This is a genomic window from Reichenbachiella sp., from assembly GCF_039944555.1.
Lineage (GTDB): Bacteria > Bacteroidota > Bacteroidia > Cytophagales > Cyclobacteriaceae > Reichenbachiella.
In genome coordinates this window covers 692,057-749,727 of sequence record NZ_JBDUYN010000006.1, presented here as the reverse complement: position 1 = coordinate 749,727, position 57,671 = coordinate 692,057, and the positions used below count along the sequence as shown (strand labels likewise).

The following is a 57,671-nucleotide window of genomic DNA, read 5'->3' as shown; positions in this document are numbered from 1 at the left end:
TTTTCAGCGTTGTACCCGGGTATAAGTTCTGAAGGTGTCAATTCTGGCTCTTTCGGCCAAATGCTAGCGGGGATTTCGATCGGGCTAATTTTTTGGGAAGCGGCTACGGTCTATCGATTGCTTATGGCAGGAAGGTTTTTAGGAGCGGCCTCTGAAATTGCCGGTAGTGTTGTTGTTGGTGCGGGATTAGATGAATTAGCAGACGTTGAAGAAAGTAATAAAAGCCTGACCCTCAGAAATTCAAGACGGTCACAGAGGCGTAGTTTATCAGATCTAAGTAATGCATCCGTAATTATCAATTCAAGTACCCAATCCATCGAACAACGAGTTAATCAATTTCAATCGAAATATGCTGGCGCTCGTAATTATCAAGGAATTACGAAGTATCATAATAAATATTACGTGCTTGCCGGAGGACACGAAGTAAAGAACCTCAATTACTACCAGAAGTATCATATTGATAAAAATCCACGAGATGCCTGGGAACAATTTCTAAATCACCATAACTATGTGTACGATCAAGTTTTTTTGGAACGTATAGATTACGTGGGAGACAAATGGCAGTTCATATCTTCAGCTCATTCCTCACACGATCACGGATGTCAGATTATAATAGATGACAAGTTCCCCAAAGATAAAATACTGAAAGCTTGGTCGGACAAGATGAAAATTATGGACATTGATCATGGAGAAGGTAGCTGGGTTGTAACTCTTCGCAATGATTGTGTAAGTCATAGCTGGTTTCCTTACATAAAGCAGCAGTTTGTGCAGATCACCTACGAATTTCCAGAGGAGTTGATCAAGACCTATTGGAAAAGAGGGTACTTTATAAGCAAACTGAAATTTGTTGGTGACAAATGGTTATTGCTGATGGAAGAGTACAAGTGGAATACGAATGTAAAAGAACAACGGGTTCTAGTAGAAAACTTCTTTCCAACTGACAGAGCATATGAACATGAGCAGATTGGATATGACCTACAGAGCATTTCACATGGCAGAGGGCTGTGGGCAGTGGTAGTAACTAAAAAAGAATGAATATCGTTTAATTAATAATCTAACTTTTTGGCTATGAAAAATTTATATGCATATCTCTTGGCGTTTATTTTTCTTTTCATTGGAGGGGCTATTATGGCTCAGCGAATACCAAAACCAAAACCGAAGCCAAAACCGGAACCTTCCATGAGCCTAAAAAGACAGTATGACGATGCTTTGAGGAAAAGTTCGGATGTAAGCTATAAGCATTCTATGAAGCCCACCGTGGTGCAACAAACATCAAGAAATGTAGAAATTGCAAAGACCTTGAAACCCACTCCGAGGTCTTATAGAAGTCCTGTGAATAATGTCTCAATTCCGACCAGGAACCAAAATATAAACCAAGCCAACACTCGTGCCAAGCGATCGGCTCAGAATACAGTCAATCGCTGGAATTACAATCGTGCCAAGCAAGAACTCAAAGCCAATCCAATGAAGAGCAATAGGAAAATTGCAGGAGAGGGGACTAAAAATGAATTCAGAAACGCTCAAAATGTGGCAAATAAAACTGGAACAAATCCACAGAACCTAACCAAGGTTAGTAGTTCTAAGCAAGGAAGTATGGAAGCGCATGGGGTAGTAGACAACAAATCTAAGAAGTTGGTTGAGGTGAAGCCTAAGAATGTGTATCCTCAGAACAAGGCAGCTACACAAAGTAGAATTCAGAAAAAGGAGGCGCAATTCAATAATAATGCAAACTCGTTAACAAAACCTCAGCAAAAGGTCAATCCTCCAAAGCCAGACAAAAGGAAGCCTTCTAAGCCTCAAGTTAAGACGAACCCTCCTAAGCCTAAGAACAAACCACCAAAAAAAAAGTAGTCGGGGAAGAATTTATATGCTAAAATGATATAAAAAACTGCTTCCTCGTTTCATAAAGCTCGGACTCAATGGTATAAAAGTCATCGATAAAATGCGCGGTGATAGTAAAGTATCACGATAGTCCTCTTAATGCTAACAGGCAAACATTTAATAGCGATTTCTGTTTTATTATGAACCATGTCCCAAATTCAAACAATTTCGAATAAGACACTCCTAAAGTTTCAGCACTATAAAGCGCGGCAGATATGGTCGTATTGATTAGTCCTTTTTCAATTCTATAGATTTGGCTTTGCGAATGTCCCGTTTTTAAGGCCTGCGATATCTGCGATAACCCGACATGATTTCACACTATTTACCTATTTTACTTTTCATCATTCATATCCTTACTGCCTTGGGAGGACGAAGTGAAAGGGTTGGGAATACCTATGATTTCCAGAAATCCTTTTCCACCCAAACCCTCACCTCTATTTTCTTCGGCTTTGAGGTATCGTTTGAGCACTTGTTCTAATGGGAAAATAAGAAATGCAATCAGGACGCTTATTCCCAAATCCATTACTGGTGAACTCTCTACATTGAAATAGTTGCCAGCAATGGCCTGCAAAAACTCAATGATCAATACCAGTGTAAGTACAGTAAGAGCTTCTGTGATGATGATGTATTTTTCGCGGGCACGGCGGTTCATGAATCCGGAAATAATAACCAGTGATATCATGACCCCAATTTGCAAGCTATAAAACCATAAAGTTTGCCAATAAGGAGGATTGATCTCAAAGTTGAATGGCTCCAGTCGCTCAATATTTCCAAACGCGTCTTGTGCACGGATATCAAGACTATACGTACCCGGCGGTAGGTAACTCAGCGTGATCAGCGGCTTACTGGTCCATTTGGACCACACATCATCTATACCTGTGACACGATATTGGTAGGCTGTATTAAGTATGCCGCGGTAATCAGGTTTGCTCAATTCAAAGTAGAATATGTTTTCATCATGATCAAAAACCATAACGCTATTCAAAACGATATCTCCCTTATTGCTAGTCGCCTTCCTGATGAAACTATGACTCAAGGTGAACAGACTATCATCAATTGACTTGTGATATTCTAAAAGCTCGTTTGCACCATCAATCACCCAATGCCGATCCTTATAAACAGATACATAGGACATATTAGGAAATAGCCCAAAAACATCCATCAATTCGACGTTTTTTTCATGGTCAATCTTATACCAGTTTTTACCATTGAACACCCACACTTCACCGTCTCGCTGCTGTAGATGCTTGATCGGTTTTCCCAGGCGCTTCATCAGCCCAGCATCTGGCACCACCTTTAGCTTCACCGTATCGAGATAGAAATATCCTTCACTGTTGATCAAATACAGTCTATCATTCAAAAACGTAAGTTTAGGGTTGTCGATGAACTGATTCTGATACTCAAAAATTTTGTAATCGAAGTGATCCACGGTGATATCATCAAATTCGATCAATGCTGTCGGAGTAGCAAACCAGGTACGACCATTTTCATCGTTAAAGGCCGTTTTGACAAGGCCACCATGCAAGTTGAGATTTTCCGTTTCTACCCATTCATCGCCTTCTTTGAAATAGATTTTGACCTCATTGTACATATTGCCTACAATCAGTCGGTCATGCTTTTTCTCCGGAGTAACGAATCGTACAGGCTCATGAATTACCATCTCTGCACTATCAGCCCTGATGTGAAATATACCACTGGTTCCGGCGGCGTATAGTTCGTCCTGGTAGACAAAAAAACGCTCTGTTTTAAGGTGAATCCCGTCCACATGTTTGTAAATCCATTCTTCACCTACCAGCTCTTTATGCATTTTCCGCAATCGAACGTTTTTCGAGATTATGGTCACTTCCTCGACGGGCTTGAATATTTTTTGAGAAGGTTTGTTCTTATTAGTCTCCGCTTGTTCTTCTTCGGAAGGCGCTTCCTGGCCATCATCGCGTTCGGCCTTTTTCCTTGCTTTTTTTGCTTTTTTTCGTGCTATTCTTTGTTCTCGTTTTGAAAGTTTCCGCTGGGGTTGCTCTTCAGCGATCTCATCCTGTTCCAAGGTGTCACTAGATGTTTCCTCCAGTGGTACGGACTTAATAACCTTCTTTTTGACCGTTTTTTTGACCGTTTTATAGTAGGGCACATTTTTGTACCGTTCTACTTTTGTCAAATGATACACCCCTTCGCTAGTAGCGACGTACAAACTTGAATCATAAAAAAAGGCCTCATATAGATGTCCATGCAGCCCTTGGAAATTGCTAAAAGTTTTGAACGGTATGCCCAATTCCATCCTGGATAATCCAAATTCATGGGAAATCCAAAGACCATGTTCTCGATCTACCCCAATCGCATGCACTTCATTGTCTGGTAGACCTTTTTCTCTGTTGATGACTTCGATCGTGCGGTTCTGTCGGTAGTCATAGAGAATGGCACCATTCTCTAATGTGCTCAGTGCAAAATTGTCATCGTCCACCCAAACACCATTGTCTACAAATGATTCGTTATCAATCAATAACTGTGACACTTCGCAGAGTGTAAAAACACCATTTTCATAGATATAAATGGTGTTGTCAGTGGTGCCGGCCAGATATACGTCTGCTGAGGGGTGCTTTTCAAAAAAGATAAATTCGTTTGAATTGCGCTCCGACCAGGCAAAGCTAACGAGCTCATCGTTTACATATTCATATAGTTCCTTATCTGTTTGTACTAAGATCTTTCCATCCACAACAAACAGTTTTGAAAAGAAATCATCGTCGTCTACGAGGTTGGTCCTCGATATGGATGAAGCTACCACATCGTACCTTACGATTGTCTCCTCATTCACAAAGTATACAGAGGAGTCCAAATATGATGTTTGAAAATAGAGTCCGTCATCGTTGGCTACACTATCTAGCGATTGATATTGTAATTTTTTGTCCACAATGGCCAATAGTCCGAAATCACCTACACAGCCAACATAAAGTTGGTCTTTACCATTCAGATCCAGTGAAATGGCGGCACTTGGTGTCGGGATATGGCGCCAGGATTCTCCGTCATATTGAATGACTCCTGATCGATTCGCAATATACAACTGGCCATTGCTATCAGATTTGATTTGATAGTTCACATCATCCAGTCCGGGAATATTATGACGATGATGCGTCAGAAAGAGATCGCCCTCTTGAGCTAAGGAACAAACCGAGCTTAAAAGCCAACCACACATGCAGAAAAAACGGACTACCCAACGCATTAATCGATATGATTATAGAATGAAAAAGTATTAAGTTTCAAATATACAGTTTGTTTGAGATACCCATCATTGTTGTCATGTTATTCATCCGACCTTGATACGTATTTTTTATCCTGTCCCTGTCTACCTAGAGGAAGCTATAATGGTCATCTCTTGACACTCTCCCCAAAATCCTGTATTATTAAGCTGACAAGGCCATTTGCAGTCTGGCCTTCAGCAGCACTTCTGAGAGAATTTGATTATCTGTATTGTTAAACGTTTAAATTGCTATCATGCTTGATGGGCTGATTTGGCCTTATTAGTTTACATAAGTGGTAGGAAATTTTTGCCCATATATGGAAATGTTACCGATAATTAGTGTTTAGTAATTTGATCAGATATATAGTGCTCTTTACCCTCATGCTACATGTGACAAATGTAGCTAAAGCACAAGAGGTAGAGGACTGGAACCTCAAGGTTGAATCTTGGGGAAATAGGAATATAAACGTTCCTTGTAAAATAACTTACTCTGATGTTACGATAGTCACAACAGATACCCTTCGACTAATAGGGTTGGAAGAAATAAAAATTTTTATTGAGTTAGATAAGTTAAGAAAGCCAATCACTTATGAATATCAAGTGAATAAAGCACTGCTGAATAATTTTGAAATAATTGATTTAGAATACATGGCTAAAATTATTACAAGCCAAAAGAACAATATTTCAAAAAACCCCTTAATTGTTCAGGCTCTAATCAAGAAGAAGTACCAAAAAATAAAATTAACAAAAGTTGATTAAAAAAAATTTGATAGTCCTTATGCTGGTCTTCAGCCACTTGGAAATCATCGGTCAAGAGCTAATTGATTACAGGCAGAATGACGTATATATAGAAACCATCAAGTCCACTTTTTTTAATTCATCGATACGAACTGGAGGGGAGGCCAATTATCAATTCAGAAATTTCTTTCCTAATAAAGATCTATTTTTTGTTCATTTTGATAATAATCTGTACTTCTATCGAGGAGATTCTACCTTTCCTGGATTCCACGTAGATTATGAATATACATTTCTCAGCAATTCAGACTCTATTATTCCAACGCATACGAACAAACTTGCTCTAACCGGTTATATGGATATGACTGGAGGTTATAAATTTGGCCTCATCAGATATGATTTTCCTGATCAGATCAAATACGAATGGACCATCGAGTTTGTGCTAAACATATTCGAACTTGCATCAGCAGGCTTTATTTTTGCCAGAAATGTTACAGACGAAACACACTATTACCAACTTGGATATAGGTACAATATGACTGCACTATTGGGTAATACTTACTCAAGAAACTTAATTCAACTAGGATGGGCCTTAAGCAGAGCAAAGTTTCCAAATTCAGAGGGAATCATAAAGGATAGATGGAGTAAGCTAAAATTTGAATTGATTTTCAAAAGATTTTTCAGGAAGCTGCCACCTATTACATTCAGTACGTCAGTTAGTAGAGACTATCGAGAAAAGATTTGGTACTGGCAACTTGGGACTCTTGTAGATTTAAATGTTTTTAGCGAAATCTGGATTAGAGATGATTAATACTAAGAGATGCGTTGTTTGTGTCAATGAAATACCTAAAGGAGCCTCAAAATGTTCAATTTGCAATTCATATCAAAATTGGTTTCGTAGACAACTAACGTTTAGCTCACTTGTACTTTCACTGTTGATTTCGTTGTTTGCGGTATTGGGATTAGCTATCCCTAAACTTGATGAATTGATTTATCCTCCCAACACTAAAATCGTGTTCAAACAGTCCAATACTGAAACATCAAGGGGGACATTCACTTACAATCAATATATTTCAACATACTCAGGAGAAGACATTGGGCTTGAGTTTAAAGATTATTTTAGGCCCGAGTACCCTGAACGGGTATATTCTTTTTATCAAAATGATGATAATTCTCTAATGATCGACTATGGTCCAGACAGTATTGTTATTAAACCCAACCGGGTTCAAAAACCTTTAGCCTTACAATCAGACAGCTTGTATTACCTGATTAGAGAAGAGTTGATAATTGACCTGAGGTTCGAATTTTTGATCAGAAACATTGGTAAAAAATATGGAGTGATCCACTATTTGAAATTAGCAGACAGTCCCATCAAAATTCGGTCAAAATTCTTTGATGATCATAAGTATGATATTTTACTTTCCATTTCGAATAGTGACCCGGAAATAACTTATTATCATCCAAAATTGAAGAATAAAAAAATCAGCCCCGAATACTTGGAGGCAGTTACATTCCAAATTATAGATACATTAAATATCTTTTCGTTAAGTGATAAAGACCAAAATCAATTTCAATTCCCCTATTTTGACACAACTTTTCAGAAACAGAACGTTTGTTTCCCTCTGGAACCATTAATATTTAATCATGACGACTCAATAGATACTACAAGGGTTGATATAGAAATGAAATTGTTAGTGAATTCAGAAAAATTCAATACGGACCTAATTGATTGAGAAGAAAACCCCTAACCTACATTAGACCATTCGCATTATACTATCGTTATAGGACATAAAACTTATAAATTGAAGAATCCTTTAGATACAATTTTCTACTCTGGCTATAAGGTGAATAAGAAATATAAACATGGCCCCAATCCAGTGTTAATGGCATATTTGGGTTTAACATTGGTATTGATTTATAACTTATCAATGATTTTACTGATTCTAAAATTTTCCTTCAATTTAGATTTCCTAGAGCCTTTTAAGCAACTTGAGGAATATGCAATTGTTCCGTACTTTCTTAGTGTTTTGGTTTTTTGTGGTTATCGCTATCTATGGAAATACAAATCGGTAATTGTACTTTTTGAGAATGAAACTGAACACGAGCGAAAATCAAGATTAATAAATAATTTTGGTACAATTCTCTTCGGTGTAATTCTGTTTTACATAGTACTGGCAACAGGAACAAACCCTTGAAGCCTAATCATAGTCAGACGTTAGCAGGAATTATGAACAGATCATTGAAAATATTGACACTCTTCCCTAAAATCCCGTATCACTAAGCTAGAAGGCCATGCAACAGCCGGTCTTCTGCAGCACTTCTGAGAGAATTTGATTATCCGTATTATTAAACGTTTAGAGTAGGCCTATGATGCCTGATTGGTATTATTGACTAATTTGGCGTTATTAAGTAAAGTGAAATAACAGGAACTTTTTGTCCTGATATCCAGATGTTATATTCAATTACCACCAGATCATAAATTCTACAAATATGAAAAAAATCAGAATTACAATTTTCCTACTAGCAGCAGGATGGTCATCTGCCCGGAGTCAAACAAATACTTTTCCATCTACAGGAAATGTAGGAATTGGCACATCTTCTCCAAGCCACAATTTGCACATACAAGGTGTTGGAGGAGAAGGTGTTCTTAGGCTGTCAACTGACAATACGTCCTACCTTACATCTCAAACTGTAATAACTGGCATTCTAGCAAATAGTGCAAGGCAGTGGAACAGCAACTATTCTGCTACAAATATTGAAGAAACCTCGGCAATTAAGTTTGGTTACTATGCACACGTTCATGGTCAAGTCTATAATGCATCTATAAGATTTTACACTCAAGAAAATGGAAGTGGTTCAACAATCGAACGAATGTCCATTGTAGGTGAAAACGTTGGAATTGGAACTGACAGTCCCAAGTCAAAACTTGCAGTAAATGGACAAATCCGAGCAACTGAAGTAAAGGTACTTGCCGATATTAGTGTACCAGATTATGTTTTTGCAGCAGATTACAAACTCCGAACTCTTAAAGAGACCAAAGAATACATATCAGAAAACAAACACCTACCAGAAATCCCGTCTGCTACCGAAATTGGAGAGAACGGAATCGATCTCGGAGATATGAACATGAGGTTATTGAAAAAAATTGAGGAACTTACACTTTATCAGATCGAACTGCTGGAACGACTTGAGAAAGTAGAAGGAGAGCTACAAACGTTGAAGAACTAAAAGAATATAACAAAACCTATACTCCATATACAACCGAGCATCTCACAAGCGGTATTTTTTCTGAATTATTTAATAGTAGAAGCAAGTGGCTAGTATACAGATGTATAGTCAGACGGTTGACTCCATGAAAATAAATTTCATCATATTAATTCTTTTCACCTTGCTAACTCTTGGTTGCAAACTCGACCCCATCAGAACGGGTACAGAACAGCTGAACCTGCCGACTCCAAGAATAACTGAACTAAAAAGGAGCTCAGACTTTCATCAAAAGACAATCGAACTAACAGGTTATTATTTCTCAGGATTTGAACTTAGCGGCTTATTTGAATCTAAAAATAGTGGTCAAGAAGAGGCGGTTTGGGTTGATTTTTCGGATGAACTGAACAAGCATATTGACAGTGCAATGGAAGAGAGATTACAGGGAAGAAAGCTTAGAGTCCAGGGAATTTTCAATGCCACTAGCAGGGGCCATCTGGGAATTTACATTGGAACAGTTGAACTGGATTTTTTGGAAACAGTGAACTAATGATTCAGAAGTTGCTCAACCTTTTCAGAAGGTCTCCCAAGCCGGAACCAATAACATACTTTGTCTTTCCATCAAGCTACTCAAGGATTGATTTTCCTCCGAATTGGAGCATTATTAAACATAAGAAAGGAGAATCAACCTTCACGTTTTGCAACGAAAAACTACATGGAATACTTTACGCATCCGAACTAACTAACAAAGATCCTAAGTATGAATACTCTCGTAACGAATCCATAAAAATCAACTCAGAATATTCACCTGAACTGATTAATATTTCCAGGTATGGTGCTGTCGCTTATCGCAAAGCGGATGAACCTGCTAACGTGGCATATAAACACTTTGAAATCGGGTTTAGACAAACTCTACTTCAATTCACTTGGATGACACCATATCCTGATGATGAGGATTTGAACAAAGAAATCGAACTAATTCTCAGATCTGCCGAAATAAGATAAACCCCATACAACAAATGCTATGATGAATCGGGTTTTATGAGTTACCAAGGATTGGTGCACTTAGAAAGTCCGCCACTATTAATAAATTTAAACACCACACGGTTCAATATTTACAATGAAAAAACTAACAACGGTACTTTTACTGACAATACTTCAAGGAACATTACTCGGACAAGACATTAATTTCAGCTCTTTCCGCCAGTATTGCACGTGTGACAGTAAACTATTTTCTGAAATTAGAACTGATTCTATTCTAAACATTAGCATAATTCGAGGCGATGTTCTTAGTATAGATTTAGTAAGTGAAAGCAATTGTTACACAACTCATTTGGGAGGAATAAAATACTCTGGTGATACTTTAGAGCTTATATTTTCACATGAACACCAAACTCCTCCAGAAGGTTTTAAGTTAATTGGATATAAGCCGAGCAAAATCATAGAAGTAGCAAGTTGCGTAACAGAATACTTGTTCGGGTATACTATCAGTGGAATAACCAAAATTCCAAAAGTTGTTGAACTAAACGGAAAACAATTGAAGGTGTCCAACATCAGATAAGTTTGGATGTTCTTGAGAGGTATTGGAAGCTTCCCTGCTGGCCATAAATTAAGCAAACAGCCCAACAACCTTCAACCAAGAGACTTTAAAAATATCTACGCAGACAGAGTAGCGGAGACCGGGTCATGCAGACACTAAGATCAGAGGTGAATTGTTTAATTTGTTTGAACTTGTTAAAGAAACCAAACCAACAAAATAAACAACAAGACTACGAGCCAAAATAACAGGATCAAAAACGTCAGCACGTTGTGAAGTTTTAACAGATAATATAAGGCAGAAGCAATTTCAGCTTCAGATTTATTTTCATTCAATTTTTCTTTTATATCATTTTGAAATGGCATTTTAAATACGCTCAGGCGATAAAAGCGTATACCATATTTTTTACCTATCGAGTGTAATTTCAATTGGTAAAACACTCCCAAAATCGACACAAGAGCCATAAATAATATGAAAATTAGCAAGTAAGTCATTTAGGATTTTGTGATTAGTTGAATCATTCAGTTAGACCTCTTTCGCCAAGATAATTACTGACTTTCATTTTAGAACAATAATTCTGGTTGAAAAAAAGCAGCTAACATTATGTGATCTCTCATATCCAAGTTAAGTACGCTCGCACTGGCTTAAGCCGAACAAATCAACCCGACACCTGTTAACTAGGAGACTTTAAGAATGTCTTCGCGTATCAGAAGCGAACCCTGTCCCCATCTACCTACAGCCAGGTATCAATCCCATCCCTTGACACTCTTCCCCAAAGTCCAGTATCATTAGGCTAGCAAGGCCATTTGCAGCTCGTCTTCAGCAGCACTTCTGAGAATTATTAAGCGTTTAGAAAGATTCCTGATCGAGCTTTTGCTTTGAATGACTTTTTCACTATGTACTAAATTGATCAGTAGTTGGGCAAAACAATGTTTGGAGCTTCAATTTTAATGAAGACACTTAGGTGTTTGGCCTTTTTCCACATAAAATTTTTTTCGAAGTTAGATTAAAAAGAAGATCCTAACATCATACATAGAAATCATGTGTGCTACTACTAGATGCCAGATTTGAGCTTACTCAAACCCAGCTGAATCGCAGATTCAATTATATTGCCTCCGAAACTTAACTACATAAAAATCAGCGCGCTTGATGTATCGGCGTTAGAGCAATTTGAAGAATGAAAATTAGATTATCAACATCATTGACTTTTCTTTGGAAATTCGTCTTTTCGGCGATTTGACTTATTGGATTTGCAGTTGGGACTGGCTTGGCTGTTTTAGAGCAAGGAACTGCGGGCCTGACATTTCTTATTGGCTTGATATTCGGAACGATATTAATTTATTATGGATGTATAAGAGCAAAGAACGTCCATATAGATGATGATTTTTTGTATGTTAACAATTTCAAAAAAACTATAAAAGTACCGTTATTAGAAATCAAATCCGTGTCAGATAATGTTTTCTTTTCACCGCGGCCAATATTTGTGAAGTTTAAATCTGAGACAGAATTCGGTAAGAGTATAATGTTCATAGGCTATACAGAGCTTTTCTTGTTTTTTTCTTCTCACCCAGCTGTTTACAAAATAAGAGCAAGAATAATAAACGCCGAACGTTGCACAGGCATAACTTAAGCAAATTAATCCTCCAAAACCAACCCTTCAAATAATTCACTCATAGTAATTTCCAAAGCCTTACAGATCCTGAAAGCAAGATTGACACTGATAAACTGTTCTCCATTCAGAATTTTCCGAATTGTTTTTTCGTCGCAAGAGCACGCCTGGGCAAATACACTTTTGTTTCCTTGAAACTTCTTTACAAAAAGAGTTTCAATTCTTTTCACGACTTCAATCTGTAAAACTTTCAATTCAATCAAACCCCTCGCTAAAAAATTCACTCAAGCTAATTCCAAGTGCCTGGACTACTTTGAGGAGACTGCTGTATCTTAAATCTTCGCCCTTTTCATATCTGCCATATTGGGCTCGTGGAATTTTGTGTTCGTAAGCAAAGTTCTCGTAGTTTGAATATCCTTTTTGAATTCTCAGCGATTTTATCCTATTGGCCAACTTTAAAATCTCTTCTTTCGTGAATTCAGTTTTCTCTGTCATGGAACAAATAAAGACTCGTAAAAACTTTTATGTTACCACTTATTGATTACCATTAATAAGTGGTAAATTGAAAACTGAAACTAACCAACCTAATTTATGCACCTAAACCTCCTAAACATCCACGCAACCGCCCACTCCATTCAAGCCCTGGAAGACCTGCTTCATGCCGTAGATATTTCGAAACTGAAAAAAGACCTTCGAACGATGATCGCCTTGTGCGTAACGAGCGAACAAAGCGAGTTGATAGAAGACCATCTGGCGTTTATGCTGGATATGAAGTGCGTGCTTGATTTTTTGGATGTGCTGGAGGCGGAGGTCCGGAAGTAACTTCCGAACTAGGTGTAACTTCCGAACCAGAGTCGAAGGCAGCACGGAAGCAACTTCCGCGCTAGAAAGCGGGTACTTCTTATGTTTTGTCAAAATGAGTTACGATAGATCGATGTTCTCTCTGGATTTTCCTTTTCCTAATTTTAGGTCTTCATTAAGTTGAACTTACTCCAAAAACGCTACTGCTCTGGTCGCATAGTTTTATCACCGTCGATTAGATTAATAAAGTAGTTTTTCAACTTAGATGAACAAATAGAGTGCTCTAAAAACAATCATAAGTTTTTCGATTTGTAACTTTGCCCCCTAAGTAGATGAACAACACCTACGAGCAAGGTATAAGGTTAAACGACAATGAAAAAACCAATGAGCAAAGAGGTTAAAGAGAAAAAGAAGGTGGTGAAAAGTAATACTTATGAAACACTTAAAGCTTTATACTACTCTGGTAAGGTGAAGCCGTCATTAAATAAAATTGTTGTTGAATTAGAAAATGATTCTAAAAACGTAGAACTCTCTCTATTGGCTTGCCAGTGCTTGGTAAGAACTAAGAATTTTGACGAGTTGCTTTCGTATGCTGATGCCTCTATTAAATTGGCTCCTAAAGTTGCAGGAGGATATTATTATAAAGGAGTGGCCTTTCAGCACGCAAAAGGGAAGGAGCAAGAAGCCCTAAAAAACTTTAACGAAGCATTGACTTTAGACCCAGACAACCCAGTTTACCTTAAAAGTAAGGCTACCACTCATCTTTTACTTTATACAGATTATCATCTACCTATAAAATTTGCAGAAAAACATAGGGATAAGGCTCAAGTGAGTCTATTGAAAGTTATTGAGCTGATAGAGCAAAGGGAAAATGCTGATTATTTAGATTTTTTGACTTTAGGTGATGTGTATATGATGCTTAGCCAAACCATAGATGCCAAGAAGTACTATATTAAAGCGGTAAATACCTATACTAATTCTGATGAATCAAAACAAGATAAAAATATATATAAGGACATCATTAAGGCCCAGAAAGCCTGTGTAAAGTTGTTGGAGAAATTCACTGAATAATAATTGGAACAAGATTTTTTGATATCATCAACCAAAAAATGAATTACCAGCACATGACATGGTCCATATACCATTTGAGCTTTTCTTATTCCACAATAATGATCTGGTTATCGGAGGTATGCAGGTTGAAAAAAACTAAGCCGTTTTCCACTCCGAACTACAGTGTAACCTACGAACTAGAAAGAGGCAGCTCGGAAGCAACTTCCGCGCCTGCATAAAAAATCTTCCGTATTTAGGGGATTATTTCAACTGATTGGCATCTTAAAATGGATGAGCGAGAAGTATAAAATCCGAGACCAGACCCAACCGTACTTTATCACCTTTGCCACTACTGGTTGGGTAGATGTTTTTACAAGGTCACAGTATGCCGACATATTTTTAGACAGTATCCGATATTGTCAAAAGGAAAAAGGACTGGAAGTATATGCCTGGTGTATCATGAGCAATCACATTCACTTGATTATCGGTACGACTGGAAAAAATAAAATTGAAGACATCGTTAGAGATTTCAAAAAATATACTTCCGTACATATATGTAGAGCAATCGCAAACAACAAACGGGAGAGTAGAAGGGAATGGATGCTTTCAATTTTTCACCAAAGGGCTAGGGAAAGCTCCAAGCATCAAAAATATGCTTTTTGGCAAAATGAATACCATCCCATAGAGTTGTCTGATAATAGGATGATGGATCAGCGACTTGATTATATTCATAACAATCCGGTAAAGGCCGGTCTGGTTTATGAACCTTCTGCTTATGTTTATAGCAGTGCGGTTGACTATGCAGGGGGTAAAGGGCTGTTGGATTTGGTGATGATTGGGTAATCCGGAAGAAACTTCCGAACTAGAAATGAGTGGTTCGGAAGAAACTTCTGAGCTAGTTTGAAGGCCCGGAAGTAACTTCCGAGCCAGAGTGGAATTAGAAAGGTAGTAGAGTGGTCCGGAAGTAACTTCCGAACTAGAGCGGATGATTGGATAATAGAGCTGCACGGAAGAAACTTCCGCGCTAGGGAACTTCTAGCTAGAGTGAGTAGTACTAACAAGTTTATCTACTCCACAATAATGATCTGGTTATCGGAGGTATGCAGGTTGAAAAAACCTAAGCCGTTTTCTACATTACTGGGTGCGTTGTAGGGTTCGGAGACGAAACTCGGCCCAAATCGGGTATTGTTGCGCTTCTCCAGATACTCGTAGTAGGTAGGGCCTATGCTGGCCAACGATACGATCAGGGTGTCGCCGGTAAAGAAATCTTCATTGACGATAAAAATGAACTCATCCGAAATCTCCTGATCTCCAGAATCAGTTTTGGTAACCAAATGCGTAAAAGTCCTGGGGACCACCAAATCCAGATCTATTCCTAAATTAGTCTGATCGAGGTCCACAGAGAGCTTCTGGACATTGACCATATAAAAGTCTTCGTCGGGATGTGGATTGAAACTATAGCTGACATTGACTAGAGAATCATCTCCGGCAGGGATCAAAGTACCTTTGGTGTCTGAGAACTGCACTTGTTCGGTCACGATGCTCTCAGCTTCAACGCGCGTTCCGGTTTGCAGGTCGGTGGCAATCAGTCCATAAACATTGCCCGGTACAGGGTTGATGTCGGCCGAAACGAAAATGCCATCCTGTACTTGTTGTAAGCGAAAAGTGTCCAAACGATTTTCAATGATCAGAACTTCGGCTTCCTGTACGAGCAGGGATGTCAGCAAGGTGGAGTCTGTGGTCAAACCAGAGTTCAAGGCAGAAAAACTGCGGGTCAAAGCGATGGTGACACCTTGCCCTTGGATCAGCAGGCTGGACACTACCAATTGTTGGGCAGGCAGTTCGAGGTGGATGGGCAGCGGATCGGGCTCGCAGGCGAACATTGCGAGGGTGGCTACCAGGTATATTTTCAAACGGTTTTTTATCATGGCTGTCAAAATTTGAACCGATAAGAAATGAACGGCAACATGCCAAACAATCCAGGCTGTTGATAATTGAATAAACCGGTTTCCGGATTCTGTTCGATTTGAATACCTACAGGTGCGGCTCGGTTGTAAACATTGTAGACACCCAACCGCCATTCGCCATATAATTTTTTACCCGGTTTGGACTTTTTAACCAGGCTCAAATCCAGTCGATGTGTATTGGACAAGGCCACCGAATTCCGGTCCGGGTATATGTTTTCGACCGTGACTCCCGTGTTGAGGGGGTTAGCGATGGCATACTGGGCGACCACTGGCGTGAAACGCGAGCCCGACAGGTATTCCCAAACTGCTGATATTTCCCAGCGTTTAAAGATTTTGTAATTGGCCACAATAGAAACATTGTGCCGGCGATCATAGCGCGCTGGAAAGGTCGCATCTCCATTGAGTCCGTCCACTTGTCGGTTGGCCCACGACAGGGTATAACTGGCCCAGCCATTCAATCTTTCTCCTTTCTTTCTCAACAGCACCTCCCAGCCATAGGATTCGGCTGTGCCCTGTATGATGGATTGTTCAAAATCCGTGTTTAAGAATAAATTCGTGCCCTCTTGATACTCAATGATGTTGTTGGCGTATTTATAATACACTTCTGATTCAAACAGCAATCCGGACTGGCCAAGGCTTTTGACATACCCAAATCCAAACTGCGTGGCCCTTTGGGGTTTGATGTCGCGTGTGACAGAGTACCAGAGGTCGACCGGCAGAGACAGACTGGCGCTGGACACTCGGTGCTGATACTGACTGATTATGGTAAAGTTGAATTTTAACGAACTCAGTTCATTGAGCTTGTATCGTGCCAAAAGGCGAGGTTCAAAGCCCAAATACAACTTGCCGTCTACCGTGGCAAAACTCTGTCTATACCCGACACTGGCACTCAACCTTTCGGTCAGTTTTTTTTCTACATCGGCATAAAGACCGCCTTCAAATGAGGTAACGGCTGAGCTTCGGGCAGACGGAAAAATATCTTCAACGATCCCTGAAGCATCAACTTCTAAGGGGTCCATGGCATGTCGGATCACGTCCAGGCCTACGGAGAGCTTTTCAACGTCCAAGTTGAAAATATCATATCTGGCCTTCAGGCCATAGTCGGTTATTGAATTGGATACCGCCAGGGTACTTTCTTCGAAAGCATTGTCCACGAGGTACGAAAACCGGGAATTGGTCAGTGTGAGACTGAATATATTGTTGGTGGGTGTGAGATATTTCCAACCCAATGACAAATTGGTATTGTCTATATCAAACTCACTGCTTCCGTTGTCATCAGGATCATCTGATTCTATATCCAATATATCCGCTCCAAAATAATTGGAAAAATAGAATGAATGCCGAGGGGATGGTTTGAAGTCAATGCGACCATTAAAATCATAAAAATAGTAGGGGAGTTGTAGATCAGGATCACCTGTGAGCTTCAGCAACTGATCGATATAGGTTCTTCTACCAGCAATCTTCACGGCCAACTTGTCTTTGATCAAGGGTTGGGCAATGGTGAGGTTGGACGAGATCACACCGACACTTCCGTTAAATGTAGTTTTTTCGGGCATGGTTCCGTCGGTTTTGATATCAATGACGGAGGAGAGTCGGCCTCCATAGTAGGCAGGAAAACCGCCTTTGATCATTTGTACATCGCCCAGCATGTCCGGATTGAAAACAGACATAAAACCAAATAGATGACCTGAATTGTAGATGATGGCATCATCCAAAAGTACCAGATTTTGGTCCGCGTCTCCGCCGCGAACAAAGAAATCGACACTGCCTTCTACTCCTTTGGTGACGCCCGGCAAGAGCTGCATGGTTCGAATCAGATCCGGTTCACCTGCCAATCCAGGAACCATGAGTACATCTTTGGCTTCCACACGTGTTGTACTCGAACGAATGTCTTCTATCTGATTTTCGCCATAGAATCGCTCATCACTGACCACTACATTGTCCAATGTGGTCACTGACGGCAGGAGTGTGATCGCAATCACGGTATCTGCTTTGAGATCAAAGTCGAGCGTTTGACTGATATATCCGATGTAAAAAAAGGTGAGTGCTACCTTTTTTGAAGGGGTCCTTAGCGTGAATTTGCCATCGTCGTTCGTTCGGGCCACGGCGTTGGTTCCTTCTACTTTGACTGTACAAAAAGGCAAAGGACTACCGTCTTCGGCATCCTGCACACGTCCTGTAATAGTTCGTATTTCTTGTGCAACGACCACCCTTGTGACAGATAGTAGTATAGCCAATAAATAGAATTTATTTTTCACCTTCTTGTGTGGTATAGCATGTAAAAACTATATCAGTATAACTGAATTCATTTTGTTTCGGTTGCCTTTCGAAATTCCCAAGCAGATGCACGGCAGAAAATTTCGTGACAACGGTACTGATATCATTTCAAAAAACAGCTCCTGAAGACAAGACAACTGACTTGCTTTTTACACCTACAGGCTCAGTTGTGAGTTCTATTCTTTTCCCGGCACGACCAAGGGGGCGTTCCTTTCCGACATTCTGAGGAATTCATGAAGCCTTGGCTGAGTGAAAGACGTGAGAATCTCACCATCAGGAGACTCTCACGTCCTTTTTTCAACTTTGTCCAGTTGTGAAAAAGTACTCAGAGTGACGTGTTTTGATTTTAACCAATGAATAAAAGGTTTCGAGTTCCCGCTTCGGCGAACCGTCTACCTGACATTCAATATTAGTTCGAATGGAAGAAAGTCGCTGATAATGAGCAGGTACTAACCACAGCCCCTCTGGCACAGCGCCATCCAAATAGGACGGACAGCTCTGCGCCGGCAAGGGCCTAGCTCACAATCATATCTTTGATTAAAGGAAACGCTTAACAGAAGTGCAGCGGCATTTATTTGGTCCGGAGGTCATAGCGCATGGTTTCTTCCATTAACTAGGGACGCTAGACCGACAACTATTGATTAGTAACCAACAGGCACTTCAATCATTGTCTTGTCCCAGGCCAGTCTCAAAACAGCCGATTTGTTGCCCTTATCTTCCAATCGAATAGAGAAGGCTTCAACTACATCTGAGGTGCTGGCTGAAGGGACATTTACTCTAAGTACATCATTTTCTTGTTTGTAGCTATAAGCTCCCCAATAGTCCAGATCCGAATTGATAATCAGCGTCCATTCTTTCTCTCCTGGAATGGTGAAAAGGGAATAAGTGCCCGCTTTGAGTTTTTTGCCTCCTAGCGTAATATCCTGATAGACTTTGATCTCAGGATTTTCATTGGCGCCGGTTCTCCATACTTTGCCGTAAGGAACTTTGGTCCCGAAAATATCCCGTCCATTCTTTTGTGGCTGGCTGTAGTAAATTTTGATGATGGCCTTTTCACCGGGGCTGCGATCATGCGCGAAGTTGTCCGGCAAATAAGCCACGTCCATAGGACTTTTGTCTAAAGACCGAAACGATTGTGCTTGGAGAAGGGTAGAAGAAATAGCAACAAGCAATAAGGAATAAATAAGGTGTTTCATTTTGTACATTTTGATTTGAACCATCCGTCTTCATGACGAACTAATTGCTAACGAGGGGTGGCATGGATTCGTTCCGGTTGGGTTGAAAAAGAGCGCTTAATTTGGAAATGGCCTTCGGATTGGCTTTCTGGAGTCGACTTGCTATCTTTCTGCTATGATGTCAGTTTTACCAAAATGGTAGATTCACTAACTAGCTCACCCAATATTTCTATAGCAAAAAACCTAAACATGCAATCCTTACTCAAAACAACCTTTCTCTTCATCGCAATCGCCACATTTTGGAGCTGCAATACAAAAACAACGGCTACCGAATCCGAAGTTGAGAAAAGAACATCCATCGAAATGGTAACCGACTATGGTACCATGGTGATTGAATTGTACAACGAGACCCCACTACATCGGGACAATTTCGTCAAACTCGCCAACGACGGCGCTTTCGACAGCTTGCTCTTTCACCGGGTGATCGAAAAATTTATGATACAAGGCGGCGATCCGGATAGCAAAAATGCCCTACCAGAGGATACCTTGGGTAACGGCGGCCTTTCTTATAAAGTAGACGCAGAATTCAATTCAAAGCTATTTCACAAGAAAGGAGCCTTAGGAGCCGCTCGTGATGGCAATCTGCAACGGGCCTCCAGTAGCATGCAGTTTTATATAGTGCAGGGCAAGGTATTCAACGATAGTTTGTTAACTGTAGCAGAAACGCGAATTAACGGCTGGCTGGCTACACGCTATTTTAAAAATGATACAGCCAACCGATCACTGACAGATGCTTTGCAAAAGGCAGAAGACGATGAGAATTGGGAGCAATACACCTTGCTGAATGACAGCATTAGCAGTCTGGCCAAGCAGTATGACAATTTCGAACGCTACACCATTCCGGAAGAACAGCGAGCCGTGTACAAATCCATTGGTGGTACACCACATCTCGATCAGAACTATACTGTTTTTGGTGAGGTGGTCAAAGGCCTTGCGGTAGTTGACTCCATTGCGGCTGTGCAAACAGGCGTATATGACAGACCACTGACTGATACTCGGATACGAACCGTTCGGGTACTTGAATAAACGCGCTGGGAGTTCATTCAAAGATGACCGATGGCTTGACCTGATAATAAAATGAGAATTCTGCTACTTGGTGCTACAGGAAGAACGGGAAAGTTGGTGCTGACATCGGCACTCAAGGAAGGGTATTCCGTCAATTGTTTGGTTAGAAAACCGGATAAAACAGAAGCACAGGATGGTATGCAGGTTTTTGAAGGAAATCCATCAGATGAGCATGCTTTGCAAAGCGCCATGGAAGGTTGTGAATGTATTATGAGTGTGCTGAATATTTCTCGTCACACAGACTTCCCGTGGTCCGCCTTAAGAACACCGGAGAATTACCTTTCGGAAGTGATGAGTCAGGTGATTCCAATGGCCGAAGAAAGAAACATTCAAAGAATCATTATTTGTTCGGCCTGGGGAGTTGCTGAGACGAAAAAAGATATTCCAGGATGGTTCAGGTGGTTTATAGAAAACAGCAATATCGGAAAGGCCTATGAGGACCACGAACGACAGGAGCAGCTATTGATGCAATCAAATTTGAATTGGACCATCATACGGCCTGCCGGCCTAACTAACTCCAGGAAGAAGCAAGAGATCAGAGAGAGTTTTAATGATGTCCCAAAACCTGCCTTGACCATCGGTAGACAGAGCGTTGCCAGGTATATGGTGAGTAGCATTGACAACGAACAGTTGATCAAACAGACAGTAGTAATATCAAAGAATTAATAATAGATTGAAAATGATGATTCTAAAAAAATATGTTCTGGACCTAAGCAGGGAGACACTCTTCGAAGCCTGGGTTTCTCCGGATATGACGATTCCTCCTGTTACCAAAATTGAGAGCAATCCTGTTTTGAGGGGCGTTTTTAAACTGTGGGCCGAATCTCCTGAGGCAGTTGGTATCATGACCGGTATATTCGAAGAAGTGATTTGCAATGAAAAACTGAAATATACCTGGCAGTGGGAGGGCTCCGAAGAGGAGAGTTTGGTTTCGGTGGAATTTGAGCAAGATGGAAACCAGACCACTATTCACCTGGAGCATTCGGGATTTTTGTCCCAAGAGAGTAAAGACGCACATGATGTCGGCTGGGATAGCTATGTGGACGGATTGGTCGCAAAAATAAAACTCGATATAAAATGACACCTTTGGAACTTGCTCAAAAGTACATGGACATCGTCTTCAATACCGGCGACCTTGGACAACTGCGTACGATATTAGCTCGGGATTTACAGTTCAGCGGACCGTTTTACAGTTTTGATTCCGCTGATTCCTACATCGCATCTATGTTGGCTAATCCCCCTGAAGGCTTTGATTTTGAGGTCATACAATTCTATGAGGATGAGACATCGGCCTGTCTGATATACAATTTCACTAAGTCGGGCATTTCCACTCCGATGACTCAGCTGTTTGAGACAGACAAAGATCGAATTACAAGCATACTCTTGGTTTTCGATACCAGGGCATTTGATTCAGGGCCTTCCGGAAATGAATGAACTAGAGAAAAACGGTCAGTATGTCAAATTTTGCGCTTACGGCTTTTTAAAGAGCCTAAGGTTTTACGACGCGTTTCTTCTACTTTTCTTTTTAGACCAGGGAATTTCATTTAGTCAGATGGGTGTACTGTATGCCACCCGGGAAATAGCGGTCAACTTGTGCGAGGTCCCGTCAGGAATAGTGGCCGATACTTATGGGCGAAAGCATGCCTTATTGGCTTCATTCTTCTTTTACATCCTGTCTTTTGTCATTTTCTATCTTTCGAATGACTTCAAAATATTATTTCTGGCGATGGCGGTCTATGGCTTGGCAGATGCCTTCAGATCGGGTACTCACAAAGGCATGATCATGGATTATTTGAAACTGAACGACTGGGAGGATCAAAAAGTCATGTACTATGGGCACACTCGCTCCTGGTCTCAAAAAGGAGCTGCTATATCAGCGTTGTTTGCAGGAGGGCTGGTCATGTATGCCGGAAGTTATAGATCGGTATACCTGTTTTCGATTGTTCCTTATTTATTGAATTTTATTAATATAATGACCTATCCGGAAGTACTCAATCACTCGTTGAGTAAGAAGGATAGAAATGCAACAAAAAATCTATTTACTTATGCCATCAATCTTTTTCGTGCGGTCAAAAACAGAAAGGTATTCCAGGTTATCAATTCTTCGGCCATCCATACGGCCTACCTAAAAGTCATCAAGGATTATATCCAACCTGTGATGCTACAGTTGGCTATACTCTTGCCCATATTGGAGACTATGGAGCTAAAAAAGAAAAGTGGTTTGCTGATAGGTATCGTGTACTTTTTTATTTTCCTAATGACTTCATATGCTTCTAAAATGTCCTTTAAACTCAAGAGGTTAGGTACGGAGCGAATCCCATGGGTCACCTTGCAAGTGGGCCTGGTGTGTGGTGCCTTGAGTGGGGTTTTCATATATAATGAATGGTGGATGCTTTCGCTCCTGTCTTTCATCCTGGTATTTGTGGTTGAAAATTTACGAAAGCCTAATATGACGGCCATACTCTCGGATGACGTGCCCAATAAGATCCTTACCTCCGTGCTTTCTGCTCAGTCTTTTTATCGAACTATTGTTACCTCTATTCTTGCTATCCTATTTGGATTTTTAGCTGATTTATTTAGCATAGGAGCTTCTTTATTGATAATTTCAACTAGTATTTTTTTATTTTATCACCTGATTGGAGGTATGAAACTAAAGAAATTATGAATGTAACACTTTGGCTTTCTTTTTTGGGAACTGTTTTGATCATCGGAGTCACACCGGGCCCCAGTGTCTTGTTGGCTTCCGCCAATAGTATGAATTACGGTGCCAGGAAAACAGTAGGAACTATACTGGGCGACCTGTCGGCAAATGCGATACAAATTGCGTTATCCTCTCTGGGACTGGCCTCAATTGTAATCTCTTCGGGTGAAATTTTCGGATTGATCAAATGGGCTGGTGTGGCGTATTTGATCTACATGGGGATCACCAAAATTATTGCTAAGCCGGAGATAGGCGCATTTAAGAAGGAAGAAAAACAAAAGGGCTTTTTCAAGCTCTTTAGTGAAGGTTTTCTGATGTCAGCCTCCAATCCAAAAGCGATTGTCTTCTTTGCAGCGCTCTTTCCTTTGTTTATAGATCAAAACTTTCCATTTGTGTCGCAGGTGGTTGTTTTAGGCGCCTCCTATCTGGCGATTGATGGCATTTGTTTGCTGATATATGTCAAATTCGCCTCCAGGCTAAAAAGGTATCTGGAAGACCAAGAGAAAATACATTTTCAAAACAGAATCATCGGTGCTCTACTGATTTTGAGCGGTTTGATGCTGTCGACCGTAAGACGAACTAATAATTGAACTACTAACACTTTAAGACATGTTTGGAATCATCAACTTTGAAACTTTCTTAGTAGCTGGGGTACTACTGATTTTGACTCCAGGTACTGACACCATGTATATTTTGGGTCGCAGTATCTCACAAGGCAAAAGGGCGGGATTGATGTCGGCCCTGGGCATATCTACCGGAGTACTCATACACTGCATTTTTGCCGTGCTTGGACTTTCCATCTTATTGGCTAAATCTGCCCTGGCCTTTGAAGTGGTGAAATATCTTGGTGCGGGTTATTTGATTTTTTTAGGGGTGAAGTCTTTAGTCACTAAGACCAAGACGTCGTATGAGTTGGATGACCCAAATAACGTACGCAGCTTTCGCAAAATCTATGTATCAGGTGTACTAATGAATGTACTGAATCCAAAAGTGGCCTTGTTCTTTTTGGCATTCATACCGCAATTCGTAGACCCTGCTTACCCACAAAGTTCGCTGACCTTCTCTGTCCTTGGTTTGATCTTTTTATTACTTGGGACCGTTTGGTGCGTGCTGTTGTCTTTTTTTGCATCTAAAATGTCCAATAGTATCAGAGCCAACTACAAGTTCAAGGCCTGGTTGGATAGAATCACCGGCATCATGTTTATTGGGTTGGGGATCAAGCTAGCACTTGCCAGGAAATAGAATCATTGCTACTACAAGCTGGAATGAGTTCAACCTTCGACCATCGTTAATTGGCAAAAGCCAAAGGATTGAACTTATGATTTAAATCATAAATTCATGCTATGGTGTTGGATTAACATTGCAACATGATAAAGCATGACATACGTTCCAGGCAGGATGTAGAACTGATGGTAAATACTTTCTATGATAAGGTTAGACAGCATCATAGCATTGGTCCTTTCTTCAATGAAATTATCACTGATTGGTCAGAGCATCTTTCAAAACTGGCCGACTTTTGGGAAACCAATCTTTTCTTTGTAAAGGCTTATAAAGGAAATCCTTTAAGAGCGCATCTCTCCGTAGATCAGCATTTCAACAACGAAATAGAACAAGCTCATTTCGGGCATTGGCTGCAGTTGTGGTTTGAAACCCTGGATGATCTTTTTGAGGGCAAAAACAAAGAGCTGGCCAAGGAAAGAGCGAGAAGCATGGCGCACATCATGTTTCTTCGGATTTTTCAAGCAAGAGATCATAAGGAACACTTACAAATAAAGCCCTGATCTCAATTCAATTATCAAAATCTAATCGAATAAGCAATGGTATTAAAATCAATACTTGAAGAACTGAAAACATCCAATCGTCCAGTGGCTAAGGCGTTGCATAAGACAAGTCAGAGCAAGACTATTTGTATCGGGTTCAATAAAGGTATGATGTTAAAAGATCACAAAGCGCACCGGCCAACGGTGCTTGTGGTGATAGCAGGTGAGATCAGATACACGGAAGAAGAGAATTCTCAAGTCTTGTCAAGGCTGGATGAGTTCAATATTCCCGTAGAAGTTACGCATAGAGTGGAAGCCTTGGAAGACAGCCTTGTTTTGCTTCTTCAGGGATGATCTGAGTTTATATGTCTTACAGCTTCGATATTATTGATGTTAGAAATGAATGGTTGACCATCGAGTTCATTCCTAACAAGTACGACAACCTCATGATTTTGCTTTATGATAGATGCATTGAAGAATGGGGAGATTGCAAAGGAAGAGCCTGGTGTGGTACTTGCCACATTGAGATTGTGAGTGGTGAAATTCCCAGAGAATTGGATATAGATGAGAAGAAAACATTAAACGGTTTGCCGAATTTAACGTCGACCAGCAGACTGGCTTGCCAGATAGCGGCTAACGAGCAGTTGAATGGGCTACGGTTAAGAATACTTAAGGACGATTAACAATTCGGAAATACTTATAGTCGTTTGCCAAAAAAGCTCCTTCAGAATAGAAAAACCTACTGTCTTTTGGATGATAGCAGCGTCCGCAGACAGTAGGTTCATCATTTTTGAGTTAATTGACCTCTAGAAATTTTGTCAGACGTAGAACCAACTACTCGTCTTTCAGCACATCTACAGGGTTTAGCCTGGCGGCGTTGATCACCCTGTAACTCACCGTGAGGAAAGTAAAAAGCATCACAACTAAACCGGCTATAAGAAATACTACTACTGAAATAGTCTCTTTGTAGGTGAATAAACTTGACCATTCGCTCGCGAAGTAATAAGCAAACGGTGTAGCTACACCAAAGGCAATAAGTACCTGTTTTCCGTAGGATTTGAATAGCAGAGCTACTAACTGCACACCAGTGGAACCCAGTACTTTTCGTACCCCAATTTCTTTCTTCCTTCTGTCAATCATATAGGAAGTAATTCCAAACAAGCCAAATCCTGCAATTGCTAACATGATAATGGCTCCAATTCCGAATAGTTCTCCTATGCGTTTATCATTCACATAAAAACTATTGAGTTGGTTGTCCAGGAAATGCCACTCTATGGCAGTGTCTTTGTCAAATTTGTCATGCACCGCTGTGATGCCTGCCAATGTTTCTTTGAAATTGGCAGTAGACAAGCGAAATGAGAAGTAATCTATGGAAGTCACTGGATTAGCCCAATAGCCCAGGGCCAGGGGTTTAATATCATTGTGCAAGGACTGAAAATGAAAGTCCTTCACCACACCAATGACCTTCATTGGTCCTGATCTCCGAGACGATAGGTAAATCGTCTGACCTATCGGATTCTCTAAGTTCAGAGCTTTTACAGCGGCCTCATTCAGAATGACTTTGGTGGAATCAGTTACTTTATTGCCAGTGAAATTGGATCCTTTTATGAGTTCGACCTGATAGGTACTGAGCATATCTTCGTCAAAACACATGAAGTAAGAGTTGGTCGAATCTGCTGATGCCTGATGTGATTTGAAATCTACGCGTCTGATGCCTTTCCATTCTCCTGGTACGCGTGAAGAAGTGGCCACACTTTCGACTCCTGGTACTTGGCTGAATTCCGACTTCATGGCCATGAAGTTGGTTCGGGTGTTGCGGGAGTTAATGTCCACAACCAGCATGTTGTCTTGATTAAAGCCAAGCGCTTTGTTTTCGATGTATTTCATTTGCTGATAGATCACCAATGCACCAACCAGCATGACAATGCTGATGGCAAACTGAACAACAACCAAAGTGCTTCGCACATTCATAGAGTTGGACTTGACCTCACCTTTTAAGCTGGCTACAGGTTTTAGGTTGGACAGTATAAGTGCCGGATACATTCCGGAAGCAGTTCCCAGGAATACCGTAATGGAAAAGATGATGAGAGAGATATCAAGGATGTTTTCTTTGTTCAGATCAAAATTTTTGCCTGCTATTTCATTGAAATAAGGAAGAAGGACTTCAATTAGGAACACGGACAGCACAAATGAGAAAACAGCAACGACGATTGACTCGATTAAGAACTGAGTAATGAGCTGACCTTTACTGGCGCCACTGACCTTTCTTAATCCTATTTCCTTAGACCGTTGAGTGGCCTTAGCAGTAGAGAGGTTGACATAGTTGATACAAACCACTACCATAATAAAAATGGCAATCCCAATGAAGAGATTAATATAGAAGATGTTTCCGTTGACGTCACTGATACCGTACTGGATATCCTTCGACTTGAGATAGATATCCGCCAGGTTCTGCAGCTCAAATTTTCTGATGTCTGCTGTATTTTCTTTGTCATACTTAGTTACCAGCTCAGGAAACTTTGATTCTATCACATTAATATCTGAAACAGGATCTAGCATCACATAAGTATAAGCGCCATAGTTATCCCAGGATTTTAGATAGTCCGATAGTCCATCTTGATCGATGGTGTTGAATGAAAACAGTACAGTAAACTGTAGATGTGAATTTTCGGGAACATCTTTTACAACTGCCGTGACCTTCACATCGTTCATGTTGGCCCATTTCATTGTCTGCCCAATAGGGTTTTCTTTTCCAAAAAACTGACGCGCAGCAGATTCAGATAGCACTACTGAATTGTGATCTTTCAGTGCGCCTTGTTTATCACCTGCAACAAATTCAAAATCAAAGAAATCGAAGAAGTTGGCCTCGCCCACGATGTAAGTTCTCACTTGAACTTTATCACCATTCCAGAGAATGTCTCTATGCCCACCGGGCTGATATACTCTGGTGAAGTCATTCACACCAGGAACATCATTTTTCATGGCAGTTGCTACGGCAGGAGAAGTTTGTCCGTAGTATTCCACAGCACTTGGATCCGAATGATCAGACTCTACCACTCTATAGATTTGTTCATGCTTCGTATTAAATTGATCGTAAGTCAATTCATCTTCAACATAGAAAAGAATGAGCGAAGCACAGGTGATTCCAATAGAAAGCCCCAGTATATTGATGAGCGCGTATGTTTTGTTCTTGATCAGCGTTCTGAGTGCAATTTTGAAGTAATTCTTAAGCATAGTTGTGGTTTTAGCTTTTCCATGCCAAAATACGTGCCGATTCATATAAATAGTTGATTATCAATCACATAACTTGTAAGGGATGATATTGGATTTGTCCACTTTCGTGCAGTGGGTGTGCGATATGGAAGGTATTCCTGAGATTAACGTCATTTATCGTACTCATTCTGTCGTATGTCGTGAGTCACTTTTATGGATTCGATTTAGGAGTTACCTTATTCTAAAAAAACAACTCATGCCTAAATTCAGAAGTGTCTTCATTTTAACATTGGCCTGGATCACCATTGGATGCAGTAGATATACAGAGCAGGAAATGGCAGAATTAGCCAGAGGTAAGGAAGTCTATATCGCCCAATGTCTAAGCTGTCATGGTGCTGATGGCACGGGTTTAGGAGGTGCTTATCCAGGTCTCATTCATGAAACAATTACACCAGATTTTACCGCAAGGGCTCAGTATCTAATAGAAAATGGGTCGGACGTCACCGGTGGCATGTTACCTGTTCCAATTACCGAAAAGGAGAAAACAGAAGTGATCAATTATATCCAAAATTCCTGGGGCAATGAGGCAGCCTTTCTGACCCATCCATCTTCTAAACAACTATCAAAAAACTGACATGGCAACTTATCAACTTGAAATCAACGGAGAGCAAAAAAGTGTTGAGGCTGACGCAGATACGCCCTTACTATGGGTCATTCGCGACCACCTCAAACTGGATGGGACCAAGTATGGTTGTGGTATTGCACAATGCGGAGCCTGCACAGTTCATATAGATGGAACACCGATACGGTCTTGCGTGATACCCATCAGTCGAATGGAAGGTAAGCAGGTGGTAACCATAGAAGGATTGTCAGAGATCGGCGATCATCCGGTTCAAGAAGCCTGGAAGGACATTGATGTTCCTCAGTGCGGCTATTGCCAGACCGGTCAAATCATGTCAGCTGCAGCTTTGCTAGAGCGAATTCCTCAACCCACGGAGGAAGAAATTTACAGGGCCATGAAGGGTAATGTCTGTAGATGTGGTACCTATCCAAGAATAGTGAAAGCGATCAAATCTGTGGCTAAAAATCAAGAATCATGAGGACAACCAGAAGAGATTTTTTGAAGGTGACTACGCTGGCTGGCGGTGGCCTGATGCTTACGATGACCGTGCCGGTGGTAGCCAAAATGCTTCAAGAAGACAAAGAAGGCAGCAGGGTAGATTTTAACCATTTTTTGAGTATCGACCGGGATGGTAATATTGTTTTTCAGCTAACCGCACATGAAATGGGACAAGGTTCCGGAACCGGGCTTCCTATGATATTGGCAGAAGAGTTGGGGGCTGATTGGTCAAAAATAAGATTAGAGCGAGCCGATTATGACAAAAAGTACGACGGGCTTATCCGACCTACGACCGGTGGCAGTGGCACCATTTCCTGGTATTGGGATCCGATGCGCAAAATGGGAGCTACAGCACGTGAAATGTTGAAAAAAGCTGCGTCGCAGCAATGGGCGGTTCCGGTGGAACAACTGAGTACCAAAAATGGGTTTGTCTTAGAAGCTGGTACGGAAAGAAAATTGAGTTTTGGAGAACTGGCTGACGAAGCTGCTAAAGTGGAAGTTCCGGAAGAAGTGACTTTTAAAAAGTCTGAGGACTATACGCTGGTAGGAAAGCCAATTCAAAATTTGATCACCGAAGCAATCGCGGTTGGAAAAGGTAACTATGGTATTAATGTTGATTTGCCTGAAATGCTGTATGCCTCGATAGAAAAATGTCCGGTCTACAAGGGCAAGCTACTTTCATTCGATGATACAGAAGCATTGGAAGTCCAGGGTGTACTAGAAGTAATGGCAATCCCTGCTCTTCAACCTGCAGAAGATATGACCCATGTACAAGAGGGGGTGGCAATTATAGCCACCTCTACCTGGGCAGCATTTAAAGGCCGCAAGGCACTTAAAATTGATTGGGATTTGGGTGAGAATCGAAATAATGACAATCAGAAATTAGAAGAAATCATCGAATCTGCCGGAGAACGGTTTGAAGAACCAGCCTATCGTGCTGGTGACTACCAAAAACTAAAGGCAGAAGAAGGTTATCGCGAGATCGAAGCGACTTATGAAAATCCGCACCAGGCACATGCTCTGATGGAGCCTATGAATGCCACTGCTCATTACAATGGAGATTCCTGTGAAATTTGGGTGGGGACACAAAACGCGAGCAAGGTGGTGTTGAATGTGGCAAAGGCTGTGGATATACCTGAAGACAAAATAGCTGTACATGTACAGAATTCCGGGGGCTCATTTGGACGCCGATATTATCCGGATACCTCTATTGAGGCAGCTTATATTTCCAAACAATTGAAAAAACCTGTAAAACTCACCTGGACCAGAGAAGATGGCATTCGACACGACTATTTTCATCCCTATCAGCAGTCAAAGTTTAATGGTTTGATCAACGAAGATAGAGTGGTGGGCATGCAAGTCAAACTGATAAAGACACAAGACTATGTATCAGGAGATCAGCTTTGGGAGCATCCATATGATTTTGAACATTTAGAAGCATTTTTCAACCCAATTGATGGATTTGTTCACCAGGGGGCCTGGAGAAGTGTGCAAGTTCATTCGGGCTCACTAGGCAAAGAGTGCTTTATTGATGAGCTCGCACTGGAGATCAATAAGGATCCAGTGGAGTTGAGGAACGATTTGCTATCAAAGGAGATAGAATATGTAGCTTTTGATAGACCCACTCGACCAGGTCAGCGGGATTTCGGCGACATTGTCTTAGAACATCGAAGGACGCTGCGAACCAGAAATCGTAGCGTACTAAAATTTATAGAAGCTGAAGGCCTTTGGAATCGTGCCAAAGTTGTTGGCGCGGGAAGAGGCTTTGCCATGGATGATTTCTTTGGTGAAACGGTTTGCGCACATATCGTAGAAATGGAGAAGGACGATTCGGATTGGGGAGTGAAAATTAAAAAGATCACAAGCGTGTTAGACTGTGGGATTGTTGTCAACCCACATTTTGGCAGGGGACAAGTAGAGGGTAGTATTATTTACGCGCTTTCAGCATTGAAATATGGCGGAATAGATATTAAGAATGGACGTGTTGTGCAAAGCAATTTCCACAACAATAAATTGTTGAGAATTGACGAGGTGCCTGAGATTGAAGTTCATTTTGTTCCAAGTGAAGAACCACCCAGAGGTCTTGGAGAACCAGCTACACCGCCATTAGCACCAGCAGTACTAAATGCCATTTTTGATACAACAAGAAAGCGGATTCGGAAGTTGCCGGTGACTAGAGAAGATATTTTGGCGTAATGCAAAGATTCAATGATCTAATGATGCAATGACTCAATGATGCAATGACCTAATGATCTAATGATTCAATTGCACGTTAAATGGATTTGAGTATTATCGACTAACCCTTGAACATATCATATAGCCCAATTGATCGGTCAGATAAAATGGTTAGACCTATTAGACGGTCAAATTAGCTCAACTGTATCGCCTAGTTTGATGTTGCCGCCATCGATTACTCTTGCGGTGATTCCACCATGTCCACGCATCGCGCTATATCCACCGGGTCCAAGGTTTTCTTCCATGCGGTTGCAGGGTGCACAAATTCCCGATGTTTCGAGTATAGCAGAACCTATTTTAAATTTTTGAGATTTTAGAGAGAGAAGGTTGATGCCGGAAACAACGATATTTCTACGAGTCAACGCCGGATCAATTGAATCCTTGCCTAGAATCGCCGCGACTGCATCCAAATGTTCTTTTTGAATCAAAGTAACCTGCCTCTTTCCTGACAGACTACCTTTAAAGTGGTCGCCTTCGAGTCCGGTCTTTTTTTGTGCTGTGACCAACTCAACACTCTTGGGAATGGCTTTACGCTCTTCACGGATACCAATCCATTCTACTTTTCCTACTTGCGGAATCGTACGTAGCAATTGTTTCATTACAGGTTCGTCGTAGGACATAGGCGATGATTTTTGGCAAATATAGTGGAATAAAAAAACGACCACCAAAGGCGATCGTTTCAAAATAACCATTAATCAAAAGTCTTTGAAATCATTCGTTTCTTAGGCACTCTGCGGGGTTTACATGCGCAGCCCTCAGCGCCTGTGAGCCAACGGTGAGCCAGGCAATGAGAAGTGACAAACATCCCGCTCCAATGAAGAACCAAGCTTCCAGACCTATTCTAAAAGCGAACTGATCGAGCCAATCGCTGATAAAATAGTAACTGATAGGAAGGGCTATCAATATTGACAGGCCAACCAATTTGGTGAAATCGGAAGAAAGTAAGTACACGATATTCATTACACTAGAACCTAATACTTTTCTGATGCCTATCTCTTTTTGTCTTCGTTCGGCGGTGAAGCTCGCTAACCCAAACAGCCCCAGGCAGGAAATAATAATAGCCATCCCAGCAAAATACCTTGAGAGCGTTGAGACCCGCTGTTCAGCCTTATAGAGGGATTCATATCGCTTGTCCATAAATTCATATTCGAGCGTAAACCCAGGATTGAATTCTGAATAAAAATCCTCTAGGTCAGCCAGAGTTTTCTTTTCTGCGCCAGCCTGAATTCGAGCCATGACGTACCAGGTGTTTTCAGGAGTAAGCTGGAAAAACAGGGGTTTTACCTCGTTGTGCAGGGATTGAAAATGAAAGTCTTTCACAACACCAATGATTTCCATTTTGTTTTCTCCCCAAAGAGTAATGGTCTTCCCTATAGGGTCCTCGAGGTTCATCACTTTAATGGCGGCCTCATTGAAAATTATTTTGGTAGTATCTGTGCTAAACTCTCTGGAGAATGGGCGCCCCTCTTTGAATTTGATATCCAGGGTTTTAAACAGATCATAATTTGTTCTTACATTCTCAAAAAGAATTTTGGCATCAGGGTCTTTGCCTTCCCAATCCAGGCCGGAGGTATTGTTGTTACGATATAATAGAATATGACCGGTGCTTGTTGCCGATACTATTCCAGGGATAGATTTGAGTTGCTCCAGGAACGTATCTACATTTTTTTCAACCTTGCCCTCCTGAGAAAAATAAATCATGTTGTCGTTGTCATAACCCAAGCTTTTGGATTGCACATATTCTATTTGCTTATAGATGACCATAACTGATACAATCAGGATAATCGAAAGCGTGAACTGGAATACTACCAGGCCTTTTCTAGCCCAAAGCTCAGCCAAAGAGCCTCTGATTTCACCTTTTAGCACTTTTACTATCGTAAACCCAGACAGGTAGAGCGCTGGGTAACTACCGGATACTATCCCAGTAACAACGGTCAGTCCTAAGAATGAAAGGACAACAGAGAGGTCAAATGAATTTGATATTTGTTTGTCAGTGATTTCATTAAACTGGGGTAAAAAGAAGAAAACAACGAGAAGCGAAGCGAAAAATGAAATCAATGACATCAGCAAAGACTCCGTCATGTACTGTGTAATAATGGTGGATTTGGGAGCGCCGACAGCCTTCTTTATACCCACTTCTTTGGCTCTTCGTGATGCCCTAGCCGTAGAGAGATTCATGAAATTGATGCACGCTATGAGAAGAATAAATATGGCGATGATGGAAAATAGGCGGACATATTCTATGCGACCGCCAGCTTGCACACCATTTTCATAACGGCCGTATAAATAACTTTCTGAAAACTTTCTTAAGAATAAGGTGACATGAGAATCTTCCTCTTTGGTTTTAATAAAGCCTGCAATCTTCTCTGAAACGGCATCCGCAGAGGCTTCATCTTGTAATATGACATAGGTTTTTGGTCCGTTATTACCCCAATTAGTCACCCAGGGATTGTCGTCAATAAATTTATCAAACGGAATAACAAAATCGAAAATGAAGCTTGAATTGGAAGGAGGTTTCTTGTATATACCTGAAACCAAAAATGTTTCGTTGTGATCTAACTTGATGGATTGACCTACGGCATTGTTTGTCGTCCCAAACAGGCGAATGGCGAGGTCATCTGAAATAACCATGGACTGCTTGTCCAGAAGTACTTGTTCCGCCTGTCCGTCAATGAGTTCATAGGAAAACAATTGGAAGAAATCTTCCCCAACATAGTAACCATCTCCTTTTATATTTTTGTCCTTGTGACTGAGTGTGAATTTGCTAATCCAGGTGGTTGTTGCTGCATATTTTATTTCAGGTATTTCTTCTTTAAGGGCTTTGGCCAAAACACCGGGGGTTGAATTCGTCGTCATGATGTTGTCGGCATACTGCTGATGTTCCATCACTTGAAAGAGCCTGTCGTCCTGGGCATGAAACTTGTCCATGCTCATCTCATCAGTCACCCACAAATAAATGAACATAGTACAGGCCAATCCTGTCGACAGTCCAAACAAATTGATAAAGAACGAGCTTTTGAATCGTTTAAAATTGCGGATGGTAAGAATGAGGTTGTGCTTAAACATGAGTTGAGTTATTGGTTATATCTGCATTAAAGATATAAACCAAGCTCAAAAAGTTGCACAAGACTATAAGTTTTAAAAAGAATTGAAATAAAATCTACAGCATTTCCAAATCTGCTGGCTTGTCTATCATGTCCAGTGTAAGGTATTTTGCTTCTGCTTTGCTAATCTTTTTCATTCCAAAAATTCCTCCTGAAGCCTCAGCGACTACTTTGGCCAAATCCAACAAAAATTGATGAACCTGACTCGCCACCTCTGGATCAACCTTTGGTAAGATACCATTGAGCTGTCTAAGATATGAAGTGATTGCATGCTGTCTGGTATCAAGTTCTGTCGGCAAATCCTGAATATAGTCTTTAAATATATCTTCGAATTTATTGGCTACATCCTCGAAGTACTCTTCAAGCTTATCGTATCGGTGTTTTGCAGTGGTGGCGTAATGAATAGCCTCAGCTATTTCATCCTTGTCCACGTCGTCATCGGCACCGGCAATGAGCATGGCAACCATCGCTGGAGCATTCAGTACAATTTCTATCTCATCATCTCGAAGCGTTCGGAATACATTAGTCATAGCTGTTGTTTTTTAATTGTTGAGTCCTGTAATGATAAAAAAGTGCAATTTGTCGTCTTATCAGGCAACTAAGAAAATCTCACATTAGGTAGGTCATTCACTTGCACATTATAAACCCTTCTCATATAAATAGTGCAGTATGGTAAAATTAGTAATAATTGCGAATGAATTCAGACTACCACTGATTTTCATCAAAAGTTCAATTATACTTAAAACTTCATCTTGGAATAGTTATATTTACCTTCAGAGGATATTATCAAGAGAGGAATTATTTATGCCATTTTTGACATGTTAATAATTTGATTCATTAGAGATAGACCTTTCGTCCCCGAATAGAAAGCAGGTTTTCCTTTTCCATCTTTTTGATTGAGCGTATTACAGTTTCTACACGAAGACCAGTCATGTCTGCTATCTGTTGTCTGGTTAAATCTACGGGGTAGGGTGTAGAAGAATCTGTGTGGATCTCATTTTTCAGATATCGAAGAAGCGTGAGAATGCGATGCTCCGGGTGCTGACTTGATATTTCAGATGCCATCACTGCTTTATAATGGAGCCTCTTGGCCAGGCTTTCGCACATCGATACACTGATTTCGGGGTTGGATAACAAAAGGTCTAAGAATTTGTTCTTTGCCAGTTTGATGAGTCTGCAATCAGAAGAGGCTATGGCGCTGGCAGGATAAGTAAGGTCAGCAAAAAGTGGGGGTTCTCCGAAACTTTGAGTTTCGGAGAAAAGTCCTTGTACAAACTCCTGACCCTGGTCATTAAAATTGCTCATTTTTACTTGACCTTTGACTATCAAAAAATAGAATCGGGCATGATCGCCTTGCCTGAAAATCCAATCCCCTTTTTTATAAGAGGTTTCAACAGCGCCAGCATTCAGTAGAAGTGAAGAATCGATCATTTTGCTCGGTTATGATTAGGATCATAAACACGGATATGAACCTGACTTACTTTTGATCAAAAATAAAACATTCAATGAAAATCAACGAAAAAGATACCATCGCAGACATCGTGAAAGAAGACTATAGAGCGGCGGAAGTTTTTAGTGCTCATGGACTGGATTTCTGTTGTGGAGGGAAAACACCATTGGATCAAGCTTGTGAAAAACAAGGGCTCGATGTGAATCTGCTAAAGGATCAACTCAATTCGAAGTTGGAAAAGGACCCAACGGTTATTTCTTACGCATCATGGACTAACTCACAACTCATCAAACACATTGTTGAGGTCCATCATCGGTATATTGAGGATAGTGTGCCATATCTTTCTCAGCTACTACGAAAAATCGCTGACGTCCATGGCGAAAGACATCCTGAACTGATTGAAGTCAGAGATATATTCGATGAGGCTACTGACGCGCTCTATGATCATATGAAAAAGGAGGAAATGATATTGTTTCCTGCTATTGAATCCATTGAATATGCAAAGGTTAACCAAAAACCACTTCCCCCAATGGGATTTGGTAGCATAACCAACCCGATAACTGCGATGGAAGGGGAGCATGATTTCGAAGGCAATGCATTTAAACGTATAGCAGAGCTTACAAATAATTTCACTCCTCCAGAAGACGGATGCAATACCTACTTAGTGGCTTTTGCCAAACTCAAGGAATTTGTGGATGACTTGCATAGACATATTCACTTGGAGAATAACATTCTGTTTGAAAACGCCAAAGGGCTGGAGTTGGAGTTCGCATAGGGTGAGTGTCTGGATAAGGTGACTTATCTTCGCCACAAAAAAAACAGTGGTCTCACTCTTTTCTTATGATCTTACCTACCTATCCTTAGGCACCTTCATGTTGACAGGCCTCTTGATTGGTATGGCAAAGACCGGTGTACATGGCATGGGCATGATAGCGGTACCGTTATTGGCTGCCTCTTTTGGAGGGAAAGACTCCAGCGGACTCATGTTGCCCATGCTCATCATGGCAGACATTTTCGGAGTAAGTTATTATCATCGCCATGCGGAATGGAAGCACTTACTGAGATTGTTTCCCTGGGCTATTGTAGGTGTACTTCTTGGAACCTGGATAGGCAACGAAATCGATGATCAAGTGTTTAGGACCATCATGGGTGTCATTATATTTTTGAGCCTGGGTATTATGATTTGGCTTGAAAAAGTGAACAAGGATAAAATTCCTGATTACTGGTGGTTTGCCATGATACTTGGAGTTGCTGCCGGATTTACGACCATGGTTGGTAATTTGGCGGGAAGTGCCATGGCACTATATCTCTTATCCATGCGTTTGCCTAAAAATGAATTTATCGGTACTGCAGCCTGGTTTTTTATGGCCATCAACTGGTTTAAAGTTCCCTTTCATATTTGGAGTTGGCATACTATATCTCTCAATTCCATATTGCTCGACCTGACGGTATTACCCATGATTGCCATAGGCGCCTATTTGGGAATAAAAGTCATTAAGAAAGTGTCCGATCAAAATTTTCGCTGGTTTATCATGATCATGACCGCGTTAGCTGCCGTTTTTATGGTGTTTTGACCACTGATAAAAAAAAGGTGCCCTGACAAGTAGTAATATCTAAATTCGCGCAAGTACAAAAAAATGATCCTTTTATGAAAAATATATTTTTTAGCATATTAACCTTTATGGCTCTTGGAGCACAAGCTCAAAAGTCTGAGTTAGCTTTGAAATATGCTAATACCATTACCAATGAAGACCTGTTTGATTATCTCGGTATTCTGGCGTCAGATGCGCTGGAAGGAAGAGAAACCGGCGAACGAGGCCAGCGCATGGCAGCTGCTTTGATTAGTCATCATTTCCAAAGCCTTGGGTTGATTCCTCCGGTGAAGAATGGAGATCAAATGAGCTACTACCAGAATGTTCCTTTGATTTCTACAAAGATAAAAAGTGCCCATTTGAAGATTGGTAAATCTCAATATGACAATTTCAACAAAACTATTTTTGTCGGTAGTGGGGTAACCAATGGTGAAGAGAGCTCGGAAGTGGTTTTTGTAGGAGATGGCTCGGCTGAAAGCTACAAAGGGCTTGACGTAGCCGGAAAAGCTGTATTAATGATCACGCCAAATAGTTATCGTAAGGCAGTAGCATTGTCAAGAATAGCTGCTGAGAACGGCGCCAAACTCGCATTGGTGGTGCGGACATCATCGGATGAAGTATTGGAGGAGCTTGTCACAAGTTATCGAGGCTATTACGAAGCAGGAAGAATGACGGTTGATACCGGTATTGAAGAAACTCAGTTCGTAGGTATGTACTTTACAGCTCCAAGCCTGATGAAGGAGTTGACAGGAAAGACGTATGAAAAACTTAAGGCGCTGGCAGACGCGAATTCAGTAGGTGACTTTAAGAAAGTTAAGGTTGGAAGGATTGCCTTTAATGTAGAGAAGCAAGTTAAAAAGATCTCTTCAGAAAACGTGATGGGCTATTTGGAAGGGTCAGATTTGAAGGATGAATTGGTGGTTGTTACCTCTCACTATGATCACCTCGGCAGACGTGGAGATAAAATATTTAATGGGGCGGACGATGATGGCTCCGGTACTGCTGGCGTCATGGATATGGCACAGGCCTTTGCCATGGCCAAAGCCGAAGGAAACGGACCCAGACGAAGCATGTTGTTTTTAGCCTTTACTGGTGAGGAGAAGGGTCTTTTAGGCTCAGAATACTATGCTGATCATCCCGTATTTCCATTAGAAAACACGGTAACCAATCTTAATATGGATATGATCGGGAGATACGATGAGGAGAATTATAAGGGCAAAGATTATGTTTGCCTGGTTGGTTCGGATAAGCTGTCAACAGAACTTCATCAAATCAGCGAACAGGCTAATGCCATATATACCAATCTGGAATTGAACTATGTGTATAATGATGAAAATCATCCGGAGCAAATCTATTATCGATCAGACCACTGGAATTTTGCCAAAAATGGAATACCCGTAATCTTCTATACCACGGGTTCGCACGATGACTATCATGAAGAAACAGATACGGTGGAAAAGATAGAAAAAGAAGTATATCTCAAGAGAACAAGGCTGGTGTTCTATACAGCTTGGGAGTTGGTCAACAGAGACAAGCGACCGGCACTCGATGAGAAGCCAAGTAACTAAAACTTTTTTAAAAAAACCGATGAACAATCATCGGTTTTTTTTGTTTCCAACTAGTATGCAAGTGGGTAAGCATTATCTTAGTCCTTGTAGATCGAAATGTAGACTTAAATTAGACTAACCATGAAATATATAATTACGCTGTTGGCGATAGCCTATTTTAGTAACGCCTCTGCTCAAGTCGGTGATGTATTCCCTCAGATGGAAGGAGAAAGCCTGCTCTACGATACCATCAACATCCCCACAGATCTAAATGGCAAATACAGTTTGATTGCACTTGCCTTTTCCAAGAAATCCGAGGAGGATCTAGGTTCTTGGTTCAATCCCATGTACAACCAGTTTTTGACAGAACCTGACCCAAATGCTTTTTTTAAGTTTGAGTATGACCTGAACCTGTACATCATTCCGATGTTTACTGGTGCGAAACGCGCGGCCTATAAAAGCACGATGAGAAAGGTACAAAAAACAGTTGCTCCGGAATTGCAACCCTATGTGTTGTTCTACAAGGGTACTTTAAAACAATACAAGAAATCGCTGAAGTTCGACGGGAATGACGTACCCTACTTTTATGTACTCGACGCTGACGGGAAAATAGTTTACAATACTTCTGGCAAGTACACGCGAAATAAAATGCAAGAAATCATTGATGCCGTGGATCCTGCTATGAAGAAGTAGTTTTGAAGGCGCATTGATATATATGTGCTCCAAGCACGCAATTAATATCCATTTTTGAAGAGTAATTCTATTTGGCATCGCATTAATAGATCAAATACTTTAGGGTTGATTCTGTTATAATCGGCATTGATCTTATTTTTTGCTATAGAATGTCTGATAAAAGACGTTTGCATAAATTCATTGTCGATAATTTGTCGTCTGACGACCTCTAGCTTATTCTTACATAGAATTTTTTCGAATAAAGTTCATCAACAAAGTAGGATTGCTGAAGCCAGTCAGGTAAAAAAGAGGTTACCTCAGTTTACATTGCATGAACCTCTACTGCTATAATTTACCATTTAGAAAGGCCCGGTAGTTTTACCAGCCCACCTTGGAGCTCCAATTTATTGGGTAGAAGACCAAGGGCTGAACTCCAGACAGAGATACATTTACGTACCCATCTTAAATTAAAAAAACCATGAAAACGTCAAATCTCTTGATAACCCTATTTGTCATAACCAGTGTTTTTGCTTGTTCAGATGAGTCTGAGCCACCTGCCACCCCGTTAATGACGGAAGGCCCTATCGTGTATGAACCCTACACGTTTGAATACAACGGAACTAAATATACCGTTTACAGAGAAAATAAAAGTTGGTTGGATGCGGCAGAATTCGCTCAATCTGAGGGAGGTAAACTTGTGGAAATAAACGATCAAGAAGAACAGGACAAAATTTTCATGGAGCTTACTCAGTTTGCAGATATAAATTTAGATGAGACGATAGCACTTGAAAGCGGTACGGCGAAGGTTTGGATAGGAGGTAATGATATAGAAGAAGAAGGACATTGGGTATGGGATGGCGATAATGACGGAGTCTCGGATAAATTCTGGATTGGTGATAGAGATACCGGTGGCTCGGTCGATAGCAGATATAACAACTGGGGATACGAACCAGATAATTGGCAGATACAAAATGGTTTGGCTATGGGTATAGTCGATTGGATATTTGGAGTTGAAGGTGAATGGAATGATCTGAGCGTTGAAAACCAACTGTATTTTGTTGTTGAGTACGAAGAATAATGTATTAGACAACCCTTTCATTGCTTTTTTGAATGATGTCAACAAGCTATCAGTTTAGAATTTGCCTCTTTTTTCTAATGGAATAAGGACTTGGTTGAAAGTAACGCCCAATTCCAGCCAGTCATTCCCACCTTATTTAGCCCCTGGTAAATACTTTTCTAGACAGTATCAACTAGGGGAAAATCATTTATCTAACCACTTGATAGGTTTCGCTCAGCGGATTATTGATTACTTGTGAGCAATTCACTTTTGTCCGTGCCATCTCTGTAGACCATCTCTGAAGTGATTGGTTTGAACTCTTCATGTGTTGATTTTCTAAACTTCACCTCGATCGTATTCCAATCGGAAGCCCATCCGCGGTATACATTGTTTAGATAGATTACTTTCAATTTGTGAAGGCCCTTGGCAAGCGCTTTAGATCCGTCATTTTGGGAGAAACGCTTCACGTAGCCGTCATTATTCACAACTAAAGCATTGTCTATCCATACCTGGTCCTGATTGCTCGAAAAGAAGTAGACTCCATCTTCAGGTATATCGATGTATCCTTCGATCACTTCCGCTCTGAACCTGTTTTCATCAATTACAAACCCCCAGTGTAAAGTCCTATTGGCCTCGCCCAGTGAATCAATCTGTTTTTCAGTCCAACTGTCAATGCTGTTTAGATCAGCCGTGCTAAGAAACTTTCCATAAGCAGTTTTTGTGATCAGTCCCGGAGCGATCTGCTCTTTGTCAATGGATGGAGAAAGCGTTTGTTTTTCAACTTTGATTGTTCTGACCTTGCTCATTTTACCTTGAGGCAACACCGAAGCAATTTTGATTGTAACGTCCTGATCAAAGACTAAAGGCCCGGAATAGACTTTGGAATCAAGATTAGGTTCTGACTTGTTGAGGGTATAGACGATTCTGTCTACAGGTCTTGGTGTGGTAAATTCCAGGACAGCACTGTCAATAAAGGCGATGTGCGAAGTTGGTCCTTCCGGTAATGGAATGTAATAATTGATATCGTGACCATCCATTCTCACCATTTGATTATTGAGCCTTCGTTCAAAATCTTTGTAGTCCTTTTTGTCTTTGTTTGTCCAGGTCAATTCTGCCAAAGCAATGGCTCTGGGGTACATTCTATATTCTGACAGTGTTTCCTCATAAATGTACTCGGACCACATGGTCGTTTGAGCCCCCAAAACATGGTGGGCTTTAGATGAGTCAATATCTGTGGGAATCGGCTCGTAGCCATAGACTTTTTCGATTGGCAATAATCCGCCGATGGTCACAGGGTCTATTTTATAATCTCCTTCGTATTTATCCAAATATAACCAGGCTCCAGGAGCCATGATAACATCATTACCGGCATTGGCTGCCGCAATTCCTCCTTCTTCGCCCCTCCAGGACATGACATTGGCCGTATCGGAAATACCGCCTTCGAGGATTTCATCCCACCCAACCATTTTCTTTCCATGCTTTTTTAGCACGCCTTCCATTCTATTCATAAAATAGCTCTGTAGCTCGTGTTCATCATGAAGGCCTGCTGTGTTCATTCTGGTCTGGCACCTGTTGCAGGTTTTCCATCTCTCCTTAGGAGACTCATCACCGCCAAGGTGATAATACTGATAGGGAAATAATGGTACAATCTCTTCTATTACATCTTCGAGAAACGCAAATACCTCATCTTTTCCGGCGCAGAATACATCAGTTTCTACACCCCAGATGATTCGTGGAGTATAAGTGCCTTCATTACAAGAGAGGTTGGGGTAGGCCGATAATGCTGCAAGCGCATGTCCGGGCATTTCTATTTCCGGGATCACATCAATGTATCGTTCTGCTGCATAAGCCACCACTTCTTTGATCTGTTCTTGTGTATAAAACCCGGAATGGACTGAGCCATCAGCTTCTGTTCGTGTCCCGCCCACAGAGGTCAGTTTAGGATATTTTTTAATTTCAATTCTCCAACCCTGATCTTCTGTTAGGTGCCAATGAAATTTGTTGATTTTGAAGATTGACAGCAGGTCTAAATGCTTTTTTACCTGATCAACAGAAATGAAATGACGGCAAACATCCAAATGGAACCCTCGCCAAGGAAACCTGGGTTCATCTGTGATGCTTACAGCCGGGATTTGCCAGGATATATGATCAATTTTGGATTGTGATTCGATCTCGGCTGGCAAAAGCTGCATTAGTGTATTCAATCCATAAAATACACCCTTGGCAGTTGTACCTTCAATAAAAACACCTTCAGAGGTAGACTCAAGTGTATACCCTTCTTCATTTAAAGCTAGTTCAGGATTTAATGAGATAGAGATAAAATTCCTGTCCTGGTTGTCATTTGTCACGATCAGCTCATATCCGGTAGATTGTTTGATTTTGGATGTGAAAAAATTCGCAACAGATTTGAGTTCTTTATTGTCGGTAACTATGAAAGAGGTGGTATTATCTAATGAAAACATTCCTTCATTTACCACTAAATTTTGTGGCTTAGGGGTAATGTTGATGCCTTGATTATAGGATGTGAGCTTATGTTTTTCGTTACACGAAACTAAAACAACAAGCAGTAGGCTAAGGGTAAAAATGCTTCTAATCTTCATTCTGCGGTCTCTTCTCTTATTAAAATGATTCAATAAGACTACTGACAAATTTGAATCTGTCGAATTTATTTAGCTGAATGGGGGTTGAAAGCAGCTAAGAGGGGTGTTTAGTGCGAATTGATCTGTGTTATTCAGAAACAATCAATAATTTCACTACTTCAGGAATAATTCAATATTCTTGTAATAAGCACAAAAATCTAAGGCTACAATGAATATACCTTTTGTCGATCTCAAAATACAATACCAGTCCATCAAGCCAGAAATCGATGCAGTTTTTGAAAGTATATTGACACAAGCAAGATTTGTTGGTGGCCCGCAGATCACTGAATTTGAAAATGCTTTTGCTGATTATATTTGTGCAGATCATTGCATTGCCTGTGCCAATGGGACCGATGCGCTGGAAATTGCACTTTTGGCATTGGGTATAGGAGCGGGAGATGAAGTGATTGTTCCAGCCATGTCATGGATTTCCACAGCTGAGACAGTTACCACGGTGGGTGCGACACCGATCTTTGCCGACGTGCTCCCAGGCGAGTTTACCCTTGACCCGGTTGAAGTAGAAAAAAAGATCACTGCGAAGACTAAGGCGATCATACCTGTTCATTTTTATGGGCGATCGGCAGATATGGGCGAACTCATGATTATAGCTAAAAAGTACGACCTGAAAGTTGTAGAAGACGCTGCTCAGGCGCATGGAGCTGAGTTTTCAGGCCGGCGTGTAGGGACATTCGGAGATGTAAGTGCGTTTAGTTTTTACCCCAGCAAAAATCTTGGTGCCTATGGCGATGCGGGTGGCATCCTTACAAACGACGAAAAATTGGCAAAAAATTGCAGACTCATAGCTGATCATGGCCAAGTGGATAAGCACAATCATTTACGAGAGGGGAGAAACAGCCGTATGGATACCATGCAGGCAGCGGTGCTTGACGTAAAACTGAAGTACCTTGATCAGTGGACCAATGCTCGGATAGAGAGGGCTAAATATTACAACAGTTATCTTGCAGATTTACCAGTAGAAACGCCTCATATCGATGATCAACATCGTCACGTGTTTCATGTCTATGTAATTCAAGTGAAGGACAGAGATATGGTGAGGCAAAAACTGAATGAGAAGGGTGTCCAGACGCAAATTCACTATCCGAAGTCCTTGCCTGAACTTATTCCTTATCAGAAATTGTTCAATTCAGATGATTATCCGGTGGCTAAAAAACTTGGGGCTATGGGATTGTCCCTTCCTATCTATGCCGAGCTGACTCGAGAACAACAGGATTATGTGATAGCAGTGTTGAAGGAGGAGCTCACCTAAAAAGCACGAAAAGTCCAATGGCAGTCAAAAGAATTGATTTTAGATTTTATTATCAAACCACACCACACATGGGTTAATATCTATAGAATCTGACCTAAGTCGTAAATTTATCAACTGGATGCTGTTGCTTAGCGAAACTCCAATATATTATTATAATAAGTGTGACTTTTTGAAATCTGATGCGAATAATAGTGTAAAGACATTTGCTGATGAAATTGACCGAAGAAAACTTTGTACAAGTTCTAAACAACAATCAGGGAATAATAAGGAAAGTTGCAAATTCCTATTGTAAGAATATCGGCGACAGAGATGATTTAATCCAGGAAATTACAATCCAGTTGTGGAAATCCTGGAAGGGTTACAACGATACTTATAAAATATCTACCTGGATATATAGAATAGCCTTGAATGTCGCAATTTCCTTTTACAGGAAAACCTATAGGCATAATAGGCTCAATCAAATCACTTTGGAGGAGGATGCTTTTATAGATCATTCAGAGAATTCACATCAATCAGAGAATATACGACAACTGTATCAGTTCATATCAAAATTGAGTGAATTGAATAAGGCTTTGATTTTGATGCATTTAGATCGGTACGATTATGAAGAAATCGCTTCTATTATGGGGATTTCCAGAACAAATGTTTCAACAAAAATTTCCAGAATAAAACAGCATTTAAAAAAGGAATTTAAACTAAAACCGGAATGAACATTAGAGACTTACAACACAATTGGAAGAACCAAGGTGGTGACAACGACAACTTAGTTGTTCGACTGTTTATGGAATCAAGGCAGGATAAAATAGATAAAAGGATTAATAATGTATTTTGGGGCAGCATTCTATTTATACTCCTAAATCTAATCGTTTTTACATATGCATGGCTCGTTCTAGTTTCTGATTTTTCCAACATATCTATTCGATTCGCTGGAATCTCGGTGCTTATTTTGACCTATGTGATTTTGTATAAAAATGTATTCTTGCTCAATGGTATGTATAAAATGAATCTAGCAGGTCCGATTGTAGAATTGCAGAAATTGATTGGAAAGCTCAAAGTCAAGCGCATAAGACACAACAGATTCATTTTCATCTTTAGCAACTTGTATTTTTGGTCGCTGATGATTCTAATTTATAGATGGGACTTAAAACTTTTGATTTCGCAAGTATGGGAAGAAGCACCTATCACAGTTATTGCGCATATTGCCTTTGCAATTCTCTGGTTTCCACTGGCGAATTGGATACTAAAAAAGTATGATCTGGCTACTGAGGGTACCGAGTTTTGGAAAAGCCTAAGCAGAGAATCATACTTAACCGATGAATCAGTAAATTCCCCACTGAATGAAGCCATTCAATTCATAAAGGAAATTGAAGTGTTTGAAGAAGAAAACTAATTCAGATTGCAACGAATGCTAACATGAATAAATCCAGTTGGATACTTATAGTCATTGTGATTTCTCAATTTTGCTGCACCTCATTGTGGTTTGCCGGAAACGGAGTGATGCAGGACCTAGTCGATAGTTTTCAGCTCAATGCAAGTGCACTAGGTCATTTGACCTCAGCAGTTCAATTTGGATTTATTGGCGGCACTTTAATTTTTGCACTACTTGCTATCTCGGACCGGTATTCTCCATCTAAAGTTTTTTTTATTTGTGGGGTACTAGCAGCTGCCTTTAATACCGGCGTCATATGGCATGGACATGGTCTATTCACTTTGCTGGCATTACGGTTTCTCACAGGTTTCTTTCTCGCAGGAATATATCCTGTCGGAATGAAGATTGCGGCTGATTATTTTGATCAGGGACTGGGTAAATCATTGGGATTTTTGGTGGGTGCATTGGTCATTGGTACGGCCTTTCCCCATTTGCTCAAAAGCTTAGGTGAAACGCTATCCTGGACATATGTGCTGTTGGCGACTTCCTCCTTGTCAGTCGGCGGAGGCTTGTTGATGATGGTTTTAGTGGCTGATGGACCGTTCAGAAAACCAGGCCCACAATTGAAGCCCTCTGCCTTGGTCGGTGTGTTTAGTAATCATAAGTTCCGCTCGGCAGCCATTGGCTATTTTGGGCACATGTGGGAGCTATATGCCTTTTGGGCGTTCGTGCCCTTGATGTTGAAGACCTATGCAGATTTGCATTCACCAACACAATTTAATGTTGCACTACTATCTTTTGTAATCATTGCCATGGGTGGTCCTGCCTGTGTGCTAGCCGGATACGTTTCTAAGGGTGTAGGAGTAAAACGTACTGCAGCAATAGCCCTTTCTGCATCCGGTTTTTGTTGCCTGGTATCACCGTTTATTTTCGAAACTAATTCCGAAGTACTCTTCATAGGTTTTCTGTTATTTTGGGGCATAATGGTGGTGGCCGATTCTCCACTTTTTTCTACGCTGGTGGCGCAAAATACTATACCTGAAATTAAGGGGAGTGTGTTGACCATTGTAAACTGCATTGGGTTTTCGGTAACGATTGTCAGTATTCAATTGATCACTGCCATCCAAAGCCATGTCATTCCAAGTGGTCTATTTGTTATATTAGCTATAGGGCCAATGGGAGGGTTACTTGCCCTCAGAAGGGATTAGATTTGGAAGAATTGGTTGATTTGTTATTTTTGCCTCACTCGTCAGCCAACATAACACCATGAGATATCTGCCCGCTATTTTATTAATGCTTTTTCTATTTAGTTGTTCCGAAGATGAAGATTCAGCAATTACTGAATGTCAACTTGAGGATTCGAGTGAAATATCTATGGAGGATACATTTGCCTATACAGGTGCCAAAGTAACTGTTATCGGCGAGTTCTGCTTAGATCAGACAGTAAAAGTGTTGATCGATGATTTGGCGTATAATTTAACAGAAACATTACCTGCACAGATTTCATTCGTAATGCCTGAACTTACGGAAGATTCTGTCACCATAAAAGTACAATCTGATGGGATCGACTTGGGTTTTGAAAAAAAAATTGCAGTGTATCCTGGAAATGGAACCTGGATAGAGAAGGCGTCCTTCCCGGGCCAAGGACGTAGATCTCCTAGATCAACCTCTGTGAACAATATGGGTTATTTAATAGGTGGCTCCAACTATCTGGGGTATACTGAAGAGCTTGGATATTCTCATGATTATTACTCAGACCTCTATCAGTATAGTGAAGAGAACAACACTTGGTCGTTAATTAGTAGTCATGATAATTTTGAGGATCAGGGCAATATCGTTGGAAATGATCAGTCACTTTATGTATTTCCTTATTCTACATTTAGAAATATATACGAATATGAATGGAATACGGGTAATTTTGAGACAATAGGTTCAATCGGGGTTAGAGGTTCATTTTATCCCTTTGCGACTGATGGAGAAGTCTTTCATTTTACCGTTCAGAATAATACTACCTTGTCACTCAAGAAACACGGTGCAAACAATGAATGGCAAACGATTTCAACTTTTGAATTGAATGTTACAGGCAGTGCCGAGGTGATTATCAATTTTGCATTTGTCCAGGGAGGAGTTGCTTATGTAGGTTATAATCAGCTAAATTCTCAAGAGCTGACTATGTTGTCAGCTGATTTGGATGACTTGGTCATAAATGAAAAGGCAAGAGTTGAAATCATGTCTAGTGATATAGCGCTTGTCAAGTATCTATTCACCATTGACCATCTGGCCTATTTCATTGAAATCGGTTCTTCGTCTGTGGGGCCCGATCGATCAGATGTGGCCATACCTGGGGATTATCTTTACATTTATAATCAAAAATCAGAATCCTGGAAGATATCTGAACACGCTATGCCGGAATCGTTCTTTGGTGTCGCTAGCTTTGGATTAAACAATCGTGGATTTGCAGGTATGGGCACTTCAGCAAACAGCCCGCTCTTTTCTTACTCACAGAAATTTTATGAGTTTGTTCCTCAATAGATTGCTCCTCTGGGTCTAATTAAACACATGAGTAGCTATAAGCACAGCCCCCGAAGGGGCATTTTCTATATAAACTTAGGTTTGATAATCAACTGAACCCAGGCCCAGTTGTTGAGCGTTTTTGAATTCGAGGTACCTTTGATCAAGTCCATAGAGTTGGTATCAAACATTTGGGAGTATCCCATTTTGAACGTGCCAGCGCTTCCCAATGGTCGTACATATACCAGGTCTAATTCCGTACCTAGACTGGCACTGGCTTCGTTGATACCATCAGATTCGTAAATGGTACTGGCCGTCATGTAGTAATGAACATGTCCCAGCAATGCACCTTTGCCCAGCTTGAATTTGGTTTTCAAATACAAATCCTGAAGGCCGGAGTTGCTGTTGCCATTACCTACGTAGAAGTAATCCATAAATCCATAGAATGCATGATTAGTGCCGAATAGTGGGGCAAAGACGGTGTTCTTGTTGGAATTTAGTTCCTGACCAGACAGGTGATCATATCCAATGATGAGCGGAGTAACACTTGATTTTACTGTGGCAGATAGAGAGAACATATAAGCGCTTAAGTTGTTAAATCCTACTTTTCCACCCTGATAGAATGCTTCAGCATTCAATTTCAGATTCCCCAGTTTTTTCATTCCCATCAATCCATAGGTCTGTCTGTTCGCTACTGAATCCTCAAGACCGTATTGTCGGGCGTCATTGATGAGATAAGCCGACACTGTTCCGGCTTCGAATTTTTTATTGAGGTAGGCAAACTCCATGTGCTTATAATTTCCAGTTGCGTGGTAAGGGCCATTACCTGTGAAGGATGGGTAGTAGGTACCAGATAGTCTGATTGGCTCCCCTTCTGTGACTGGATTTTGATTATAGGCAAGGCCCACGTGGATTTTTAGGCCGAGGGAATCTTCATACAAGAGTAAAGCGGCATCGTGTCTCAGTCCTTGCATGGCCCATTCGAGTCCACCAAACATTCTTTGGTTATCATAAGAAATGATTTGACGGCCAAATTTTACTGATAGCTTGTTGGACATATAGTAGCGGGCCCAGGCCTCAGCAATACCAAAAGAACCTCCATAGGTCTTATCTACAATTCCATCTGCTCCCCACATTCTTACATCTTGCAACGCGATTCGGATTTCATATTCGGTGGTTTTGTAGTTGGCGTACAATCGGGTGCGTTGCTCGGTAAAGAAGGCAGGGTCCAAACTTTCTTCAATTGGTTTTTTGAATCCATTTCTAAATTCAGATCTGGCGTTTACTTCGCCCGTAAGCGTGAACTGTGCCTGTGTAGTACCGAAGATTAACATAAAAATGGCTGGCAATGCCGATATTAATTTTTTCATGACTTGATGGTTTAGTACTTATTAATTGCTTTCTGTGGGCTAACAATAATTACGTAATAATACGTAATTATTCTGCAAACCTATAGAAGAGTATCAAGCCATGAAATGGTAAATTACGGTTCGAAGTTCTTTTTTAATGCACTTTTTTTCCTGCAAAAAAGCAGTTCATTTTTATTGGAAAGTCAAAACTACGTAGCTTGATGGAGCGTAGTCAGCTGTAAAAAAGCAAATGACTCCAGAGAACCATTTGCCTTAATTTACTTAGCCCCTAATGAGGTCAAGTATTGAATGTTTTGCTTGCTCAGCTATCTAAGAAGAAGTTGTGCTCTGATATTTCATTTTTGAGTAAATCAATGTCAATAATACCAATCTTTTTTCCGGATGCCCGCAGAAGGTTTTCTTTCTTTAGGGCTGAGATAACCCGAATGACCTGTTCATCCGTGGTTCCGGCGAAGTCTGCAATTTCTTTTCTTGAAAGCTGGATACTCAAGAAATTGTTGTCCTGACCAAACTTTCGGTAGATGTAGAGAATAGCGTCTATTACTTTTTCGCGGACAGTCATCTGAGCAAATTTTTTCACTTTGGTCTCGCTGCGATTCAGTTCGTCCGCATAAAACACCATGAAGTCGTAGGTGAGGTTAGGTGCATGATGTAGCATTTCTTTCATGAGCTCATTAGGGAAATTGCACAGCGTTGTATCCTCAATGGCTACAGCATTGATTTGATAGGATTCGCCGGCACCAAAGCCACGATGTCCTATTATTTCACCATCTTTTGCAAATCTTACGATCTGCTCCCTACCCTGAAAACCAGTTTTCGCCACCTTAACCTTGCCCTTATTAACGAAATACAGTCCATGAACGGGTGCTCCTTCCAAAATGAATTGCTGCCCTTTTTTACACTGAATGGTATGTTTTTTAGTCAAATACTTTTCTACATCCTTGTCGTGACTGTTTTTTTTGATGATACAGTCATGATTTGTGCATGTGATACAAATTGCGCTTCTCATAGTATTATTGCGTAGTTATACGTACAAATATACGTATAACTACGCAATAATTAGCAAGGCAAAAGCAGCTTAAGTTGTTTGGGGTGAAATAATTGATCTGGGTCTTCTAAGTCGGTATCTTATTTACCGTCGATTTTGATAATGTTGACTGGACAGCTAATGGCGGCTCTTTTGTTCTCCTCTAATTCAAAATCGTGGATGTCCACATGGTAGATACCTTTCACTGCCTTACCACCTACAAGCGTGCACCTACCGTCCTTTTTGGATATTCTCCATCGGTCGGGCGCTATTTCTACACAGGCATTACAGCCAATGCAGCGGTCACGATAGTGGGTGATCTTGTGCATTTAGGCGGGCACCACTTTATACAATTTGTCAGAAGGTCGAATCATTTCTTCGATTTTTATAGAGAAGCTATCTCCTTTTTTGACTTTTTCGACGCTTTGATCAGCAACTCGCATTTCTTCTATGGTTGCTTTTACAATGCCGGTGGTAGGACCTGTGATCATTATTTCATCGCCTTTTTCGAGGGCATGAGTTTCCATAAGGAATTCGCCAACCTTGAGTTTGTTGAAGTATTTTACTCCTTTTCCAAGAAAGATCTTTTTGGTTGTGGCCTTGGAGCCGTGTACTTCACTCCATTCGCCCATTTTACGTCCCAGGTAGTACCCGTCCCAGAAGCCACGATTATATACACGTTCTAGCTCCGTTTTCCATTCGCCGAATTTTTCAGAGGTGTATGTGCCATTGTTGATCGCATCTCCTGCATCTCGGTAGCACTTGGTTGTGGTATATACATAATCTGCCGCTCTGCCTCTTCCTTCGATTTTAAATACAGAAACACCGGCTTCAACTACCTTGTCCATGAAATCAATGGTACACAAGTCAGCTGCACTCATGATGTATTCGTTATCGATCTTGAGCTCGTTGCCCTGATCGTCCTTTACTGTGTATTCTCTTCTGCAGTTTTGTACGCAGGCTCCTCTATTCGCAGAAGCAAAATCAGAATGCAGGCTTAGATAGCACTTACCGGATACTGCCATGCAAAGAGCTCCATGTGCGAATACCTCTATTCGCACCAGTTCTCCGGCTGGTCCGGTAATATTCCTTTTCTTAATCTCTCGTGTGATATCAGCGACTTGCATCAAACTTAATTCACGAGCCATAACCATCACATCTGCGTACATGGCATAGAATTCTACCGTTTCTATGTTGCTGATGTTAGCCTGAGTAGAGATATGAACAGGGAAACCTATTTTCTTGGCGTAGTTCATCACGGAGTGATCAGCTGCAATAATGGCCGAGATACCACTCTCTTTTGCTGCGTCTACGATTGATCTCATCAGGTTCATGTCATGGTCGTACATCACCGTATTGAGTGTGATGTAGGACTTCATGTTGTTTTCTTTACAGATATCGGCAATTTTTCTAAGATCCTCCAGCGTGAAGTTATTTGAGGATCGTGCACGCATGTTGAGCTGCTCCACCCCAAAGTAAATGGAATTCGCTCCTCCTTTTATAGCTGAATGCAGGCTCTCATAAGAACCGGCAGGTGCCATTATCTCGATATCATGTTTTGTAGCTTCCATTTTCTAATCTTTAATTTCCTTCGTAGACAGCCCCAGATGTAGGCGTCTCATTCAGTTCCAATTTACTCAATAGCGGTAGTTTTGGTTGTATTTGTTCCCAAATCCATACGACTATTCTTTCGGCAGTTGGGTTTTCAAGCCCTTCAATATCATTGAGTAGTTGATGGTCTATTCGTTCGATCACCGGCTTTACCACATCTTTTAGCTCCTTGAAATCCATCACCCACTGAAGTTCTGTATCCAAATCACCTTCTAAAAAAACGGTGAGATTATAGGTGTGGCCGTGCATGTTTTTGCACTTATGACCTTCCGGTACATGAGGAAGGAAGTGAGCCGAATCAAAAGCGAACTTCTTATAGATAACCATGCTTGTCTGCTGTTTAATCCGCGAAGTTAGATCATTTTCTGATCATTGATAAAAATGAAAGTATAAAATCGAGTTGTACTAATTCTTTTTGAGGATTCTGAATTAAGTTTTGTCAGCCCTTTTTGCGTCTTAAAAGGCTCAGTATTTTATCGGTCATTTCAGGCTTTGCTTTTTTCTTGTTGGCAATCAGCGAAAGGCCACGATGGTTTATCTCTTTTAACTGGCATACTTTGAGTGTCCCATTATCGACAAAGGGCTGAACATTAGTATCGAACGCAACAGATAGTCCGGAGCCCAGGGTTTGCTGATACAGTACTTCATATTCATTTGGTATGATGTAATTGGGTACGATAGCCGGTCTCTTTTTTTCGAAAACGTTGAGCCAGTAAATTTTGATAAAATTGGAGTTGTTGTCATGAGCGTACCATTTGTGCTTAGCTAACCAGTCCTGGGCTTCATTAGTGTTCCTTTTATATGCTTTTATAAGTTCTGAGAAATCAATGTCAGGAGTCCCAACCAAGACCAATTTTTGAGGAGTGAGAGGATAACTATGGGTATCGAAAGCATCATGCTCTCCCGGAATCAGCGCATAGAGCAAATTCCCTTCTTCAACATCACGGATGAGATCTTGCTTTTTTTCAAATTTGATATGGACGTACTCACCGAGGTCGAGAACTCTCGGACACAAAGAGGTTTTGTACATGTGAGGAGACACCCCAATAGTTAGGATGTTCTTAAGATCAGAATCAGTCTTGATGATTTTGTGTTCAACATCTTCGAGCATTTCTATGGAGCCAGATACCATGGTGTTGAGCATTCGGCCAACATCAGTTTCAATTACTCCTTTGGACTTTCGTTCAAATAGTTTTTTACCCATTCGGGACTCCAAAGCTGAAATTTGTTGACTTACCGTCGGCTGGCTCACCATGAGCATTTCGGCGGCCTTACTGAGGGATTTGGTCTTATATACAGCACGAAATGTGCGTAGCCATTCAAGATTTATCATGGTATAAATATTTCAATATCACTTATGCAAAATTACAATAAATATTTATAGCTACTTTATTCCGATTCCCGTTTCCTGCTTTACAACTTTTAAAAAACTAAAATATTTAATAAACATGTCAGAGGTAAAAATTAATCCGGAAGGAAGAGTGGCGCTGGTAAGCGGCGGCAATAGAGGTATTGGGAAAGCAATCGTTGTGGAGCTACTAGAAAGGGGAGCAAGTAAAGTGTATGCAGGAGCAAGAAATCCAGATACTCTTACCGTGCTAAAGGAAAAATATGGTGACCGATTGGTGCCATTGAAATTGGACGTAACTGATACTAGTTCGGTAGCTGAAGCTGTAAAAGTGGCGAATGATGTTGAAATATTAATCAATAACGCCGGCATACTGAGCGCCGGAGGGTTGTTGGCTGAAGACGCAGCCGAAAATCTAGTCAATGACCTTTCTGTTAATGTGTATGGTTTGTTGAATGTGACCAACACTTTTATTGATGTGCTGAGGTCAAAGGACTCGGCAGCAATAGTAAATGTATCTTCTTTGGCTGGTCTTGCCAATATGCCAGTTATTGGTACGTATTCAGTTACCAAAGCGGCAGTTCATAGTATGACACAGGGTTATAGAGCAGAGCTTGCACAAACCAATGTGTTGGTATCGGGTGTTTATCCCGGAGCCATTGATACGGATATGACCAAGGGCATGGAGATGGGAAAGGATACACCCGAGAATGTAGCTAAAGCTGTGGTGGATGGATTGATAGCAGGTAGTGAAGATATTTACCCTGATGCTATGTCTGAGCAACTCGGTACTGGTTATGAATCAAGTCCAAAAGCCATAGAAAAAGAATTTGCCAATTATGTTGGCTAATTGATTGTTAGTTGAGGTGGTTTGAATCCCGACGGCATAGCCGCCGGGATTTTTTTTATTCTGTTGCAACTCGTTTTGCCAGAATTACTTCTTCCTTAAACCAGCAATCAACCACCATAGGCTGACCCAGCTCGTAGAGATTGGAATGTATTTCTTCCATAGAAGGAAACTGAGCAGCTGCAGTGGCCATTCCTTTCGTATCGTTGGCCATTTTAAATTTGTCGTAGGCGGCAATGAATACAGCTCTTCTGGCCACAATATCTTTTTCACCGATGCATTCAGTGAAGCTCGACATGTACAAATTACCGATGAGCTTGTAAGCTTCTTTATTACTACTTTTTGATATAGCGAGTTTAGCATATTTATGTGCTTCCTGCTTCTTTTGCTCCAGCGTCATGGTTTTTGCCAATTCCAGATATGCATCGCTTTCCTCACTTGGATCTTGAGCCTGTTGAAGCGCAATTCCCAAATATTTTTGAGCATCTCTTAAGCGCTTGTCAATAATAGATTTTTTTGCGGCATACATCGCTAGTTTGTATTCCGGTTCATTTTGAAGAACCACAGCCAACGCTTGTTCTGCCTTTTCATTGACCTCGCAGTCCATTTTAAAGACCATATTCAAATAACGTTTGGCATCATCAAGTTCAGTCACTCTTTGGCCATATATTTCTCCTATTTTGTCACAGTTTAGCGCTACAGCTTCAAGCAGCATCTTATCTATTTTATCCACGTAGCCTTTTTCATCGCCTTGGGCCCTCAATTCCCTTGAAATATTATCATAGTTCGCCAATACACTGGCTTCATCAACAGTTTGCTTATATTTTTTAGCTCTTCTCATGAGATCAAAATAAGCCAGCATATTCGATTGAGAAACTGCACTTAGATTTTCGTCGAATCTTTCCTGAAAGAGAGCATTCAAACTGTCGTACCTGACCGGCTGGTTAATCCAATAGCGATAGATAGAGGAAAGGAACTGATTTTGGATTTGGTCAGTTTTTCCATAAATAGTAAAACGTTGCTGATATAAGTCCAGCGCTTTTTGTTGATATTCCTTTATTTGCTCTTTGTCCTTTGTCGACTTAATGAGTTTTTCGTAGACCTTTACACCTTTGATGTAATACTTTTCTTCTTCATTGGGACTGTTTTGGATAATGAACTCCAAATTGGTCTTGGCCTTTTCCCAATCTTTAAGGTAATAGTAATCCTGAAACATCAATTTGCAGTCTTCCAACGTAGGTTGATGAGTTTGTGCCAAGGAGCTTACTGCCGTCAATAGTATTACATAGAGGGTTGCAATCGATTTATTCATCTGATTTTTTTGGTTTATTGCACAACCGCAATAATTGTGCTAAAACTACAAATGACGTATTAGGCAATTATTAACCTACTTTTAAATTATCAAGTGTACGATATCGATCTTTTTCTTAATGTTGATGAACAGCTTCAACCCGACCAGTTTTTTTGACAGCTACTTATCGTAAAATGATTTTGCAAGGACGAGGACTTCATTTATGGTACTCATGTCAATGTCCTCATTTGGATCTATCGTCAAGGTCTTCATTCTAGCTCTATCTCCCTGAACTAGTGAAGGATGGTCAATTTTTCCTCCTTCCACTATTAACAGGTATGGGTGACCTGATTTCTTATCTGTCCAAATGTAACAGAATGCTTTTTCTCCATAGAGATAACAGGGCATGCCGTATTTTTTTGTTTCCTTGATATTAGGATCGAAATGAAGTACGATTTCCCGTAAAGCGTATAGGCAGCTTTTGGCAGGTTCTTCTTTGGTTAGAAAAAATGAAGCTAAATCTGGGTGCATATGCTAATCCTGGAAATGAAGTTTGAATGTAGTACCTATATTGGTTTGGCTGTCGACCTCAATGTATCCTCCCATAGCTTCCAAGTGCCTTTTGGTCATAAACAGACCTAGTCCCTGACCATCAGAGTTATCATGAAGTCGCGTTCCAAGTTGAAACATTTTCTCACGATACTTACTTAAGTCTATGCCTAGGCCTTGATCTTGGATGAAGACCGAAGTGCCGGATTTTTCTCGATTGGCATAAATGTCAATCTTTTTGGAAGTGCTAGTAATGCCGTATTTGAGCGCATTAGTTATCAAATTATGGAAAATGCTGTCCAAATAAGCTGGGAATGCTTTGATTGTATAGGATTCTTCAATATCAATATTTAGATGTACTTCTTTGTGCTTAATGATCTGATTGGTGAGTTTAATTACACGTTGAACGGCCTCTGAAAGACTGCAATCCACCTTTTCAAGTACATCAGACCCATTTTCAAAATTGATCAATTCATTGATGTTGGTAATTGAATTGTCCAATTTCTGGGTAGTTACTTTCAACATATCCAAGTAATCCTCGCTGCCTGGGGTAACATTTATCATTCGTGAAAGACCAATCATATTTGCGACAGAGGCGCGCATGTTATGAGAGGTGATGTAAGAAAATTCCTTGAGTCTTTTGTTTTGATCCCTGGTTGTAATAAGTAATTTTTCCAGCTCTTTTTGTTTTTCGGTTCTGAGCTGAATATTCACAAGCATGTCTGAAAACAATCTTAATATGGCAATTTCCTTACTTGTGTAAGCGCGTTTCTTATCAACCGAATCGAATCCTACAAGTCC

57 protein-coding genes (2 of these 57 running past the window's edge) are annotated in these 57,671 nt (G+C 40.7%); 36 read left to right on the top strand and 21 right to left on the bottom strand.

Going from position 1 to position 57,671, the window contains the following annotated elements:
* Together ABJD64_RS07745 and ABJD64_RS07740 are read left to right on the top strand one after the other, a co-directional pair.
* Window positions 1-1,035, top strand: the 3' portion of a protein-coding gene (locus ABJD64_RS07745; RefSeq protein WP_348180170.1) for a tetratricopeptide repeat protein. 1,542 nt of this gene lie to the left of the window's left edge; 1,035 of the gene's 2,577 nt are visible here — the last part of the coding sequence; the start codon falls outside the window, past its left edge; its stop codon occupies window positions 1,033-1,035.
* Window positions 1,036-1,068: 33 nt separating this feature from the next.
* Window positions 1,069-1,851 (top strand): hypothetical protein, encoded by a 783-nt coding sequence (locus ABJD64_RS07740; protein WP_348180169.1) that lies wholly within the window; start codon window positions 1,069-1,071, stop codon window positions 1,849-1,851.
* 361 nt (window positions 1,852-2,212) lie between these two features.
* Here the strand turns inward: ABJD64_RS07740 and ABJD64_RS07735 are convergent, their stop codons facing one another.
* On the bottom strand, window positions 2,213-5,092 hold the full coding sequence (locus ABJD64_RS07735; RefSeq protein WP_348180168.1) for a hypothetical protein: 2,880 nt from the start codon (window positions 5,090-5,092) through the stop codon (window positions 2,213-2,215).
* Window positions 5,093-5,500: 408 nt separating this feature from the next.
* On the opposite strand from ABJD64_RS07735, the gene ABJD64_RS07730 reads away from it, so the two are divergent.
* The 7 genes from ABJD64_RS07730 (at window position 5,501) to ABJD64_RS07700 (ending at window position 10,610) form a co-directional block, all read left to right on the top strand.
* Complete coding sequence (locus ABJD64_RS07730) at window positions 5,501-5,869, top strand: hypothetical protein (RefSeq protein ID WP_348180167.1); 369 nt, start codon at window positions 5,501-5,503, stop codon at window positions 5,867-5,869.
* Complete coding sequence (locus ABJD64_RS07725; RefSeq protein WP_348180166.1) at window positions 5,862-6,656, top strand: hypothetical protein; 795 nt, start codon at window positions 5,862-5,864, stop codon at window positions 6,654-6,656. The genes ABJD64_RS07730 and ABJD64_RS07725 overlap by 8 nt, the downstream gene beginning before the upstream one ends.
* A gap of 175 nt (window positions 6,657-6,831) precedes the next feature.
* Entirely contained in the window at window positions 6,832-7,578 is a 747-nt protein-coding gene (locus tag ABJD64_RS07720) for a hypothetical protein (RefSeq protein WP_348180165.1), read from the top strand.
* A gap of 757 nt (window positions 7,579-8,335) precedes the next feature.
* Window positions 8,336-9,073, top strand: coding sequence for a hypothetical protein (locus tag ABJD64_RS07715; protein WP_348180164.1), 738 nt, complete (start codon window positions 8,336-8,338; stop codon window positions 9,071-9,073).
* A 124-nt stretch (window positions 9,074-9,197) separates the two neighbouring features.
* Window positions 9,198-9,599, top strand: a complete 402-nt coding sequence (locus ABJD64_RS07710; RefSeq protein WP_348180163.1) for a hypothetical protein — start codon at window positions 9,198-9,200, stop codon at window positions 9,597-9,599.
* The gene (locus ABJD64_RS07705) at window positions 9,599-10,054 is read left to right on the top strand and encodes a hypothetical protein (protein WP_348180161.1); all 456 of its coding nucleotides are present in this window, start codon (window positions 9,599-9,601) and stop codon (window positions 10,052-10,054) included. The genes ABJD64_RS07710 and ABJD64_RS07705 overlap by 1 nt, the downstream gene beginning before the upstream one ends.
* 115 nt (window positions 10,055-10,169) lie before the next feature.
* Window positions 10,170-10,610 carry a hypothetical protein gene (locus ABJD64_RS07700; protein ID WP_348180159.1) on the top strand — a complete coding sequence of 147 codons (441 nt, stop codon included), beginning with the start codon at window positions 10,170-10,172 and terminating at the stop codon, window positions 10,608-10,610.
* Between the two features lie 1,611 nt (window positions 10,611-12,221).
* On the opposite strand, the gene ABJD64_RS07695 is transcribed toward ABJD64_RS07700, so the two are convergent.
* Complete coding sequence (locus ABJD64_RS07695) at window positions 12,222-12,425, bottom strand: helix-turn-helix transcriptional regulator (RefSeq protein WP_348180158.1); 204 nt, start codon at window positions 12,423-12,425, stop codon at window positions 12,222-12,224.
* A gap of 25 nt (window positions 12,426-12,450) precedes the next feature.
* Entirely contained in the window at window positions 12,451-12,690 is a 240-nt protein-coding gene (locus ABJD64_RS07690; RefSeq protein WP_348180157.1) for a helix-turn-helix transcriptional regulator, read from the bottom strand.
* A gap of 96 nt (window positions 12,691-12,786) precedes the next feature.
* On the opposite strand from ABJD64_RS07690, the gene ABJD64_RS07685 reads away from it, so the two are divergent.
* The 3 genes from ABJD64_RS07685 (at window position 12,787) to ABJD64_RS07675 (ending at window position 14,889) form a co-directional block, all read left to right on the top strand.
* Entirely contained in the window at window positions 12,787-13,017 is a 231-nt protein-coding gene (locus ABJD64_RS07685) for a hypothetical protein (protein WP_348180156.1), read from the top strand.
* 351 nt (window positions 13,018-13,368) lie between these two features.
* A complete protein-coding gene (locus tag ABJD64_RS07680; RefSeq protein WP_348180154.1) occupies window positions 13,369-14,067 on the top strand; it encodes a hypothetical protein in 699 nt (232 codons plus the stop codon).
* A gap of 270 nt (window positions 14,068-14,337) precedes the next feature.
* Window positions 14,338-14,889 (top strand): transposase, encoded by a 552-nt coding sequence (locus ABJD64_RS07675; RefSeq protein ID WP_348180152.1) that lies wholly within the window; start codon window positions 14,338-14,340, stop codon window positions 14,887-14,889.
* 224 nt (window positions 14,890-15,113) lie between these two features.
* Here the strand turns inward: ABJD64_RS07675 and ABJD64_RS07670 are convergent, their stop codons facing one another.
* The 3 genes from ABJD64_RS07670 to ABJD64_RS07660 form a co-directional block, all read right to left on the bottom strand.
* Entirely contained in the window at window positions 15,114-15,929 is an 816-nt protein-coding gene (locus ABJD64_RS07670; RefSeq protein WP_348180400.1) for a DUF4249 family protein, read from the bottom strand.
* 50 nt (window positions 15,930-15,979) lie between these two features.
* A complete protein-coding gene (locus ABJD64_RS07665; RefSeq protein ID WP_348180150.1) occupies window positions 15,980-18,250 on the bottom strand; it encodes a carboxypeptidase-like regulatory domain-containing protein in 2,271 nt (756 codons plus the stop codon).
* 681 nt (window positions 18,251-18,931) lie between these two features.
* Complete coding sequence (locus ABJD64_RS07660; protein ID WP_348180148.1) at window positions 18,932-19,486, bottom strand: DUF2911 domain-containing protein; 555 nt, start codon at window positions 19,484-19,486, stop codon at window positions 18,932-18,934.
* Between the two features lie 228 nt (window positions 19,487-19,714).
* On the opposite strand from ABJD64_RS07660, the gene ABJD64_RS07655 reads away from it, so the two are divergent.
* From ABJD64_RS07655 to ABJD64_RS07610, 10 genes are all read left to right on the top strand, one after another.
* Window positions 19,715-20,551: a peptidylprolyl isomerase gene (locus ABJD64_RS07655; RefSeq protein ID WP_348180146.1), complete on the top strand. Its 837-nt coding sequence runs from the start codon at window positions 19,715-19,717 to the stop codon at window positions 20,549-20,551.
* A gap of 51 nt (window positions 20,552-20,602) precedes the next feature.
* Entirely contained in the window at window positions 20,603-21,256 is a 654-nt protein-coding gene (locus ABJD64_RS07650; protein ID WP_348180144.1) for an NAD(P)-binding oxidoreductase, read from the top strand.
* Between the two features lie 13 nt (window positions 21,257-21,269).
* Window positions 21,270-21,671 (top strand): SRPBCC family protein, encoded by a 402-nt coding sequence (locus ABJD64_RS07645; protein WP_348180142.1) that lies wholly within the window; start codon window positions 21,270-21,272, stop codon window positions 21,669-21,671.
* The gene (locus tag ABJD64_RS07640; protein WP_348180140.1) at window positions 21,668-22,024 is read left to right on the top strand and encodes a nuclear transport factor 2 family protein; all 357 of its coding nucleotides are present in this window, start codon (window positions 21,668-21,670) and stop codon (window positions 22,022-22,024) included. The genes ABJD64_RS07645 and ABJD64_RS07640 overlap by 4 nt, the downstream gene beginning before the upstream one ends.
* Complete coding sequence (locus tag ABJD64_RS07635) at window positions 22,017-23,255, top strand: MFS transporter (RefSeq protein ID WP_348180138.1); 1,239 nt, start codon at window positions 22,017-22,019, stop codon at window positions 23,253-23,255. Before ABJD64_RS07640 ends, ABJD64_RS07635 begins: the two co-directional genes overlap by 8 nt.
* Window positions 23,252-23,881 carry a LysE family translocator gene (locus tag ABJD64_RS07630; protein WP_348180137.1) on the top strand — a complete coding sequence of 210 codons (630 nt, stop codon included), beginning with the start codon at window positions 23,252-23,254 and terminating at the stop codon, window positions 23,879-23,881. The genes ABJD64_RS07635 and ABJD64_RS07630 overlap by 4 nt, the downstream gene beginning before the upstream one ends.
* A gap of 19 nt (window positions 23,882-23,900) precedes the next feature.
* Window positions 23,901-24,533, top strand: a complete 633-nt coding sequence (locus ABJD64_RS07625) for a LysE family translocator (protein ID WP_348180135.1) — start codon at window positions 23,901-23,903, stop codon at window positions 24,531-24,533.
* Window positions 24,534-24,658: 125 nt separating this feature from the next.
* The gene (locus tag ABJD64_RS07620) at window positions 24,659-25,072 is read left to right on the top strand and encodes a group III truncated hemoglobin (protein WP_348180134.1); all 414 of its coding nucleotides are present in this window, start codon (window positions 24,659-24,661) and stop codon (window positions 25,070-25,072) included.
* Between the two features lie 36 nt (window positions 25,073-25,108).
* Window positions 25,109-25,405: a hypothetical protein gene (locus tag ABJD64_RS07615; RefSeq protein WP_348180133.1), complete on the top strand. Its 297-nt coding sequence runs from the start codon at window positions 25,109-25,111 to the stop codon at window positions 25,403-25,405.
* A gap of 11 nt (window positions 25,406-25,416) precedes the next feature.
* Window positions 25,417-25,734 (top strand): 2Fe-2S iron-sulfur cluster-binding protein, encoded by a 318-nt coding sequence (locus ABJD64_RS07610; RefSeq protein WP_348180132.1) that lies wholly within the window; start codon window positions 25,417-25,419, stop codon window positions 25,732-25,734.
* A 151-nt stretch (window positions 25,735-25,885) separates the two neighbouring features.
* Here ABJD64_RS07610 and ABJD64_RS07605 read toward each other — a convergent pair whose 3' ends face one another.
* The gene (locus ABJD64_RS07605; protein ID WP_348180131.1) at window positions 25,886-28,285 is read right to left on the bottom strand and encodes an ABC transporter permease; all 2,400 of its coding nucleotides are present in this window, start codon (window positions 28,283-28,285) and stop codon (window positions 25,886-25,888) included.
* 82 nt (window positions 28,286-28,367) lie between these two features.
* On the opposite strand from ABJD64_RS07605, the gene ABJD64_RS07600 reads away from it, so the two are divergent.
* From ABJD64_RS07600 to ABJD64_RS07590, 3 genes are read left to right on the top strand one after another with little or no spacing between them, the layout of a single operon-like run.
* Window positions 28,368-28,898: a cytochrome c gene (locus ABJD64_RS07600; RefSeq protein WP_348180129.1), complete on the top strand. Its 531-nt coding sequence runs from the start codon at window positions 28,368-28,370 to the stop codon at window positions 28,896-28,898.
* A gap of 1 nt (window position 28,899) precedes the next feature.
* The gene (locus ABJD64_RS07595) at window positions 28,900-29,364 is read left to right on the top strand and encodes a (2Fe-2S)-binding protein (RefSeq protein WP_348180128.1); all 465 of its coding nucleotides are present in this window, start codon (window positions 28,900-28,902) and stop codon (window positions 29,362-29,364) included.
* Window positions 29,361-31,580 (top strand): molybdopterin cofactor-binding domain-containing protein, encoded by a 2,220-nt coding sequence (locus ABJD64_RS07590; RefSeq protein WP_348180126.1) that lies wholly within the window; start codon window positions 29,361-29,363, stop codon window positions 31,578-31,580. Before ABJD64_RS07595 ends, ABJD64_RS07590 begins: the two co-directional genes overlap by 4 nt.
* 167 nt (window positions 31,581-31,747) lie before the next feature.
* On the opposite strand, the gene ABJD64_RS07585 is transcribed toward ABJD64_RS07590, so the two are convergent.
* The 4 genes from ABJD64_RS07585 to ABJD64_RS07570 form a co-directional block, all read right to left on the bottom strand.
* Window positions 31,748-32,302 carry an MOSC domain-containing protein gene (locus ABJD64_RS07585; protein ID WP_348208197.1) on the bottom strand — a complete coding sequence of 185 codons (555 nt, stop codon included), beginning with the start codon at window positions 32,300-32,302 and terminating at the stop codon, window positions 31,748-31,750.
* A gap of 28 nt (window positions 32,303-32,330) precedes the next feature.
* Complete coding sequence (locus tag ABJD64_RS07580; protein ID WP_348180123.1) at window positions 32,331-34,685, bottom strand: ABC transporter permease; 2,355 nt, start codon at window positions 34,683-34,685, stop codon at window positions 32,331-32,333.
* 94 nt (window positions 34,686-34,779) lie between these two features.
* Complete coding sequence (locus tag ABJD64_RS07575; protein ID WP_348180122.1) at window positions 34,780-35,253, bottom strand: hypothetical protein; 474 nt, start codon at window positions 35,251-35,253, stop codon at window positions 34,780-34,782.
* Window positions 35,254-35,560: 307 nt separating this feature from the next.
* Window positions 35,561-36,154: a Crp/Fnr family transcriptional regulator gene (locus ABJD64_RS07570; protein ID WP_348180121.1), complete on the bottom strand. Its 594-nt coding sequence runs from the start codon at window positions 36,152-36,154 to the stop codon at window positions 35,561-35,563.
* Window positions 36,155-36,228: 74 nt separating this feature from the next.
* Between ABJD64_RS07570 and ric the strand changes: the two genes are divergently transcribed.
* From ric to ABJD64_RS07545, 5 genes are all read left to right on the top strand, one after another.
* Window positions 36,229-36,948: an iron-sulfur cluster repair di-iron protein gene (gene ric, locus ABJD64_RS07565; protein ID WP_348180120.1), complete on the top strand. Its 720-nt coding sequence runs from the start codon at window positions 36,229-36,231 to the stop codon at window positions 36,946-36,948.
* A gap of 46 nt (window positions 36,949-36,994) precedes the next feature.
* Complete coding sequence (locus ABJD64_RS07560; protein ID WP_348180119.1) at window positions 36,995-37,747, top strand: sulfite exporter TauE/SafE family protein; 753 nt, start codon at window positions 36,995-36,997, stop codon at window positions 37,745-37,747.
* A gap of 74 nt (window positions 37,748-37,821) precedes the next feature.
* Entirely contained in the window at window positions 37,822-39,333 is a 1,512-nt protein-coding gene (locus tag ABJD64_RS07555; RefSeq protein WP_348180117.1) for a M28 family peptidase, read from the top strand.
* A 120-nt stretch (window positions 39,334-39,453) separates the two neighbouring features.
* Window positions 39,454-40,005: a hypothetical protein gene (locus tag ABJD64_RS07550; RefSeq protein WP_348180116.1), complete on the top strand. Its 552-nt coding sequence runs from the start codon at window positions 39,454-39,456 to the stop codon at window positions 40,003-40,005.
* A gap of 457 nt (window positions 40,006-40,462) precedes the next feature.
* Window positions 40,463-41,062, top strand: a complete 600-nt coding sequence (locus tag ABJD64_RS07545) for a C-type lectin domain-containing protein (RefSeq protein ID WP_348180115.1) — start codon at window positions 40,463-40,465, stop codon at window positions 41,060-41,062.
* Between the two features lie 221 nt (window positions 41,063-41,283).
* On the opposite strand, the gene ABJD64_RS07540 is transcribed toward ABJD64_RS07545, so the two are convergent.
* Entirely contained in the window at window positions 41,284-43,641 is a 2,358-nt protein-coding gene (locus ABJD64_RS07540) for a family 20 glycosylhydrolase (RefSeq protein WP_348180113.1), read from the bottom strand.
* 208 nt (window positions 43,642-43,849) lie between these two features.
* On the opposite strand from ABJD64_RS07540, the gene ABJD64_RS07535 reads away from it, so the two are divergent.
* The 5 genes from ABJD64_RS07535 (at window position 43,850) to ABJD64_RS07515 (ending at window position 48,848) form a co-directional block, all read left to right on the top strand.
* On the top strand, window positions 43,850-44,947 hold the full coding sequence (locus ABJD64_RS07535) for a DegT/DnrJ/EryC1/StrS family aminotransferase (protein ID WP_348180111.1): 1,098 nt from the start codon (window positions 43,850-43,852) through the stop codon (window positions 44,945-44,947).
* Window positions 44,948-45,156: 209 nt separating this feature from the next.
* Window positions 45,157-45,657: a sigma-70 family RNA polymerase sigma factor gene (locus ABJD64_RS07530; RefSeq protein WP_348180109.1), complete on the top strand. Its 501-nt coding sequence runs from the start codon at window positions 45,157-45,159 to the stop codon at window positions 45,655-45,657.
* Window positions 45,654-46,337 carry a hypothetical protein gene (locus ABJD64_RS07525; protein WP_348180108.1) on the top strand — a complete coding sequence of 228 codons (684 nt, stop codon included), beginning with the start codon at window positions 45,654-45,656 and terminating at the stop codon, window positions 46,335-46,337. The genes ABJD64_RS07530 and ABJD64_RS07525 overlap by 4 nt, the downstream gene beginning before the upstream one ends.
* 23 nt (window positions 46,338-46,360) lie before the next feature.
* Window positions 46,361-47,524 (top strand): MFS transporter, encoded by a 1,164-nt coding sequence (locus tag ABJD64_RS07520; RefSeq protein WP_348180107.1) that lies wholly within the window; start codon window positions 46,361-46,363, stop codon window positions 47,522-47,524.
* A 58-nt stretch (window positions 47,525-47,582) separates the two neighbouring features.
* Window positions 47,583-48,848 carry a hypothetical protein gene (locus ABJD64_RS07515; RefSeq protein WP_348180106.1) on the top strand — a complete coding sequence of 422 codons (1,266 nt, stop codon included), beginning with the start codon at window positions 47,583-47,585 and terminating at the stop codon, window positions 48,846-48,848.
* Window positions 48,849-48,913: 65 nt separating this feature from the next.
* Here the strand turns inward: ABJD64_RS07515 and ABJD64_RS07510 are convergent, their stop codons facing one another.
* The 6 genes from ABJD64_RS07510 to ABJD64_RS07485 form a co-directional block, all read right to left on the bottom strand.
* A complete protein-coding gene (locus tag ABJD64_RS07510; RefSeq protein ID WP_348180105.1) occupies window positions 48,914-50,197 on the bottom strand; it encodes an alginate export family protein in 1,284 nt (427 codons plus the stop codon).
* A 301-nt stretch (window positions 50,198-50,498) separates the two neighbouring features.
* Window positions 50,499-51,206 (bottom strand): Crp/Fnr family transcriptional regulator, encoded by a 708-nt coding sequence (locus ABJD64_RS07505; RefSeq protein WP_348180104.1) that lies wholly within the window; start codon window positions 51,204-51,206, stop codon window positions 50,499-50,501.
* A 119-nt stretch (window positions 51,207-51,325) separates the two neighbouring features.
* Window positions 51,326-51,553: a ferredoxin gene (locus ABJD64_RS07500; RefSeq protein ID WP_348180103.1), complete on the bottom strand. Its 228-nt coding sequence runs from the start codon at window positions 51,551-51,553 to the stop codon at window positions 51,326-51,328.
* Complete coding sequence (locus tag ABJD64_RS07495; RefSeq protein WP_348180101.1) at window positions 51,554-52,795, bottom strand: peptidase U32 family protein; 1,242 nt, start codon at window positions 52,793-52,795, stop codon at window positions 51,554-51,556.
* Between the two features lie 10 nt (window positions 52,796-52,805).
* Entirely contained in the window at window positions 52,806-53,162 is a 357-nt protein-coding gene (gene queD, locus ABJD64_RS07490) for a 6-carboxytetrahydropterin synthase QueD (RefSeq protein WP_348180100.1), read from the bottom strand.
* 112 nt (window positions 53,163-53,274) lie between these two features.
* The gene (locus ABJD64_RS07485; RefSeq protein ID WP_348180099.1) at window positions 53,275-54,168 is read right to left on the bottom strand and encodes a LysR family transcriptional regulator; all 894 of its coding nucleotides are present in this window, start codon (window positions 54,166-54,168) and stop codon (window positions 53,275-53,277) included.
* Window positions 54,169-54,283: 115 nt separating this feature from the next.
* Here ABJD64_RS07485 and ABJD64_RS07480 point away from each other — a divergent pair, with 115 nt between their 5' ends.
* On the top strand, window positions 54,284-55,033 hold the full coding sequence (locus tag ABJD64_RS07480) for an SDR family oxidoreductase (RefSeq protein ID WP_348180097.1): 750 nt from the start codon (window positions 54,284-54,286) through the stop codon (window positions 55,031-55,033).
* A 55-nt stretch (window positions 55,034-55,088) separates the two neighbouring features.
* On the opposite strand, the gene ABJD64_RS07475 is transcribed toward ABJD64_RS07480, so the two are convergent.
* From ABJD64_RS07475 to ABJD64_RS07465, 3 genes are all read right to left on the bottom strand, one after another.
* A complete protein-coding gene (locus ABJD64_RS07475) occupies window positions 55,089-56,342 on the bottom strand; it encodes a hypothetical protein (RefSeq protein ID WP_348180095.1) in 1,254 nt (417 codons plus the stop codon).
* Window positions 56,343-56,501: 159 nt separating this feature from the next.
* Window positions 56,502-56,852: a DUF1801 domain-containing protein gene (locus tag ABJD64_RS07470; protein WP_348180094.1), complete on the bottom strand. Its 351-nt coding sequence runs from the start codon at window positions 56,850-56,852 to the stop codon at window positions 56,502-56,504.
* Between the two features lie 3 nt (window positions 56,853-56,855).
* On the bottom strand, window positions 56,856-57,671 hold the final stretch of the coding sequence (locus ABJD64_RS07465) for an ATP-binding protein (protein ID WP_348180092.1). The gene runs 1,164 nt beyond the window's last position; 816 of the gene's 1,980 nt are visible here — the last part of the coding sequence; its start codon lies off the right edge, out of view; it ends in the stop codon at window positions 56,856-56,858.

Coding starts and splice junctions, on each gene's coding strand:
- ABJD64_RS07740 (WP_348180169.1), top strand. CDS start 1,069: ATGAAAAATTTATATGCATATCTCTTGGCGTTTATTTTTCTTTTCATT.
- ABJD64_RS07735 (WP_348180168.1), bottom strand. CDS start 5,092: ATGCGTTGGGTAGTCCGTTTTTTCTGCATGTGTGGTTGGCTTTTAAGC.
- ABJD64_RS07715 (WP_348180164.1), top strand. CDS start 8,336: ATGAAAAAAATCAGAATTACAATTTTCCTACTAGCAGCAGGATGGTCA.
- ABJD64_RS07710 (WP_348180163.1), top strand. CDS start 9,198: ATGAAAATAAATTTCATCATATTAATTCTTTTCACCTTGCTAACTCTT.
- ABJD64_RS07705 (WP_348180161.1), top strand. CDS start 9,599: ATGATTCAGAAGTTGCTCAACCTTTTCAGAAGGTCTCCCAAGCCGGAA.
- ABJD64_RS07700 (WP_348180159.1), top strand. CDS start 10,170: ATGAAAAAACTAACAACGGTACTTTTACTGACAATACTTCAAGGAACA.
- ABJD64_RS07690 (WP_348180157.1), bottom strand. CDS start 12,690: ATGACAGAGAAAACTGAATTCACGAAAGAAGAGATTTTAAAGTTGGCC.
- ABJD64_RS07685 (WP_348180156.1), top strand. CDS start 12,787: ATGCACCTAAACCTCCTAAACATCCACGCAACCGCCCACTCCATTCAA.
- ABJD64_RS07680 (WP_348180154.1), top strand. CDS start 13,369: ATGAAAAAACCAATGAGCAAAGAGGTTAAAGAGAAAAAGAAGGTGGTG.
- ABJD64_RS07675 (WP_348180152.1), top strand. CDS start 14,338: ATGAGCGAGAAGTATAAAATCCGAGACCAGACCCAACCGTACTTTATC.
- ABJD64_RS07670 (WP_348180400.1), bottom strand. CDS start 15,929: ATGTTCGCCTGCGAGCCCGATCCGCTGCCCATCCACCTCGAACTGCCT.
- ABJD64_RS07660 (WP_348180148.1), bottom strand. CDS start 19,486: ATGAAACACCTTATTTATTCCTTATTGCTTGTTGCTATTTCTTCTACC.
- ABJD64_RS07655 (WP_348180146.1), top strand. CDS start 19,715: ATGCAATCCTTACTCAAAACAACCTTTCTCTTCATCGCAATCGCCACA.
- ABJD64_RS07650 (WP_348180144.1), top strand. CDS start 20,603: ATGAGAATTCTGCTACTTGGTGCTACAGGAAGAACGGGAAAGTTGGTG.
- ABJD64_RS07645 (WP_348180142.1), top strand. CDS start 21,270: ATGATGATTCTAAAAAAATATGTTCTGGACCTAAGCAGGGAGACACTC.
- ABJD64_RS07640 (WP_348180140.1), top strand. CDS start 21,668: ATGACACCTTTGGAACTTGCTCAAAAGTACATGGACATCGTCTTCAAT.
- ABJD64_RS07635 (WP_348180138.1), top strand. CDS start 22,017: ATGAATGAACTAGAGAAAAACGGTCAGTATGTCAAATTTTGCGCTTAC.
- ABJD64_RS07630 (WP_348180137.1), top strand. CDS start 23,252: ATGAATGTAACACTTTGGCTTTCTTTTTTGGGAACTGTTTTGATCATC.
- ABJD64_RS07625 (WP_348180135.1), top strand. CDS start 23,901: ATGTTTGGAATCATCAACTTTGAAACTTTCTTAGTAGCTGGGGTACTA.
- ABJD64_RS07620 (WP_348180134.1), top strand. CDS start 24,659: ATGATAAAGCATGACATACGTTCCAGGCAGGATGTAGAACTGATGGTA.
- ABJD64_RS07615 (WP_348180133.1), top strand. CDS start 25,109: ATGGTATTAAAATCAATACTTGAAGAACTGAAAACATCCAATCGTCCA.
- ABJD64_RS07610 (WP_348180132.1), top strand. CDS start 25,417: ATGTCTTACAGCTTCGATATTATTGATGTTAGAAATGAATGGTTGACC.
- ABJD64_RS07605 (WP_348180131.1), bottom strand. CDS start 28,285: ATGCTTAAGAATTACTTCAAAATTGCACTCAGAACGCTGATCAAGAAC.
- ABJD64_RS07600 (WP_348180129.1), top strand. CDS start 28,368: ATGATATTGGATTTGTCCACTTTCGTGCAGTGGGTGTGCGATATGGAA.
- ABJD64_RS07595 (WP_348180128.1), top strand. CDS start 28,900: ATGGCAACTTATCAACTTGAAATCAACGGAGAGCAAAAAAGTGTTGAG.
- ABJD64_RS07590 (WP_348180126.1), top strand. CDS start 29,361: ATGAGGACAACCAGAAGAGATTTTTTGAAGGTGACTACGCTGGCTGGC.
- ABJD64_RS07580 (WP_348180123.1), bottom strand. CDS start 34,685: ATGTTTAAGCACAACCTCATTCTTACCATCCGCAATTTTAAACGATTC.
- ABJD64_RS07575 (WP_348180122.1), bottom strand. CDS start 35,253: ATGACTAATGTATTCCGAACGCTTCGAGATGATGAGATAGAAATTGTA.
- ABJD64_RS07570 (WP_348180121.1), bottom strand. CDS start 36,154: ATGATCGATTCTTCACTTCTACTGAATGCTGGCGCTGTTGAAACCTCT.
- ric (WP_348180120.1), top strand. CDS start 36,229: ATGAAAATCAACGAAAAAGATACCATCGCAGACATCGTGAAAGAAGAC.
- ABJD64_RS07555 (WP_348180117.1), top strand. CDS start 37,822: ATGAAAAATATATTTTTTAGCATATTAACCTTTATGGCTCTTGGAGCA.
- ABJD64_RS07550 (WP_348180116.1), top strand. CDS start 39,454: ATGAAATATATAATTACGCTGTTGGCGATAGCCTATTTTAGTAACGCC.
- ABJD64_RS07545 (WP_348180115.1), top strand. CDS start 40,463: ATGAAAACGTCAAATCTCTTGATAACCCTATTTGTCATAACCAGTGTT.
- ABJD64_RS07540 (WP_348180113.1), bottom strand. CDS start 43,641: ATGAAGATTAGAAGCATTTTTACCCTTAGCCTACTGCTTGTTGTTTTA.
- ABJD64_RS07535 (WP_348180111.1), top strand. CDS start 43,850: ATGAATATACCTTTTGTCGATCTCAAAATACAATACCAGTCCATCAAG.
- ABJD64_RS07530 (WP_348180109.1), top strand. CDS start 45,157: ATGAAATTGACCGAAGAAAACTTTGTACAAGTTCTAAACAACAATCAG.
- ABJD64_RS07525 (WP_348180108.1), top strand. CDS start 45,654: ATGAACATTAGAGACTTACAACACAATTGGAAGAACCAAGGTGGTGAC.
- ABJD64_RS07520 (WP_348180107.1), top strand. CDS start 46,361: ATGAATAAATCCAGTTGGATACTTATAGTCATTGTGATTTCTCAATTT.
- ABJD64_RS07515 (WP_348180106.1), top strand. CDS start 47,583: ATGAGATATCTGCCCGCTATTTTATTAATGCTTTTTCTATTTAGTTGT.
- ABJD64_RS07510 (WP_348180105.1), bottom strand. CDS start 50,197: ATGAAAAAATTAATATCGGCATTGCCAGCCATTTTTATGTTAATCTTC.
- ABJD64_RS07505 (WP_348180104.1), bottom strand. CDS start 51,206: ATGAGAAGCGCAATTTGTATCACATGCACAAATCATGACTGTATCATC.
- ABJD64_RS07500 (WP_348180103.1), bottom strand. CDS start 51,553: ATGCACAAGATCACCCACTATCGTGACCGCTGCATTGGCTGTAATGCC.
- ABJD64_RS07495 (WP_348180101.1), bottom strand. CDS start 52,795: ATGGAAGCTACAAAACATGATATCGAGATAATGGCACCTGCCGGTTCT.
- queD (WP_348180100.1), bottom strand. CDS start 53,162: ATGGTTATCTATAAGAAGTTCGCTTTTGATTCGGCTCACTTCCTTCCT.
- ABJD64_RS07485 (WP_348180099.1), bottom strand. CDS start 54,168: ATGATAAATCTTGAATGGCTACGCACATTTCGTGCTGTATATAAGACC.
- ABJD64_RS07480 (WP_348180097.1), top strand. CDS start 54,284: ATGTCAGAGGTAAAAATTAATCCGGAAGGAAGAGTGGCGCTGGTAAGC.
- ABJD64_RS07475 (WP_348180095.1), bottom strand. CDS start 56,342: ATGAATAAATCGATTGCAACCCTCTATGTAATACTATTGACGGCAGTA.
- ABJD64_RS07470 (WP_348180094.1), bottom strand. CDS start 56,852: ATGCACCCAGATTTAGCTTCATTTTTTCTAACCAAAGAAGAACCTGCC.